General features: G+C 41.5%; 46 protein-coding genes (2 of these 46 cut by a window edge). 22 read left to right on the top strand and 24 right to left on the bottom strand.

Translation table 11 applies throughout. From position 1 onward, the window contains the following. A protein-coding gene (locus tag F7734_RS02815) for an ATP-binding sensor histidine kinase (RefSeq protein WP_155743342.1) crosses the window boundary here: on the top strand, positions 1-3,386 show its 3' portion. Its footprint begins 2,011 nt before the window's first position; only the last 3,386 of its 5,397 coding nucleotides appear in the window; its start codon lies beyond the left edge, outside the window; its stop codon occupies positions 3,384-3,386. Positions 3,387-3,510: 124 nt separating this feature from the next. On the opposite strand, the gene fahA is transcribed toward F7734_RS02815, so the two are convergent. The 4 genes from fahA to F7734_RS65040 form a co-directional block, all read right to left on the bottom strand. Further along, positions 3,511-4,848: a fumarylacetoacetase gene (gene fahA / locus F7734_RS02820; protein ID WP_155743289.1), complete on the bottom strand. Its 1,338-nt coding sequence runs from the start codon at positions 4,846-4,848 to the stop codon at positions 3,511-3,513. 201 nt (positions 4,849-5,049) lie between these two features. Continuing rightward, positions 5,050-6,333 carry an effector-associated domain EAD1-containing protein gene (locus F7734_RS02825; RefSeq protein WP_155743290.1) on the bottom strand — a complete coding sequence of 428 codons (1,284 nt, stop codon included), beginning with the start codon at positions 6,331-6,333 and terminating at the stop codon, positions 5,050-5,052. A gap of 402 nt (positions 6,334-6,735) precedes the next feature. Next, positions 6,736-7,467: a phytochelatin synthase family protein gene (locus tag F7734_RS02830; protein WP_155743291.1), complete on the bottom strand. Its 732-nt coding sequence runs from the start codon at positions 7,465-7,467 to the stop codon at positions 6,736-6,738. A gap of 50 nt (positions 7,468-7,517) precedes the next feature. Further along, a complete protein-coding gene (locus tag F7734_RS65040; RefSeq protein ID WP_279239652.1) occupies positions 7,518-7,640 on the bottom strand; it encodes a hypothetical protein in 123 nt (40 codons plus the stop codon). 529 nt (positions 7,641-8,169) lie between these two features. On the opposite strand from F7734_RS65040, the gene F7734_RS02835 reads away from it, so the two are divergent. Continuing rightward, entirely contained in the window at positions 8,170-8,871 is a 702-nt protein-coding gene (locus F7734_RS02835) for a DUF305 domain-containing protein (RefSeq protein ID WP_166481691.1), read from the top strand. Positions 8,872-9,009: 138 nt separating this feature from the next. Here F7734_RS02835 and F7734_RS02840 read toward each other — a convergent pair whose 3' ends face one another. Then, a complete protein-coding gene (locus F7734_RS02840) occupies positions 9,010-9,633 on the bottom strand; it encodes a Uma2 family endonuclease (protein WP_155743293.1) in 624 nt (207 codons plus the stop codon). A 387-nt stretch (positions 9,634-10,020) separates the two neighbouring features. Between F7734_RS02840 and F7734_RS02845 the strand changes: the two genes are divergently transcribed. The 5 genes from F7734_RS02845 (at position 10,021) to F7734_RS02865 (ending at position 28,085) form a co-directional block, all read left to right on the top strand. Beyond that, positions 10,021-11,634, top strand: coding sequence for an efflux RND transporter periplasmic adaptor subunit (locus F7734_RS02845; protein WP_155743294.1), 1,614 nt, complete (start codon positions 10,021-10,023; stop codon positions 11,632-11,634). A gap of 159 nt (positions 11,635-11,793) precedes the next feature. Beyond that, entirely contained in the window at positions 11,794-14,994 is a 3,201-nt protein-coding gene (locus F7734_RS02850; RefSeq protein WP_155743295.1) for an efflux RND transporter permease subunit, read from the top strand. Positions 14,995-15,493: 499 nt separating this feature from the next. Next, positions 15,494-18,958, top strand: coding sequence for a caspase family protein (locus F7734_RS02855; protein WP_155743296.1), 3,465 nt, complete (start codon positions 15,494-15,496; stop codon positions 18,956-18,958). An 87-nt stretch (positions 18,959-19,045) separates the two neighbouring features. After that, complete coding sequence (locus F7734_RS02860) at positions 19,046-23,566, top strand: caspase family protein (RefSeq protein WP_166481692.1); 4,521 nt, start codon at positions 19,046-19,048, stop codon at positions 23,564-23,566. Positions 23,567-23,750: 184 nt separating this feature from the next. Then, positions 23,751-28,085 carry a caspase family protein gene (locus F7734_RS02865; RefSeq protein WP_155743298.1) on the top strand — a complete coding sequence of 1,445 codons (4,335 nt, stop codon included), beginning with the start codon at positions 23,751-23,753 and terminating at the stop codon, positions 28,083-28,085. Between the two features lie 127 nt (positions 28,086-28,212). On the opposite strand, the gene F7734_RS02870 is transcribed toward F7734_RS02865, so the two are convergent. The 3 genes from F7734_RS02870 to F7734_RS02880 form a co-directional block, all read right to left on the bottom strand. Next, complete coding sequence (locus F7734_RS02870; RefSeq protein WP_155743299.1) at positions 28,213-29,355, bottom strand: AAA family ATPase; 1,143 nt, start codon at positions 29,353-29,355, stop codon at positions 28,213-28,215. Beyond that, positions 29,352-30,143, bottom strand: coding sequence for an RNA ligase family protein (locus F7734_RS02875; protein ID WP_155743300.1), 792 nt, complete (start codon positions 30,141-30,143; stop codon positions 29,352-29,354). The genes F7734_RS02870 and F7734_RS02875 overlap by 4 nt, the downstream gene beginning before the upstream one ends. Before the next feature lie 513 nt (positions 30,144-30,656). Next, positions 30,657-31,415 carry a metallophosphoesterase gene (locus tag F7734_RS02880; RefSeq protein ID WP_155743301.1) on the bottom strand — a complete coding sequence of 253 codons (759 nt, stop codon included), beginning with the start codon at positions 31,413-31,415 and terminating at the stop codon, positions 30,657-30,659. Positions 31,416-31,669: 254 nt separating this feature from the next. Here F7734_RS02880 and F7734_RS02885 point away from each other — a divergent pair, with 254 nt between their 5' ends. Beyond that, positions 31,670-32,494 carry a nucleotidyltransferase gene (locus F7734_RS02885; RefSeq protein ID WP_155743302.1) on the top strand — a complete coding sequence of 275 codons (825 nt, stop codon included), beginning with the start codon at positions 31,670-31,672 and terminating at the stop codon, positions 32,492-32,494. 232 nt (positions 32,495-32,726) lie between these two features. Here the strand turns inward: F7734_RS02885 and F7734_RS02890 are convergent, their stop codons facing one another. Next, on the bottom strand, positions 32,727-33,344 hold the full coding sequence (locus tag F7734_RS02890) for a hypothetical protein (RefSeq protein ID WP_155743303.1): 618 nt from the start codon (positions 33,342-33,344) through the stop codon (positions 32,727-32,729). A gap of 73 nt (positions 33,345-33,417) precedes the next feature. Further along, positions 33,418-33,711: a glutaredoxin family protein gene (locus F7734_RS02895; protein ID WP_155743304.1), complete on the bottom strand. Its 294-nt coding sequence runs from the start codon at positions 33,709-33,711 to the stop codon at positions 33,418-33,420. Between the two features lie 229 nt (positions 33,712-33,940). Here F7734_RS02895 and F7734_RS02900 point away from each other — a divergent pair, with 229 nt between their 5' ends. Further along, positions 33,941-34,087 carry a hypothetical protein gene (locus F7734_RS02900; RefSeq protein ID WP_155743305.1) on the top strand — a complete coding sequence of 49 codons (147 nt, stop codon included), beginning with the start codon at positions 33,941-33,943 and terminating at the stop codon, positions 34,085-34,087. A gap of 210 nt (positions 34,088-34,297) precedes the next feature. Here the strand turns inward: F7734_RS02900 and F7734_RS02905 are convergent, their stop codons facing one another. From F7734_RS02905 to F7734_RS02920, 4 genes are all read right to left on the bottom strand, one after another. Then, a complete protein-coding gene (locus tag F7734_RS02905) occupies positions 34,298-34,564 on the bottom strand; it encodes a type II toxin-antitoxin system RelE/ParE family toxin (RefSeq protein WP_155743306.1) in 267 nt (88 codons plus the stop codon). A 3-nt stretch (positions 34,565-34,567) separates the two neighbouring features. Continuing rightward, positions 34,568-34,807, bottom strand: coding sequence for a hypothetical protein (locus tag F7734_RS02910; RefSeq protein ID WP_017749546.1), 240 nt, complete (start codon positions 34,805-34,807; stop codon positions 34,568-34,570). Further along, complete coding sequence (locus F7734_RS02915; protein WP_155743307.1) at positions 34,807-35,037, bottom strand: hypothetical protein; 231 nt, start codon at positions 35,035-35,037, stop codon at positions 34,807-34,809. Before F7734_RS02915 ends, F7734_RS02910 begins: the two co-directional genes overlap by 1 nt. A gap of 252 nt (positions 35,038-35,289) precedes the next feature. Further along, a complete protein-coding gene (locus F7734_RS02920; RefSeq protein WP_155743308.1) occupies positions 35,290-37,017 on the bottom strand; it encodes a pentapeptide repeat-containing protein in 1,728 nt (575 codons plus the stop codon). Between the two features lie 440 nt (positions 37,018-37,457). On the opposite strand from F7734_RS02920, the gene F7734_RS02925 reads away from it, so the two are divergent. Beyond that, a complete protein-coding gene (locus F7734_RS02925; RefSeq protein ID WP_155743309.1) occupies positions 37,458-38,105 on the top strand; it encodes a PEP-CTERM sorting domain-containing protein in 648 nt (215 codons plus the stop codon). Between the two features lie 257 nt (positions 38,106-38,362). Here F7734_RS02925 and F7734_RS02930 read toward each other — a convergent pair whose 3' ends face one another. After that, positions 38,363-38,683, bottom strand: coding sequence for a hypothetical protein (locus F7734_RS02930; RefSeq protein ID WP_155743310.1), 321 nt, complete (start codon positions 38,681-38,683; stop codon positions 38,363-38,365). A gap of 158 nt (positions 38,684-38,841) precedes the next feature. Here F7734_RS02930 and F7734_RS02935 point away from each other — a divergent pair, with 158 nt between their 5' ends. Next, positions 38,842-39,060 carry a UPF0175 family protein gene (locus tag F7734_RS02935; protein WP_155743311.1) on the top strand — a complete coding sequence of 73 codons (219 nt, stop codon included), beginning with the start codon at positions 38,842-38,844 and terminating at the stop codon, positions 39,058-39,060. 62 nt (positions 39,061-39,122) lie between these two features. Here the strand turns inward: F7734_RS02935 and F7734_RS65045 are convergent, their stop codons facing one another. Beyond that, positions 39,123-39,251 (bottom strand): hypothetical protein, encoded by a 129-nt coding sequence (locus F7734_RS65045; RefSeq protein WP_279239653.1) that lies wholly within the window; start codon positions 39,249-39,251, stop codon positions 39,123-39,125. Between the two features lie 1,033 nt (positions 39,252-40,284). Further along, positions 40,285-40,596, bottom strand: coding sequence for a hypothetical protein (locus F7734_RS02945; protein ID WP_155743312.1), 312 nt, complete (start codon positions 40,594-40,596; stop codon positions 40,285-40,287). Between the two features lie 127 nt (positions 40,597-40,723). Between F7734_RS02945 and F7734_RS02950 the strand changes: the two genes are divergently transcribed. The 5 genes from F7734_RS02950 to F7734_RS63025 all read left to right on the top strand — a co-directional run bounded on the left by F7734_RS02950 (position 40,724) and on the right by F7734_RS63025 (position 43,443). After that, complete coding sequence (locus tag F7734_RS02950) at positions 40,724-41,110, top strand: hypothetical protein (RefSeq protein WP_155743313.1); 387 nt, start codon at positions 40,724-40,726, stop codon at positions 41,108-41,110. 484 nt (positions 41,111-41,594) lie between these two features. Continuing rightward, complete coding sequence (locus F7734_RS02955) at positions 41,595-42,713, top strand: alpha/beta hydrolase (protein WP_155743314.1); 1,119 nt, start codon at positions 41,595-41,597, stop codon at positions 42,711-42,713. Between the two features lie 153 nt (positions 42,714-42,866). Beyond that, on the top strand, positions 42,867-43,103 hold the full coding sequence (locus F7734_RS02960) for a UPF0175 family protein (protein WP_155743315.1): 237 nt from the start codon (positions 42,867-42,869) through the stop codon (positions 43,101-43,103). Between the two features lie 6 nt (positions 43,104-43,109). Next, entirely contained in the window at positions 43,110-43,385 is a 276-nt protein-coding gene (locus F7734_RS02965) for a hypothetical protein (RefSeq protein WP_243146643.1), read from the top strand. Continuing rightward, positions 43,345-43,443 carry a DUF3368 domain-containing protein gene (locus tag F7734_RS63025; protein WP_347566116.1) on the top strand — a complete coding sequence of 33 codons (99 nt, stop codon included), beginning with the start codon at positions 43,345-43,347 and terminating at the stop codon, positions 43,441-43,443. Before F7734_RS02965 ends, F7734_RS63025 begins: the two co-directional genes overlap by 41 nt. Positions 43,444-43,633: 190 nt before the next feature. On the opposite strand, the gene F7734_RS02970 is transcribed toward F7734_RS63025, so the two are convergent. Next, positions 43,634-44,014, bottom strand: a complete 381-nt coding sequence (locus F7734_RS02970; protein ID WP_155743316.1) for a transposase — start codon at positions 44,012-44,014, stop codon at positions 43,634-43,636. A 575-nt stretch (positions 44,015-44,589) separates the two neighbouring features. Between F7734_RS02970 and F7734_RS02975 the strand changes: the two genes are divergently transcribed. Further along, positions 44,590-45,039: a hypothetical protein gene (locus F7734_RS02975; protein WP_155743317.1), complete on the top strand. Its 450-nt coding sequence runs from the start codon at positions 44,590-44,592 to the stop codon at positions 45,037-45,039. A 208-nt stretch (positions 45,040-45,247) separates the two neighbouring features. Here the strand turns inward: F7734_RS02975 and F7734_RS02980 are convergent, their stop codons facing one another. From F7734_RS02980 to F7734_RS03000, 5 genes are all read right to left on the bottom strand, one after another. Then, the gene (locus F7734_RS02980) at positions 45,248-46,705 is read right to left on the bottom strand and encodes a pentapeptide repeat-containing protein (protein ID WP_155743318.1); all 1,458 of its coding nucleotides are present in this window, start codon (positions 46,703-46,705) and stop codon (positions 45,248-45,250) included. Between the two features lie 212 nt (positions 46,706-46,917). Continuing rightward, a complete protein-coding gene (locus F7734_RS02985; protein ID WP_243146645.1) occupies positions 46,918-47,130 on the bottom strand; it encodes a helix-turn-helix domain-containing protein in 213 nt (70 codons plus the stop codon). A 62-nt stretch (positions 47,131-47,192) separates the two neighbouring features. Further along, positions 47,193-48,116: a phosphotransferase gene (locus tag F7734_RS02990; protein ID WP_155743319.1), complete on the bottom strand. Its 924-nt coding sequence runs from the start codon at positions 48,114-48,116 to the stop codon at positions 47,193-47,195. Between the two features lie 169 nt (positions 48,117-48,285). Beyond that, positions 48,286-48,936, bottom strand: a complete 651-nt coding sequence (locus F7734_RS02995) for an MAE_28990/MAE_18760 family HEPN-like nuclease (RefSeq protein WP_155743320.1) — start codon at positions 48,934-48,936, stop codon at positions 48,286-48,288. Then, positions 48,933-50,066, bottom strand: a complete 1,134-nt coding sequence (locus F7734_RS03000) for a DUF262 domain-containing protein (protein ID WP_155743321.1) — start codon at positions 50,064-50,066, stop codon at positions 48,933-48,935. The genes F7734_RS02995 and F7734_RS03000 overlap by 4 nt, the downstream gene beginning before the upstream one ends. A gap of 442 nt (positions 50,067-50,508) precedes the next feature. Here F7734_RS03000 and cysH point away from each other — a divergent pair, with 442 nt between their 5' ends. The 4 genes from cysH (at position 50,509) to F7734_RS03020 (ending at position 55,986) form a co-directional block, all read left to right on the top strand. Next, positions 50,509-51,228, top strand: coding sequence for a phosphoadenosine phosphosulfate reductase (gene cysH, locus F7734_RS03005; RefSeq protein ID WP_155743322.1), 720 nt, complete (start codon positions 50,509-50,511; stop codon positions 51,226-51,228). Positions 51,229-51,732: 504 nt separating this feature from the next. Further along, positions 51,733-52,548, top strand: coding sequence for an EndoU domain-containing protein (locus tag F7734_RS03010; protein ID WP_207713994.1), 816 nt, complete (start codon positions 51,733-51,735; stop codon positions 52,546-52,548). A gap of 100 nt (positions 52,549-52,648) precedes the next feature. After that, positions 52,649-53,614 carry an SMP-30/gluconolactonase/LRE family protein gene (locus tag F7734_RS03015; protein ID WP_155743323.1) on the top strand — a complete coding sequence of 322 codons (966 nt, stop codon included), beginning with the start codon at positions 52,649-52,651 and terminating at the stop codon, positions 53,612-53,614. A 233-nt stretch (positions 53,615-53,847) separates the two neighbouring features. Then, the gene (locus tag F7734_RS03020) at positions 53,848-55,986 is read left to right on the top strand and encodes a magnesium chelatase subunit D family protein (protein WP_155743344.1); all 2,139 of its coding nucleotides are present in this window, start codon (positions 53,848-53,850) and stop codon (positions 55,984-55,986) included. A 70-nt stretch (positions 55,987-56,056) separates the two neighbouring features. On the opposite strand, the gene F7734_RS03025 is transcribed toward F7734_RS03020, so the two are convergent. Next, a complete protein-coding gene (locus F7734_RS03025) occupies positions 56,057-56,842 on the bottom strand; it encodes an RNA polymerase sigma factor SigF (protein ID WP_155743345.1) in 786 nt (261 codons plus the stop codon). Between the two features lie 373 nt (positions 56,843-57,215). Here F7734_RS03025 and F7734_RS03030 point away from each other — a divergent pair, with 373 nt between their 5' ends. Continuing rightward, a protein-coding gene (locus tag F7734_RS03030; RefSeq protein WP_155743324.1) for a Bax inhibitor-1 family protein crosses the window boundary here: on the top strand, positions 57,216-57,671 show its 5' portion. The gene runs 273 nt beyond the window's last position; the window shows 456 of its 729 coding nt (coding positions 1-456); it begins with the start codon at positions 57,216-57,218; its stop codon lies beyond the right edge, outside the window.

The raw sequence follows: 57,671 nt of genomic DNA on the forward strand, positions 1-57,671 counted from the left end.
AGTTTTATCAGCCGTCAGAGCTTAAGGTGGCAGAAGTCAACTCTTCAGCAACGTTTAACTGTTGCTATCGCTTTCTCCACGATCGCGTTCAGCAAGCAGCTTATTCCCTAATCCCTGACGAGCAAAAACAGACGACTCATTACCGGATCGGACAACTTTTGCTGCGACAAATTTCTCCAGATGCCAGAGAAGAGCGCATTTTTGAAATCGTCAATCAGTTGAACTATGGAACGACGTTAGTTGAGGAACAACAGGAAAGAGACGAACTCGCCCAACTCAACCTCACTGCTTGCCACAAAGCTAGACTGGCAACCGCCTATCAAGCAGCCCGTGAATATGCCACAGTGGGGCTGAAACTGCTGGGAACAGACGCTTGGCAACGGCAGTACGAAATGACCCTATCCCTGCACGACTTAGCTGCCGAGGTAGCTTTTTTGGCTGGTGCTTTTGAGCAGATGGATCGGTGGGTTGAAGCGGTGATTCATCATGCGAAAACGCCTTTAGAACAAGTGCAAGTCTATCAAGTCAGAATCCAGGCGTTGGTAGCCCGCAATCAATTTTTAGAGGCGATCTCGATCGGTCAATCGGTCTTCCGCATGTTGGGCGTGAACCTGCCAGACGAACCAGCGTTAGACGACATTCGGCAGGTTAAGCAGGAAATTGATGCCTTAATTGGCGATCGCGCCATTGAGTCATTCATTCACCTACCGCCAATGACCGATCCCCAGCAGTTAGCGATTATGCAAAATGCGGCTCGGCTGACACCCGTCTGTTATATGTCCGGCACAAAGCTTTATTTCCTGGTCGTGGCGCTCCAGGTTAAATTATCGATTCAATTTGGCAATAGTCCGGTTTCGCCTTACTGCTACGCTGGTTACGCTTTCCAACTCAGAACTCTGTGGGGAGACATGGCAAAGGTGCCTCAGTTTGGGCAATTGGGATACCAACTCGCCTCAGAGCCAGATGCCAAAAATATTCGAGCCGCAACAGCCCTGTTAATGGGGGGATATGTGGGTCACTGGACGACTCATCTGCAAGATTCACTGCCCATTCTTCTGGAAGGCTATCAAGCAGGGCTAGAAACCGGCAATCTAGAATTTCTGGGCTACGATGCCCAGTTGTACTGCTTGAATGCCTATTGGTGCGGTCAACCGCTAACTGAACTCGAACCCCAAATTCGCGCCTATTACCAACAGTTGTGCGACCTCAACCAATTCACGGCAGCAAACTGTGTTTTAGCTTACTGGCAGGCGGCTCTCATTCTGCTGGGTCAGTCAGAGGAAGAAATTCCCTTACGCCAAGATTCCTATGAAGAAAAAGTCCTGGCTGAGGCAAAAGTCGATTTTTACCGACTATGCTACTTTTACCTGTATCGATTCACATTGAATTACTGGCTGGAAGACTTTGCCAAAGCAGAACACGATGGCGTTCAAACCCGACAGTATTTGGCTGGGGGTATAGGAAATATCGTTGAACCGCTGTTATATTTCTATGATTCTCTGACCGTGCTTGCAACTCCTGGTGAATCGATGACAGAGTCGGAGCCTCGATGGCAGCGAATGCTAGAAAATCAAGCAAAGTTAAAAGAATGGGCGCATTATGCTCCCATGAATTTTTTGCATAAATATCATTTAGTTGAAGCTCAAAAGCATCAACTCCTCAATTGCAAAACAGAAGCTCTAGAACTTTATGACCTGGCGATCGCAGGTGCCAAAGCCAATGGCTACCCTCAGGAAGCAGCCCTTGCCAATGAACTGGCGGCAAAATTCTACCTCGCTTGGAACAAAGAGCGGATCGCCCAAGCTTACATGATTGAAGCCTACTATGGCTATGCTCGCTGGGGGGCGAAAGCCAAACTCGCCGACTTGGAAATTCGTTATCCTCAACTGCTGGCTCCCATCCTCCAACAAGCGCAGACACCACTCTCTATTGACGAAACCTTATTTGCCACTGGAACTGTCACCGCGACTAGTACTTCCTCCACGAGTCTTTCTGATTCCCTGGATCTGGTTGCCATCCTCAAAGCTTCCCAAACTCTTTCCAGTGAAATTGAGCTCGATCGCTTAATTGGCACTCTCTTGCTTACGGTAATACAAACCTCAGGTGCTACGCAGTGCGCTTTGATGTTGAGTGAGGGGCAAAATCTCACGGTTCGGGCTAGGGCAGAACTGACGGAATCGCGCCAAATCGAAACGGAGATTCTGCATCCGGCGGAGTCGCTTATCGATAGTGGTATAGTACCTATCAGTTTAGTAACAAAAGTCAAACGCAGCTTGCAGCCTGCTGTGATTACCAATGCCGCGCAAGAGCCGCTATTGATCGGCGATGTGTATATCCAAAACCAACAGCCCAAGAGTCTGTTGTGCAGCCCCATTCTGCAACAGGGCAAGGTGCTGGGCATAATCTATCTGGAAAATAACCTGGCAACAGGAGCCTTTACCCGCGATCGCGTTGAGGTGCTGAATCTGCTCTGTGCCCAAGCTGCGATTTCACTGGAGAATGCTCGCCTCTATCGGCAAGCCCAAGTCTATGCTCAACAGCTTGAAGAATCTCAGCTTCAGATTGTGCAAAACGAAAAAATGGCTACTTTAGGTAACTTGGTGGCAGGGGTTGCTCACGAAATTAATAACCCAGTCGGCTTCCTCAACGGCAGTATTAACAATGCCAAAGATTATGTACGAGACCTGTGTGAGTATTTAAACACCTATCAGCAGCACCAGCCGCCTACTGGTTCAGTGGCCGAATTGGCTGAAGAAATTGACCTGGAGTTTCTCTTGGAGGATTTACCCAAGTTAATTGACTCAATGAAAGGCGCGACCGATCGCATCAAAGGCATCAGCACCAGTCTGCGTACTTTCTCTCGTGCCGATACGGAACACAAAGTTAAAGCCAACCTGCACGAAGGGTTAGATAGTACGCTGTTAATTCTCAAGTATCGACTCAAAGCGAATGAAAACCGGCCTGCCATTCAAGTTATCCGAAACTACGGTGACATCCCTGAAATTGATTGCTTCCCCGGTCAGCTTAACCAGGTGTTTATGAACATTTTGGCCAATGCGATTGATATGTTCGATGAAATGGCACAGCAAACAACCTTTGAAAAGTTAGAAAATCATCCCCAACAAATCACGATTCAAACTGCATTATTATCCGAACAAAATGCGGTTGAAATTCGCATTGGTGACAACGGTAAAGGCATGAATGAGGAAGTTAAATCTAAGATTTTCGATCGCTTGTTTACCACTAAAGAGGTTGGCAAAGGAACGGGGTTAGGCTTAGCGATCGCCCGTCAGATTGTGGTCGAGAAACATGATGGTCGGCTAGAAGTCCAGTCGGAATTGGGACAAGGCACTGAGTTTTCCATCTCCCTCCCGGTTCGGGGTTAAGTCATCCATCCTGCTTGAAACGCTGTAGATCAACCACCGCTGTGGTGCAGTACAATAATTGTGTTGCAGCGGACAGTTTAGATATCTTGGTGTAGATGCAAAAGTCTATGTTAAATTATGTAACTTATTGTTGAGAATTTTCATGGCTACTAGTATGTAAGATGACACCCCGACACTCTCCAAAACCTATCCTCACAAAACCTGGTTTCTCACAGTACCCGCGCAGGATTGCTTCATCACCATCTAACAAAAAAGAGCGCATCTCACCTGTAGGTAGTTCAATCTGATTGACTCCACGCTGCGTTATCTCTAACAGACATCCTTGTGAACCAATTGCAGCACCTGAAACTGTTCCACTCGCTAACAAATCACCAGAACGGAGGTTACAACCATTACTTGTGTGATGAGTTAGCATTTGTGCCATTGTCCAGTACATTTCTTTAAAAGAGCCACGGCTGACGCAGAATGGTTCTAGCCCCGCCTCTCGCATTTGAACCGATCGCAGTAGAGCTTCTACCGTAATATCAACACCCCCCATTTTAGTATCTTCTGGGGAAAGCAGATAAGGTAGCAGCGAAGGGTCTTCCGGATCGCGCTTAAAAGCTGGACTTCGGAAAGGTGCTAGTGCTTCTTGAGTCACCACCCAAGGTGATACAGTCGTTGCAAAGCTTTTCCCCAAAAAAGGACCCAGGGGCTGATATTCCCAAGCTTGAATATCCCTTGCTGACCAATCATTGACCAAACACAGCCCGAAGATATGTTCTTCAGCAGTCTCTATGGGGATAGGTTGTCCCAACTCATTGCCAACACTCACAAAGAAACCAATTTCGAGTTCGTAATCTAGCATTTGAGTTGGTTCAAAACTAGGGGTGAGTGCTTCAGGGCTTTTTCTCTGACCCTTGGGGCGCACAATAGCTGTATCACTAGGTATAATTGATGAGGCACGTCCGTGATAAGCAATGGGGATATGTTTGTAGTTGGGCAAGAGAGGATTATCTGGACGAAAAAGCTTTCCTACATTAGTTGCATGAAAAATTGAAGCATAAAAATCAGTATAATCACCAATATTAACTGGTAGTAAAAGTTTAGCAGCACACATGGGAACGAGCATTTGTTGCGCTGTAGGCGAGCGATCGTTCAATTGCAGTAATTGACTCAGGTGACGGCGTAACATTAATGAAGCCCCACCTCCGAGTCCCATCAGTTGATTTAAGTTAGATTCCCCGCAAGCCACTTGTAGATGTTCGGGAAGTTCTTGCAAAAGCCCTGTCTGCAAGCATAGGAACAAATCCAGAATTTGGTCGCCTATAGCAACACCGATGCGTGAGGGTTCAGCGCTGTCTAAAAGTTGAAATACACCAAAAGGTAAGTTTTGAATTGGAAAATCAGTGTCCTTGCCATTGGCTGATTCTACCCAACTACGCAAGTTTGGATCGTGGGTGGTGTCGATGGGACGGCTCATAACATTTGCAACTACATTTGGATTTTGGACAAAAAAGATGATTCGGTAGAGAATCGGCAAAACTAAAAGTGCCCAATTTGAGGTAATTATAGTCAAAGGGAACAAAAAACAGGGAACACCTGACTTGTCAAAGTGGGGGATTAATAAGTATTTCTAACAATGACCGTTCAAGACGATAATTTGTCTGGGTGACAATTTTCCTTATATTTGCAGTCTCCAAACTTTAATTTCTCCATTCTGGCTACTGCTTGCAACTACCCGAACATCAGCACTTACCGCAACAGACTGAACCGAGCGAGCGTGTCCACCTAGATGAACAATCATAATTCCTTTGATGGAATCCCAAACCTCAATTTGACCATCTTGATTACCACTTACAAAGAAATGACCGCCATTCACTATAGCTAAAGAGTTAATAGCTGAGGTACTATGGCACGACTTTTTACTATTTGTTTTTAAATTCCAGATTTTCATTTGACCGCTTTCATCACCACTGACAACTATTTGACCATCAGGGGCGATCGCGACTGCGCTCACAGGTTTATTATGCATTTCTGGAAAATCATAGGGAGATTCTCTAATAGTATCTAAAGTCCAAACTTTGACTCTTTTAGTACCCGTACTCAATACAAGAACTCGACCGTTAGCACTCAGGCTCAGAGAGCGAACTGATTTTCTATATCTTTCAAATGCTCTAAAGTTATAGCGATTGTCAATAAGAATTTTAGCATCTGTAGCATTTATATTTATAGATTTGACTTCAACAGTTCCACCTTCACTAACACTGACAATAATTGGGGAAGTACTATCTTTACTAATAGCAATCGAACGGATTGCAGTGGAGTGCCATTTACTATTGTGAAGAAGTTTGGGAGGAGTTAAGAATGTAGAATCGGTTGACATCTGCCAAATTTTACCATTACCACTCTTGCCACCGCTAATAATCATGTTGCGCTCGGAGTGAATGGCAACTGACTTAACTGAGTCCTCATGTCCCCTAAAAGCATTAATTTCCTTTTTACTATTCAGGTTCCAAACTCGAATAACTCCCTTATCGTCACCACTAACAAGTATTTGACCGTCAGCACTGATGTCTATAGAGTTAATCATCGAGGTATCTAATGGGTCTTTAGGGAGCTTCTCTTCATTAATTATATTCCAGTTTTCAGTATCATCTGTTTTTTGTTTAGTATCATCTGTCTTTTGTTGAGTATCATGTGTTAACAGTTCTTCGGCAACGGATTTTAAGAGTAAATTTTCAGGAGTTAACTTGCATGCCGCAAGAATTAGTTTTTTAACCCATCCCTGAGCCTCTGCTATTCTTATGAGATTAAAAACTATGTCATTTAAGTTACTATCTTCAATTATTTCATCTAAGTTTTTATCTAGTTCAAATGATAATAATTGCTCGATCGATGATTTTTTAGGAAAGGCATTAATCAAAGCTTCTTGTAGTTTTTTACGTTGCTGACCAGATAAATTCATGTTTTTAAAAGAGAACGGGGAACGGAGAACTCTTAACGGGGAACACCGGATAAGTATGGTGTGGCGTTACACCGCACCAAGGCGTGCCACGCTCTTGAAATGTATCATTTCAGTATAGTGTGGCGTTGCGACCGGATTTTACCTAGAAGGGTACAGGAAACAGATCGTTCCTCCCTGTTCCCTGTTAGGCGTTGCCTTCTTGTAAAATGACAGTTAAATAATTATGTACCGCTATCTCAAAATGCGTCAACAAGGTTAACAGGGGTCTTCAGTATAACAAGTCCAACAACAAAATCAAACTTTTCAAGGAACGTACAGCAGTACAGCAACTTTGGAAAAAGGCAAAAATAATCTAGAGGAGTTATTAGAGCAATCTGACTCTATCTTACATATTGATTGGAATTATTGACTGATTTGCAACGGTAGCTTACTAGCTAGAAAATCAGTGCAAGTTGGAGAAAAATGCGATCGAAAATCTTCTTTAGATAACAAAATGTAACCTCGAGACTTTCCAGTTGCCTTATCAAGAGAAGCAAGAGCATCCCAGAGTAGTGATAAAGGAACCCAGTGCGACGGGTACTTAAAGCGAGCAACATCCATAATTAACACTAAGTCTCGTTTTGGGTGATATCCTCCTACTGGAGAGAAATGACCATCTCCAGTTTGTCCCAAAATTTCTCGCGAGTAGGAAACGACTAGGTGAAATCCTTCTGGAGATCGAGTGGCTTTTCTGACAGTTTCTCGAAATGCTTCGATAGTTGTATTGTCATAACGATAAGCCTCTACTTTTGCTCCATTACAACGCCCCAAACATACAAATTGGTCGAATGTCATTCCCTGTTCTTTAATAGCTGACAATTGCAAGCAGCAATCAAGTATTTCCTCACTGTACCATCGCCACAATCCTTTCCAGATTCGACCCGGATCGATTGACAGTGCGTTAAGGACAACAACGAGTGTAGCAAGACCGCAGTAAGCAGGTTCTGACTGGGTATGAAATTGCTCAGCTAGAGCAAAATAACTTTCCATACTTCCTAGAGTTAATGCTTCTGTGAAAATTTGTCTGCCTTCTGAAGATGAAAAAGCAATAAGTTGTGACGGTAAAGGTCGGCGATAAAATCCATTAGTGTCCATATAAGCTGGTAGATCTCGATCGATAAGTTGATTTATTTAATGATTTAGAGTTATTTAATCGCAACACAAATTGTTAGAGTAGGACGGGCATTGCTCAATAAATCGCGAATGTGGTTGGCAATGTCTACCCTACCGTGAAGTATGTTTCCCACTTTCCAAGCTGCTTTTAACATCTCTTTCCATAAATTTCGGATTTCTTGAGCTAATATAATTGAGTAAGTTAGTGTTAATAATCATAATGGCTTTGTAGTAGGGATGCATGCGTTCGCCGTCAGGCGTGCCGTAGGCATAGACAGCGCTACTACGAACGAAATTAGCGAGTTTTATTTTTTGTTACAGAGTTGGTTTTTTCTCCAATTTACTGAGAAAAAATTGCTGACTTGATCTTAGACTCTCCTGTTAACTGGAGAGTCAAGTCGCTTCAGTGCAATTTGTTATTCTTAATTACCAATTATTTTGTCAGAGATGATTTATAAAGTAAACATTAAGACACCGTAGGTTGGGTTGAGGAACGAAACCCAACGTTTAATGAAATTGTTGGGTTTTACTTCGTTCTACCCAACCTACACAATACATTTGACCATTTAAGATTTACTTGATAAATGACCTCTCACTGGTTGCTGTTAAAATTTCATCCTCATTTCATTTTAATTTGAAATACTAGACATTGAGTATAGTTTGATGAAATATATGAAGAAATCTATGCAACGCATTTCTTGGCAGAACGGGTTTTTTACTTTTGTAGCACTTACATCCCTAACAGGGAGTTTACTCGCATCCTGTTCGACAACTACCTCCCAAACTCAAACCCCATCCTCGGAACCGACTGCTGTAGAAGCAGGCAATAAGCAGCATATGAACCATGGTGGTATGGAACATGGGAACCACACGAGTCACAGCATGGATTTAGGTTCTGCTGATACTAACTACGATTTGCGGTTTATTGACGGCATGAGATTGCATCACAGAGGGGCAATTGAAATGGCAAAAGAAGCGGAGCAAAAATCAAAAAGACCTGAAATTAAGACTTTGGCACGTAATATTATTCTTGCTCAAAATAGGGAAGAAAATGAACTGTTGCGATGGCGAAAAGATTGGTATCCCCAAGCCAGTGCAGAACCTGTTGTCTATGGTGGAGAAGGTAAGTCTGTTATGCCAATGTCGCAAGAACAACAGCAAAGTATGAAAATGGTTGAAAATTTGGGTTCGGCGGATACTGAGTTTGACCTGCGGTTTATGAATGCGATGATTGTTCATCACGAAGGTGCTGTCGATATGGCAAAAGATGCGTTGAATAAGTCTAAGCGCCCTGAAGTTAGAAAATTGGCTCAAGAAATTATTGACTCTCAGCAGAAGGAAATTGACCAAATGAACCAATGGAGAAAAGATTGGTATAAGAAATAACTTGATTTCTCTAACTCCATATACCTTTAGGAGGCAGCTAGTCAATGGGAATTTATTTTTTGGGGTGGACTGCTGCCACCGATCCTGTCGCGCAAGTATTCCCACATCCGTCTAATTTCGGTTCGGAATTCTTGGCGCTCAATTGGGGCTTGCTGCATCAAAAATCTGGTCAGCAGTCAAATTCAGGTCTGGGAATAGAGGTGATTGGATGCGTTCGCTCCCTCTAAACTGGCTAACTTGATACTCGTCTTCGACCAGATGGTACACAGAGATAGTCGGTTGCTTGGGATTGCCGATAAATTTGCGCCCGCCTAACGCCGCATAATCCACAATCCAGTATTCAGGAATACCCATTTCCTCATAGTCAGCAAGCTTTTTGAGATAATCATCACGCCAGTTCGTGCTTACTACCTCGATAACTAAAGGAATTGATGCGGCATCCGATACAGTTGACTCTTTTTTCCACAGAGGTTCTTTGGTTAAATTAGGGCTGTTTAGTAGCAGCACATCTGGTGAGTAAGCTGATTCACTGTTAGTTGGTTTAACAAATGCTGTTTTAGGGATGAAATAAGGCAGTTTTAAACGTTTGTATTCTGCAACTATTTCTCCTACCAAAAATCCGATTACCTCTTCATGGTCTCCTGTAGGTGGTGGCATCTCAATAATTACTCCATTATACAGTTCATACCGTTGTTTCTTATCTGTTGGATACCAAGCAATAAATTCATCGAAAGTTACTTGTTTGGTTAAGGTTTGGGTCATCTTGTTTTCTCCTTAGTCGTTTCTGACTCCTCTGGTGGTTGCCAGTAAATTAACTAGCTTGGCTGTACTCGATAATACCTGTGTCTTGATAGAACTGGTATCTAGTAATGCCCATCTCATCTACAAACTGTTTAATCCTGTTTTTAATGGGCATTCAGTAATTATAAACGGCAAATTGAGCACAGGAGGCGGAGCCTCTAGTCAGGCATTCCCAGGCGGAGCCTGGGAACGAGGGAACAGAGGATTCCCTTCTCCCTGTGGGGGAAGGGTTGGGGATGAGGGCGGTTTACCAATTTCATCTTATTTTCATTTCTCAGTGGCAAACTGAAAGGTGCATACACATTCTTTATTCTTTCTTCCCAGTACTAAAAAATCTACTAAAGCACCATGCCCAACTCTTTGCCTCAGTTGTCAAAAGTAGTTCCTTGCATTTCCAGTGGTGTACTGAGCTTTATGTTACTGCCCAGCCCCACAGTTGTGTTAGCTCATGCGGGACACGGAAATGAATTTCAAGGTGGTGAAACCACTGGTGGTACCACTTCGATTCAAGTTGAAGCGGAAACGGCTAAACGCATGGGAATTCAAGTTGAGCCAGTGAAGCGTCAGCGACTCGCTGTTGGCATTAAAACTATCGGACAAATTGAAACTTTACCCGATCGACAAGTGGAAGTGACGACTCCCATTTCTGGGGCAAAAGTGGTTGAACTGTTGGTGGAACCTGGTGCATTGGTTCGGAAAGGTCAAGCTGTAGCGGTTCTGACCAGCCCCGATTTGGTGACACTGCGTGTTGAGTCCCAGGAAAAACTTGCTCAAGGACAAGCTGATTTGCAACAAGCGATCGCAGACTTAAAGCTTGCCCAGCAAAACTATGAGAAATATCAGCAGATAGCAGCAGCAGAGATAGCTCAAGCACAAAGTCTGGTTGCTTTTGCTCGAGAAAAATATGAAAAAGACCAACAATTGACAAATGCTGGTGCTTTACCACGCCGCACAGCCTTGGAATCCCAAACCCAGCTAGCACAGGCAAAAGCAGAACTCACCAAAGCCAACAGCCGCCGAGATGTAATTGAGGCAGAAAATCAACTCAAACGCGCTCAAGCTGCCGTTCAAGTTGCCAAATCGCGTATCAAACTTAGCAATGCTGCTTATGAAACTCGGTTGCAACAACTGGGAAATCGAGCCAATGCGAAAGGATTGGTGACGGTAACTGCGCCAATATCCGGGAAAATTGCTGAAAGGGAAGCAACTCTCGGTCAATCTTTTGAAGATGCAGGTGGCAAGCTCATGACTATCGTCAACGATCGCCGAGTTTTTGCAACAGCAAGTATTTATGAAAAAGATTTAAGTAAAGTGAGGACAGGTCAACAGGTCAACGTTAAAGTGACTTCTGTTCCCAATCTCACTTTCAACGGACGCATTGCTGTAGTTGGCTCTGTTGTAGAAGGCGATACACGAGTTGTTTCTGTAAAAGCAGAAATAGATAATCCAAGTGGAGTTCTCAAACCAGGAATGTTTGCAGAACTTGAAATTCTCACTAATGAAGCATTATCAGCGAGCTTGGTGATTCCCAGTTCTGCCATAGTTGAAGCAAATGGCAAGAAACAGGTTTACGTGCAAAGCGGTAATACTTATCAACCTGTTGAAGTTACCCTAGGTCAAACTTCCGCAGACCTCGTTGAGGTGAAGACTGGCTTATTTGAGGGAGATATTATTGTAACACAACGCGTACCTCAGCTATATGCCCAATCCTTAAGAAGCAGTTCTCACAAAGGAAAAGAAATCCAACAAACTTCTCCCCTTCCCCCTACCTCCCCATTCCCAACTCCTCTTCTTTGGCTGCTAGCAACAGGAGGAGGAACTGCGATCGCAATTGTAGCTTTCATCGCTGGTGCTTTTTGGTCTGGTCGTCAGACCAACTCTCAACCATTAGTAAACTCACTTGTCTTACCAGAAGAAACTTCCACAGAAACACCAGAGTGGAGCGAACGCATTGCTCGTTAAACAGTGAAGTGTGTCATTGGTCAATTGTCATTGGTCATTTGTCATTAGCCATTAGCAATTAGCCATTAGCCATTAGCAATTAGCCATTAGCAATTAGCAAAGGTTTTAGACATATTTAATTTTCACATACCTACCGCTCGAGAAAAAGATTTTATAAGTATGCTAAGTAGTATTATTAAGTGGGCGATCGCACGTCGTTGGCTCGTCATTTTGGGAACAATTCTTCTAACTCTGTGGATATTTCGTACAATTATCCAAATGCCCTTAGACGTGTTCCCCAGCTTTGCACCACCACAAGTTGAAATTCAAACAGAAGCACCGGGACTAGCCCCTGAAGAAGTAGAATCTTTAGTCACTTTACCTATTGAAAGCTCTATCAACGGGACTCCCGGAATTACAGCAGTCCGTTCTGCAAGTGCGTCAGGTCTCTCCGTTGTTAAAATCATTTTTAATTGGGGAACAGATATCTATCAAGCCCGCCAATTAGTCACAGAACGGTTGCAACAAGCTCAAAGCAAACTTCCAGAAGGAGTAGAAACACCACAGATATCTCCCACCACTTCCCCCATCGGAACTGTGTTGCAGTATGCCTTTTATATTGGGGACAAGGGAGACAAGGAGGACAAGGGAGACAAGGAAGAAAATTCTCCCTTGTCTACCGTGTCTCCCCCCTCTCCCTCTTCCCTGATGGAACTGCGGCGCATAGTAGATTGGCAAGTTACAAATCGTCTATTAGCTGTCCCTGGTGTAAGCCAGGTTGTTGCTTATGGAGGAGATGTTCGCCAATATCAAGTTTTAGTCGCTCCAGAAAAGTTAAAAGCTTATAATGTCACTTTAGAAGACGTAGTAGAAGCTACATCTGCTGCTAATATCAATGCTCCTGGCGGTTATTTAATCACTTCTGACCGAGAAAAGTTAATTCGGGGTATCGGACGCATTGAATCTCTTGAAGAATTACAGCAATCTGTAATTACTGCGCGTAATGGTACGCCTGTAAAAATATCTGATGTTGCTGACGTGCAAATTGGAGCAGCTATTAAGCGGGGAGATGGGAGTTTTAACGGTCAAAAGGCAATTATTGTGATGATTAATAAACAGCCTCAAGCCGATACTCCTACGGTGACTCGCGCCATAGAAGAAGCCATGAAAGAAGTTATAGCAAGCTTGCCAAAGAATGTGAAAGTACAAGCAACATTTCGACAAGAAAGTTATATTGATTCTTCCATTGAAAATGTCAGAGAGGCTTTAGTTGAAGGTAGTATTATTGTCGCTATTATCTTAATACCATTTCTCATGAATTGGCGCAATTTAGCCATTTGTTTAACAGCCCTTCCTTTATCTTTACTGATAGGAGTGCTGTTACTCAATTGGATGGGACAGGGTTTAAATACAATGACGTTAGGTGGGTTAGCAGTTGCTATTGGTTCGGCGGTTGATGATGCAATTGTAGATGCAGAAAATGTTTATCGCTGTTTGAGAGAAAACAAGCATTCTCCCAAACCACGCCCTGTTTTGGATGTTGTTTTTGAGGGCTGTCAGGAAGTTCGAGATTCGGTATTTGGTGCTACTATCATTACTATAGTTGTTTTCTCACCAGTTTTTGCTTTAACTGGTGTAGAAGGTAGTATTTTTATTCCTATGGGATTGGGTTACATGGCAGCCGTGATTGCTTCAAGTGTCACAGCGCTTACTGTAACTCCTGCTTTGTGTGCAATTCTTTTACCTTACGGTCATTTGCCAGAAAGAGAGCCTTGGGTTGCCAGATTTTTTAAGCAGCTTTATTATCCTTTATTGACATTTTCTCTCCGACGTTCTGGAATTGTTTTAGCTGTAGCGACTGCGAGTTTGGTAGCAGCAACTGTTATTTTTCCTTCTTTTGGTAGAGTCTTTTTGCCTGAATTTCAGGAGCAAACTTTAGTAAATACCCTAACTCTTTATCCTGGGGTTTCTTTAGAAGCAACTAATGCTGCTGGTGAAGCAATTCAAGCAGCACTGAAAGGCGAGCTGAGATTTCCTTACGTGCAATTGCGTTCGGGACGCGCTCCTGGTGATGCTGATGCGGCGGGTGTGAATTCAGCACATTTAGACATTGAATTGAGTCCCAAAGGTATGGAAGACAGGGAGGGAGCTATTGCTAAGCTGCGGGCAGAATTTGATAAGTTACCGGGAGTTGCACCAAATATTGGCGGTTTTATCTCTCACCGTATGGATGAGGTTTTGTCAGGGGTAAGAAGTGCGATCGCAGTGAAAATTTTTGGTTCGGATTTAGAACAACTCCGCACTCTCGGAAGTCAAGTTAATGAGGTCATGAAAACTGTTGAGGGCATTGTTGATTTACAACTTGAACCTCAAGTTCCTATAGAACAAGTACAAATTAAGTTTAATCGCCCTGCTGCTTCAAGATATGGGTTGACAATTGGAAAGCTTTCTGAAACAATTGAAACGGCTTTAAACGGAAAAGTTGTATCGCAAATTTTAGAGCAACAACAAACTTTTGATTTGGTTGTCTGGTTGCAAGCCGATGCTCGTCAAAACACAGAAACAATTCGCAATTTATTAGTTGATACTCCTAGTGGAAATAAAATTCCTCTTGCCCAAGTCGCGACAATTGATAGTGGTACTGGTCCCAACACGATTAACCGTGAAAATGTCTCCCGCCTCATTGTTGTTTCTGCTAATGCTAGTGGTAGAGATTTACGCTCAATTGTGAATGAAATTCGCGATAAAGTCGATGAACAGGTACATCCACCTTCTGGTTACTACATTCAATATGCAGGTCAATTTGAGGCACAAGAAAGAGCCACTCAAAACATTTTAATTTTCAGTGCGATCGCTTTTATCATCATTACCATCATCATGTATCTTTCCGTCAAATCAATCTCTTCCACCGCCATGATTACGATCAACTTACCTTTGGCATTAGTAGGAGGAGTTTTTTCAGTCGCTTTGACGGGTGGTGTAATTTCCATTGCTTCTTTAGTTGGCTTTGTCACCCTATTTGGAGTCGCAACACGCAATGGATTGTTATTAGTCGATAATTACAATACAAAATTTGCCGAAGGAATGCCTTTGAGAGAAGTTCTGATTGAAGGATCGATGGAACGTCTCAACGCTATTTTGATGACAGCTTTTACCTCAGCTTTGGGATTAGCACCACTAGTTGTAGAAAGTGGCGCAGGTAAGGAAATTTTGCAACCACTTTCGATAGTCGTTTTAGGTGGCTTAGTCACTTCTACAGCTTTAACTTTGGTGGTACTACCTGCTTTATATGCTAAGTTTGGCAGATTCTTGGTTTCCAAGCGATCGGTTGTAGAAAATGGGAAAGCTATTCAAGCATTAACAGTGACCCGTGACCAGTAAGTAAGTAGGGTGAGCAATGCTAGCCCTGTCAAGGTGACTGATAAAATTTTGATTCAGACAGCAATTTTTCATCTTTCCTCTCTGCGCTCTCTGCGTCCTCTGCGGTTCAAAAGTCATATATTTAACCGCCGAGACGCAGAGTACGCAGAGGTAAGAGGAGAGAGAGCTATTCATTTCCTGAAGTTTTGATCCACCTTGACAGGGCGCTTATGGGCAATGCCCACAAGCGCCCTGTCAATGCGAACAATTGAACTATTAGAGTGAAGGTTTGAACTTTGGACAATCTGCTAGCTTTTTTCCCATTTGTTTTCTTGAAGTGCATAACTTAATTTTGCTGACACCTATATAAAAATAAGGATTTTCATTTGTGCTGGTGTACGCGGTGCATCTAGGCTGGCGTCAAATCTTGCCACCAGGGAGTATCCCCTTAGCAAAGTTTGATGTCAATGTCAAAAAACGCTGCCATATAAGTCGGTCAATTTAGGAAAGAAAAACAATCATGGCTCGTAACTTGTACGCTTTGTTAGTTGGTATCGATAAATATCCTGACCCAAACCATCATCTGCAAGGCTGTGTTAACGACATTACAGCAATAGAAGAGTATCTTAACGAACGATTTGATAAAAAAGAATATCAACTACATTTGCGATCGCTTAAAGATGAGCAAGCAACCCGTAAGGGAGTTATTGATGGCTGGAGGAACCATCTCGGTCAGGCAAAGGCGGATGATATAGTTCTGTTTTACTATAGCGGTCATGGTGCCCAGGAGTTGGCACCAAAGGAATTTTGGCACTTAGAACCAGACCATCTTGATGAAACTTTAGTCTGTTATGACAGTCGTAGCGAGAACGGCTGGGATTTGGCAGACAAAGAATTGGCACTACTGATTGCCCAAGTGGCGGAAAATAATCCGCACATAACAATTATTATGGACTGTTGCCATTCTGGTTCTAGCACAAAAGATCCAATGCAACAGGCTTTGATTCGTCGCTTCCCTACAGATAAGCGAGAACGTCCATTGGATAGCTTTATTTTTTCTCTGGAAGATTTAAAACAACTTTCAGATTCTCGTGACCCGGAAAAACACCCAACTGGCTGGAAATTACCCAAAGGTCGTCATGTTCTTTTAGCTGCTTGTCGAGACTACGAAACAGCAAAGGAATATTACGGAGGTGACAAACACCGAGGTAGTTTCTCTTATTTTTTGATGGATACGCTCTCCAAAGCCAATGGAAAGTTGACTTATCGGGACTTGTTTGGGCGAACAAATGCCACGATTCGCAGTAAAATTACAGACCAGTCTCCTCAGTTGGAAGTGAAGAATTCTCTTGATGACAACAAATTTTTTCTCGATGGAGCGATCGCGGAAATCGATCCGTACTTCATTGTTAAAAATGACTTGACTCATGGCTGGGTAATAGAAGGGGGTGCAGTTCACGGAGTTCAACCACCCAAAGACGGCGAAACCACTTTACTTGCACTGTTTGACTTTGATGCCAAGATTGACGATCTGCGCGACCCTTCAAAGTCTTTGGGTACTGCAAAAGTCACTCAAGTGTTGCCAACCAAGAGTAAGATAGATATCGAAGGTATACAAAACCTGACTGCCGAGTACACTTTTAAAGCAGTTGTTACCAGTCTACCGCTACCACCATTGGGAGTCTATTTTGAGGGTGATGAAGCGGGTGTGACTTTAGCACGGGAAAAGCTAAAAACATCTGGGCTGAATGGTCAGCATCCCTCACCCTATGTCCGCGAAGAGCAAGAAGTAGGCAAAGCGGAGTTTCGCCTATTGTGTCGCCATGAGCAATATTTAATAGCAAGACCGACAGACGCTCGACCTCTTGTAGAACAAATTGATGGTTATACTCCCCAGAATGCATCCAAGGCTATTAAACGTTTAGAACATATTGCCCGTTGGACAACGATTGCTCAACTTGCAAATACTGCGACAACTCGAATTAAAGCGGGTGATGTCAAGATGGAACTCCTATTTGCCGATCGAGAGTTCTCTCAATCACAGCAAATGCGTTTGCACTACAAATATCGGGATGGTGAGTGGCAACAGCCAGAATTTCAACTTAAACTTACCAATACAACTCAGAAACCACTTTACTGTGCTTTGGTCAATCTTTCTGATAGTTTCGCTATTAGCGCCCCGTTTTTTGAAGCAGGTAGCGTCAGGCTTCAACCAGGAGAAGAAGTTTGGGCGTTAGATGGAGAAGAGTTGGTACTAGAAGTTCCAGATGAGTACTGGGAACAAGGAATTACCGAATATAAAGATATTATTAAATTAATTGTGAGCAACAATGAATTTGACGCTAGATTGCTCGCGCAAGGTAAACTTGATGCTCCTCGTCCACCTATATCAAGAGATATAGATTCTCCAAATCAAAGCAGCCTGGAACGTTTGATGAATCGAACTCAACATCGTGATATCAAACCCAAAAACTCAGCAAAATATGACGATTGGTACGCTGAGGCGATCGCAATTACTACAGTCCGCCCATTGGATTCTACCCCAGTTTCTCAGCAACAAGAACAACAATTAGGAGCAGGAGTCAAATTACAACCACATAAGAGCTTGGTGGCAAATGTTCGCATCACTTCTACACCACAAGTGAGCCGAGATTTGGGTAATAAAATCTTGCCTCCTATCCTACGGGAAGATCCAAAAGTTGTTCGACCCTTTCAATTTACGACTAGTCGCGGTAGTGCTCCTGGATTAAGTGTATTGGAATTGACCGAAGTTCAAGACTACACAGCTGTGACGCCAAATGCACCTTTGAAATTATTAGTTGATACACCGCTAGCCCACAATGAATATCTTCTTCCTATTGGCTATGATGGTGAATTTTTCTTACCCTTAGGTCGCGGTCAAACAACTCAAGATGGCAAAACAGAAATTGAGATAGAAAGACTACCAGCCCCAGTTCGCCAGGGAGAGCGCAGCATCCAAGGGTCTATTCGTATCTTCTTTGAAAAAATAATTAGCGAGAATTTTGGGCGGGAATTTTCCTACCCAATTTTAGCGATCGCTGAAGTAGGAGATAACAAGAAAGTCACCTACAAACGGGTGATGGTTGATGTTAAGCAACAGGTGAGCCAAGCAAAACGAATTGCTCTCTTCATTCACGGAATTGTTGGCGACACTCAAAGTTTAGTTGAGAATATAAAACAACCTATATTGCAACCGGATGGTCAAAAACGTTCCATCAGCGAACTTTATGATGTCATTCTCACCTTTGATTACGAAAACTTAAATACTTCAATTAAAGAGAATGCTCTACATCTGAAACAAAGGCTAAGAGAAGTCGGTTTGGGAGAAAACCACGGCAAAGAACTACACATTATTGCTCATTCGATGGGGGGTTTGGTATCTCGTTGGTTTATTGAGCGAGAAGGAGGGAATAAAGTAGTCCAACACCTGATTATGCTGGGTACACCAAATGCAGGTTCTCCTTGGCCAGTTGTGGGAGATTGGGTCAAACTCACTTTGAGTATTGGACTCAACGGTCTTTCTATGGTTGCTTGGCCTGCATCAGTTTTAGCAGGGCTGATGGGCTTTTTAGAAAAAAATATTCGCGTATCCTTAGCCGAAATGAAATCAGGTTCTGATGTACTAAATTCTCTAGCAGCCAGTGACGACCCTGGCATTCCCTACTCAATTATCGCTGGCAATACATCTATTATTCCTGCTGCCTTGCCACAGCAATCTACAGAAAATCAGAGCGTGTTTGAGCGGTTACAACAAAGTTTATTTAAGAAAGTTGTGGCTATGCCTTTCTTTGGTGTAGCGAACGATATTGCCGTAACCGTAAATAGCATTAAGAGTCTTCCGTCATGGCGATCGCTTTCACCCTTTATTCAAGAAATTGCTTGCGACCATTTAAGTTACTTTGGGAGCGAATTAACAGAAGTTGGGTTAGAAGCTTTGGCTGTGGCTATTACAAAACAGAAGTAAATTACAAAAAGACACTCATTACCCATTCTTTAATGTCTTCGGAGTGACTTTCTTGCTTTTGTATTAATGAGATCGAGAGGTGTATCAATGTCCAAAAATAAATTCAACCGAAATTTGGCTATTATTATTGGTATTAATAATTACGAAAATGGCATTCCAAAACTAGAAACAGCAGATCCAGATGCTTTGAAACTAGCTCAAATTCTAAGAGAGCAACATACACATCTCAAAGAAAAATATCAAGAACAAAATCAATATGAAGTTCAGCTGTTGTTGAATCAACGTGCTAACCTGAACCAGCTTAACCAATTGATTGAAGACTTGAAAAAAGGACAAATACCTTTTGATAACGAAAAAGTTACAGTAACGTCATCAGATCGCGTCTTTTTTTACTTTGCCGGTCATGGAAAAGCCTTGGATGCTTTAGATAATCAAGAAGGACCTGTGGGTTATCTCATTCCTCAAGATGCCATCTTAGGCAACAGCAATACTTACTTGCCGATGCAGGATTTACATGATGCCTTAAACGCGCTTCCTTGTCGGCATATGCTAGCAATTCTAGATTGCTGCTTTGCTGGAGCTTTTCGTTGGGCTAGTATTAAACGAGAGATTCAGCCCAAAGTCACAGTCTATAAAGAACGTTACGATCGCTTTATTACTGATGCAGCTTGGCAAGTGATTACTTCGGCAGCTGATGACCAAAAAGCTTTGGATTTTTTAGGGGTACGAGGAGAAGTCAAATTTGGGAACGAAGTTCACTCTCCTTTTGCAAAAGCTCTTTTTGATGCTTTACTAGGGGGTGAAGGTGCAGACTCCAATCAAGATGGTATCATCACTGCAACCGAGCTTTACTCATATCTGCGCGATAAAGTTGAAATCTTCACTGAAAATAACTACAAGCGGCAAACTCCAGGTCTATGTCCGTTGAAAAAACATGATAAAGGGGAATTCATCTTTCTGTTACCTAATTTTGACCGGGATAAACTAGACGATGCACCAGAGCTTAACTTAGCAAATAATCCCTACCGAGGATTGCAATCTTATGATGAAAAAGACAGTCACTTATTCTTTGGTAGAGAGAATCTGATTGAAAAGCTTTATCAGAAAGCAATTGCTAATAAGCAGCCATTAACATTAGTTTTGGGTGCGTCTGGAACAGGAAAATCCAGCTTAATGAAAGCCGGTTTGTTACACCGTCTGCGTCATTCCCAAGAGCAGAAATTTAAAATTTTAGACCCCATGCGACCGGGGGAAAGCCCTTTGAAGGCTTTGGCACAAGTGTGTTTACCAATCGCAACCGTGACAGCAGAGGAACTCGCAAAAGACAAACAAGCTTTAGCAAATAGCATTGAAGGTTGGAACAAGACTAATTCTCAGACTAAACTTTTACTACCAATTGACCAATTTGAAGAATTGATAACTTTGTGTAAGAGTGATGAAGAACGAGAGCAGTTTCAGAAGTTGCTTTTGAATGCGATCGCTAAATATCCCGATAAAATTCATGTAGTTATCACCTTGCGACTCGACTTTGAAGCGCAGTTTCAAAACTCTGTACTCAAAGACTTTTGGAATGATGAAACTCGGTTTGTCGTTCCACCCATGACTCAAGATGAATTCCGCGAAGCCATTGAAAAACCTGCTTCGGAAAAAGTCGTGTATTTTGAACCTCCTAGCTTGGTAGACGAACTCATTAACGAAGTCGTACAGATGCCTGGAGCTTTACCCTTGCTGTCTTTTACCTTAAGCGAATTGTACCTGAAGTATTTGGGCGATCGCACGCGGAATAATCGCGCCTTAACAAAGAAAGATTATGAAGAGTTAGGAAAAGTCATTGGTTCTCTAACCAAGCGTGCTAACGATGAGTACGATCGATTAGTTGCAGAAGACTCTGCTTATCAAGATACGGTGCGGCGGGTCATGTTGCGGATGATTTCATTGCAAGGTGGAGAGTTAGCACGGCGACAAGTGCCTAAATTGGAATTAGTGTATCCCGATAAAGAAGAAAACGAGCGCGTGCAAACAGTTATTAAACGCTTTTCTGAAGCCCGTTTAATTGTTGAAGGTTCCAATCCTCAAGGCGAACCTTATGTAGAGCCAGCCCATGATGCTTTGGTGCAAGGGTGGGATAAGTTGCTGGCTTGGAAAAATTCTAAAGAAGAAGAGGACAATATAATTTTACAACGGCGACTGACACCAGCTGCCGAAGAATGGAAAAGCGTTACAAACAAGTTACAACCATCAGGTTTGCAAACAAAGGCTGAAAATGTTGTTGATTGGTTAGATCGCAGGCTTTACGTTCTCGAAAACTTATTTGATAAAGTCAGTATTAGGCTAGTTCGTCGATGGCAACAAAGACAAAATCAGCAACAAACTTTGCGGGAAAAACCCATACAGTTTCTTTGGAATAGTAATCCTTATCTTGATGTATTAAATGAAAAACTCCAGATTAATAACAATTGGTTCAACCAATTAGAGACAGAATTTGTCCAACAAAGCGTTTTACAAAAACGCCGAAACATTAGTTGGCGGTGGCGGATTGCGATTGCCGTTATGCTGGGTTTAAGCGGGTTGACTATTGCTACTTTAATTGGTCAGAGACAAGCATTGATAGGTCAAGTCGGTGCTTTTAGACAGTCTGCAGAGGCAAATTGGCGTTCTAATCAAGAGTTAGATGCGTTAATCGACAGTGTACGTGCAGCAAAGACTTTAAAAGACTGGCCTTGGTTCTTATTCAAACCCGATAAGGAGCTAAAACATCAAGTTTCTCACACGCTGCGAAAACTTTACCATACAACAAAAGAACGCAACCGTAGGTCAAAGCCGATAGGGACATTAGTCGGGATGGCTCCCGAAAACAAAGTCCTAGTTTCCGATCGCACAGACACACTTGTTAGTCACCTTTTGGACTCAGAGGGTAACCAGATTATTCCATTCTCAGGGTTTCAAACTTCGTCTAATCCTGTTAACCATAGTCCGGGCGTAACTTATAGTCTCGATGGAAAACTACTGGCAGTGGCGGATATTTATGGGGCTAGCTGGAACGCTCATAAGAATGGTACTGTTAGTTTTTGGGATATTGACAACAAAAGGTTGATCCAATTTCCAGGACATCAAGGTGGAGTTAAAAGTATTAGTTTCAGCCCAGATAGCAAAAAAATAGCTACTGCTGACGCCAGTGATACTATTCGCCTGTGGAGTTTGCAAGACACACAACAATTTAAAGAATTCAAGAATAATATATACAAAAACATAGTAGGTATCGGTTTTAGCCCTGATAACCAGCTACTGGTAGCAACAGCAGATAATGATGAAAATAAATTAAGCTTGTGGGAAATCGAAGGCAACCAAAAATGGTCAGAATTAAATGGGGATGGGGATAAGCAAAAACGTTTCTCTAGAGCAATTTTTAGCAATGATGGTCAACGAATTGCAATTGAGTATGGCTGGGAGCCTCAGTATGGTACAGATGAGTCACGAAATATGAGTCTTTTCTTATGGAGCTACTTAGAGGACAAGCAGAATAATAATATAATAGGACTATCTAATTTGTACTCATTTCCATTAGAAACAAACGCTATCTCCATGTCTATGAGTCCAGATGGAAAGCAGCTTGCTACTGCCTTATATGACAGTAACATTCGGTTTTGGAGCTTAGAAGATAAGAAGTTAGAGTGGGAAGAATTTCCCTATGAAGCAATAAGCGTCAGTTTGAGTGCAGATGGCAAAAAATTAGCCACTACAGACAAAAATGGCAAAGTCGGTGTATGGAATTTAGATAGTAGACAATTTGTCTCAATTCCAGAAATTCCAGGTTTTGTCAAAAACCTTAGTTTAAGTGCGGATGGCAAAAAATTAGCCATCATTAACCAAGATGGCACGGTTGGCTTGTGGAATTTGGAAAACAAAACGTTTGTCTCATTAAACAAAAAGTTTTCAGGCGGAGCTTTGGAGAGTAAGGATGTCAACTCTATGGGAGTCAAATTTAGCCTTGATAGCCAGCAAATAGCCATAATTTCACATACGGACAAGACTAATACAGTAGTCAACCTATGGGACTTGAAAACTGATAAAATGCAGATTATCGCAGACTCTACGAGTATATTTGATGTTATATTTAGTGTGAAAAATCAGCTACAGAAGCTAACACCAGATTTAGTGATAGACGAAATAACATTATCGGACTTGAAAAATATTTTGTTGTTTAAATTCCAACAATCTAGATGCTCGTTTTCTTTACTAAATTACGCTGTCTCGGATGATACTGGCTTCCTTCCAGTTAGTGTTAGTAAAGATGGCAGCGTAATAGCTTCCGCATCAAGTAGCTACGATTCTGTTTGCATATGGGATTTAAAAAACGGCAATGAGTTAGCTAGATTCAAAGTGCCTCAAGGTAAAATTAAGAGTATAAGTTTGAGTGGTGATAGTAGCTTAGTAGCGATTGCAGTAGACAACGGTTCTATTTTACTATGGCGAATTGGGACATTTAATAAACTGATCGAACTAGGTTGCGATCGCCTGCGCGAGTATTTGAAGAACTCCACTGTTAGTGAGAGAGATCGCCATCTCTGTGACGATATACCAACAACCACCGCCAATTCCAACCAGTAGATGAATTCATGTAAAAGCGATCGCATAACCTTTTTTAAGTAACAACTCCATCAGCAATTGCTGGCAAGAACAAAAGTGGCAAACAAGCCATTGTTCAAATTTTTTCGGAAAACAGCGCTCTAATATCTGTAGTTAATAGTAATTCCAAACTGCTTGCCGTCAACCTACTAGCGTCTCTTGATGCATGCCTAAATCTAAATATGAATTTCAACGCAATCTAGCAGTAATTGTTGGTATTAATAATTACTCAAATGGTATACCAATGCTAGAGACTGCTGTGCCTGATGCAACAGAAATCGCCCGGATTCTCAAACAAGATTACAAGTATGAAGTCCGGTTACTGTTAGACAAAGATGCTTCTCTGGAAGAACTTATCCAACTGCTTGTAGCTTTTCAGATGCAGAAAATACCTCTTGAGCGTGAAACAGTGATGGTCAGCGGGAATGACAGAGTGCTGTTTTACTTTGCTGGACACGGTATTGCTTTAGATGCATTGGAAAGTCAGGAAGGACCAGCTGGATACTTAATACCCCATAACGCTCATGCAGGTAATATTAGTACCTACCTACTGATGCAGGAGTTACACAACGCCCTCGTTTCACTACCCTGCCGACATCTACTGACTATCCTAGACTGCTGTTTTGCTGGGGCATTCCGTTGGTCGAGCCTTAAAAGAGACATTGTCCCTTCTCAAACTGTCTACAAAGAACGCTATGAGCGCTTTATCAGTGACCGGGCGTGGCAAGTGATTACTTCTGCGGCTCATGACCAAAAAGCTTTAGATTTCTTAGCTTGTCGTGGAACAGTAGACCAGCACTCGCCTTTTGCTGCAGCACTTTTGAGGGCGTTGCATGGTGGTGCAGACACCAATCCACCAGCTAAGAATGGTAAACCAGCTGGGGATGGAGTGATTACAGCAACTGAATTGTATAGTTATTTGCGTGATGAGTTGGAAACGACCACAGAAAAATTCTACAAACGCCAAACTCCTGGGTTGTTTCAACTCAGTAAACACGACAAAGGGGAATATATTTTTTTAGTTCCCGGTCATGAGTTAAACCTACCACCTGCACCGCCACTCAACCGCGAGAATAATCCATATCGAGGACTAAAACCATTTGATAAAGCCCACAGCCATCTGTTTTTTGGTAGGCAAGAGGTAGTAAAAGATTTGAGTGCATTTGTCAATAAGCACCAACTTACAGTCGTTCTGGGGGCTTCCGGCACTGGCAAGTCAAGCCTGGTGAAAGCGGGGTTAATTCCGAATTTAGAAAATGCTGTGGAGAATCAGTGGCAAGTCCTTGAACCGATACGTCCTGGTGAGTTTCCGATGACAGCTTTGGCAAGGGCAAATCTGCAAATGATTCTTGGTGCAACGCCAGAGGACACAGCCTCAATTGATGCTTATAGTCAGGATTTACGGCAGGAAACTGGGAGATTCGCTCTTGATATGGCAGCTTGGAGCAATGCCCACCCACAGATAAAACTGCTACTGGTTGTTGACCAGTTTGAGGAGTTAGTTACCATGTGTCACTCCGAGCAGGAGCGCCAGCAATTCCTGAAAGCACTGGAGGCAGCACTTAAATCAAATCAATTATATATTGTCTTAACTTTACGTTCAGACTTTGAACCGCAGTTTTTTAATTCTGCTTTCTCATCTCAATGGATGGATGCTAGATTTTTGCTTAGACCAATGACACAAGATGAGCTACGTGAGGTCATTGAAAAGCCAGCAGTAGAGAGGGTGTTATATTTTAACCCGCCCGATCTAGTAGAGCGATTGATTAACGAGGTCGTGCAAATGCCAGGAGCGCTACCTTTACTTTCATTTACCCTTAGTGAACTGTACTTAAAGTATTTAGAGCGGCGTGGAGATGACCGTGCTTTAACTGAGTTTGATTACTTTGAACTCGGTAGTGTTGCTGGTTCGCTTACGCAAAGAGCAACTCAGGAATACAGGAATTTAGTGAAGGTTGACCCAGCTTACGAACATACCGTTCGTCAGGTGATGCTGCGAATGGTTACCGTCGAGGGTGGTGAATTGGCGCGGCGACGAGTACCGAAGTCGGAACTGGTGTACGAAAGTGTAGAAGAAAATAACCGCGTGAAGACTGTTATTGAATGTTTTTCGGCTGCACGACTTTTGGTTGAGGGAAAAGAAATTGGAGATGAAGCTTATGTAGAGCCAGCCCACGATGCTCTAGTACGGGGTTGGAATAAGTTACAGCAATGGAAAAATTCTCAGCAAGAAAGTTTAGTGCTGCGTCAGCGTCTGACGCCTGCGGCTAATGACTGGCAAAATCAACAGCACAGCTCAGATTATCTGTGGAGTAACGACCCTCGCCTTCCCGTATTGGAAAAAGTTTTAAAATCTGCATTTGAGGGCAACTGGTTGAATAAGCTAGAGATAGAATTTGTCAAGCAGAGCATTCAGAAAAGACATGATGAACTTGAGGAAACTAAGGAGCGACTTCGTATTTCTGAGGAACGTCGGGTAGAAGCAGAAAAGCAAAACGCGATCGCACTCTCTAGAAGCTCGGAAGCTTTTTTTGGTTCCAATCAACAATTAGAAGCGCTAGTTGCAGGAGTCAAGGCTGGAAGAAAGTTACAAAAATTACTGGCAGAAAACGCAATTTCCCAAGAATCTCTAACTATAAAGCAGACTGCGATCAACCTACAGCGAATAATTTACAGTATCAGAGAGCGCAATCGATTGGAAGGTCATAGCGGTCCCGTTCAGAGTGTCAGTTTTAGCCCCGATGGTAGTGTCATTGCTACTGCAAGTTGGGATAATACGGTCAAACTTTGGAGTCAAGAAGGTCGTTTACTCAGAACTTTCAAGGGACATAAAGATGGAGTCTTGAGCAACAGTTTCAGCCCTGATGGTAAAACTATTGCCTCCACAGGCTGGGACAATACAATTAAACTTTGGAACCTTGAGGGTCAGGAACTGACAACCCTGAGGGGGCATACAAACCAGATATGGAGCGTTAGTTTTAGCCCTGATGGTGAGATAATTGCTTCTACAAGTATGGATGCGACAGTCAAACTCTGGAGCAAAGACGGTGGGGAACTGAAAACTCTTAAGGGGCATAGCAGTACTGTCCGTAGTGTCAGTTTCAGCCCCGACGGCACAATACTTGCCTCTAGCAGTTTTGATGGTACAGTCAAACTTTGGAATCTTGACGGTACTTTAATTAAAACTCTAACGCATGGTGGGACAGTTTACAGCATTAGTTTTAGCCCTGATGGCAAGTTAATTGCTTCTGCAAGTTCAGATAAGACAGTAAAAATCTGGAGTTTAAACGGAGAGACACGTGCAACTCTAAAAGGACATGGCAGTGGGGTCACAAGTGTTAGTTTTAGCCCACGAAGCAGTATACTGGCGTCTGGCAGTTCAGACAATACAGTTAAACTGTGGAGTTTGAACGGGCAGGAAATTGCGACGCTTAAAGGGCACACAGCAGAACTGACAAGCGTTAGTTTTCATCCTGATGGTAACACCATTGCTTCTGCTAGTGAAGATTCCACAGTCAAAATCTGGAACCTTCATCAACAGAAAATCCCAATCCTTTGCGATAACGGTCAAGAGGCTACCCGCGTTTGTTTTAGTCCTGATGGAAAAACGATCGCTAGTGATGTCAAGAACACGGTCAAACTTTGGAAGCTTAATAGTCTTGAGAGGAAAACCCTTTCTGGGCATAGCTATGGTATTGCCAGCCTCAGTTTCAGTCCAGATGGCAAGTTTATTGCCTCTGGCAGTTTTGATAAAACAGTTAAACTTTGGAGTCAAGATGGACAGGTGCTTAAGACTCTCTTTGGACACGCGGGAGCAGTGAGAAGCGTTTGTTTTAGTCCTAACAACCAGTTAATTGTGACAGGAAGTGATGATAAAACAGCTAAACTCTGGAATCAAGATGGTCAGGAAATTGCTACTTTCACCGGACATACTGGTGGGATATGGAGTGTGAGTTTTAGCCCTGACGGCAAGATGATTGCTTCAGGAAGTGATGGTTCTGACAAAACCATAAAACTTTGGAGCATTGACGGTCAAGAACTCAAAACTCTTGAAGGGCATAGTAGTACGATCAATAAAGTTAGTTTCAGTCCTAACGGCGAGATAATGGCTTCTGCTAGTTCAGACAACACGGTTAAACTGTGGAGCATTAACGGTCAAGAAATCCGAACTCTTAGGGGGCATAGCTATCAAGTTTTCGACGTTAGTTTTACCTCTGATGGTCAAATGATTGCTTCTGCTGATTGGGATGGTACAATCAAACTTTGGAACCTTGAAGGTCAACTACTTGTAACTCTAGAACGGCAAAGCAATAAAATTTCTAGCCTTAGCTTTAGCCCTGACAATCAAATATTGGCTGCTGCTACTAATAAAGGAATAATTTTATGGAATTTTAATTTAGACAATTTAGTGGAGTTTGGTTGCAAATGGCTGCATAATTATTTGCTGAATAATCCTAATGTTAAAGAAGACCGCAATCTTTGCAATATACATGTACATTAATTTAATACATTAGGACTTATAATTGTACAAACAGGTACGCAAAGACCGGATTATGTATAACGTGGGCAATTTGTTCTGGTTTCTCGTTCCCAGGCTCAGCCTGGGAACGAGAGAGGGAGCGGTCAATTTATTGCGTTATCCAATCCACATGTTGCGCTTCGATAATATTGGGAACTTCCAAACGGTTCCTCATTCGGTAAAGCACTTTTTCAGGTACCATGGCGTCTCGCTCGCGATTTCTGTGCAACAACTCATCCCAAGGCGCTTCCAAGTAAACAATGCGAACCCTGGCTTGATAACTGGAAAACAGGCGAATTAACATCCCGCGTAACTGGCGGCTCAGGTTCGTTGCATTCCACACAAAAGATTGTTGCGATCGCAAATATTCTTTAGCAATGGCTTTTGCTTGATTGGTGACAATGCCTTGGTCATCATCTGGGTCAACACCCATTGTCTTTCGCAATTCATCCAAAGAAATAACCTCCCAGTCTGCCAAATTTTCCTGAATCCAAGTATCCTTACCAGAACCAGGCAATCCCGACATGAGAACAACCTGAAAGCGAGTGTCATCATAAGCATCATAATCTGGGTAGCTATTTTCTTTTTGAAAATAAACAAACCGACTGTGAGCCGATGGAAACAATCGCGGATGCTCCAAGCACATATTTTCCTGACAAAATTCGCGGAAAAACTCAATACGCTCAAATAACTGCACCTGGTCACTGCAGTAACGCCCCCGAACATCTGCTTCAGCAAGCATTGCCAACATATCGCAACGTATGATTTGACTGGCTTTGATAACAGACCGTTCTGGATTGGGCTTATCCCAAAACCACAAAGGCAAACTACCAAATTTTACCAAAGCAACAATTGCTTCCCGTTCTCTCAAAGGAACATTCAAATCCCAAAGAATTTCTTGTGCCATTTTTGCTCCTTGTAGGACATGACCTTTAGAGGAGATAGCACCATCTTCTTCTATTTGAGTGGCAACAGGTTTTGCAACATCATGTAGCAAAGCAGCAGCAAATAAGACCGAACGTTCGTTTGGAGGTAGCGAACGCCATTGAGGTAAGTCAACTAATGCTTCACAGACCAAACGTGTATGTATCAGAACATTACCTTCAGCATGGTAGCGGGGGTCTTGAGGACAGTCAGCCAAAGCACTGAGCCAGTCAAACTCAGATTCCAGCGCTGACCAATCGATTGACCAGTTCGTTTCATCAGGACAGTGAGGAAACGACCAAGATATTAAAGAAACAGAGGTATTCATGGTTGGAACAAATCGACATCAGGACGCAGAATATTAGGTATGATGGGGCGGTTGAGCCAATGACCATCCGATTGCTTGATAGTTGTTAAAAAGCTGGAACGAACGTACTTATAGCGAGCAGTCACCGTATCTCCCAGTTCAACCTTGATATACAAACCTTCCATAAGATTTGTTTGGTCAGTTTGTTTGAGAGAACGTTCCACATCCAGTCCCCTTTCCAGGCAAAGTTCCTGAAAGCGTTCTAAATGTTGGGGAGTTTGGTAATGAGAATTACCCAGCAATCCTATCAGTTGTTTGTAAGATAAGAGTTCCCCAGCAAACAGCACGGGTACCGAAACCAAAGGTAACCCAGCCAATAACTGCTTGCGGCTAGACGTACTGAGAAATTGTTGCTTTTCCAAATCCAGCACATCGTACTCAAGAAAGTAATGAGGCAAAGCGTCGTAAAACACAGTATGTTTGGCGTAAAGCCATTCGCCAAACAAAATATAGCGAGTTCCCAACACCTGCCAAAAAGCAACAGCATGGGTATTTGCCCACTGTTTGAACAAGTTAAAATGCTTTTCCCTCTGTCCCCCCGTGAGATAGTGTCCCCGACTTTGCAATTGGATTAGACCATCAGCACTGAAACTAATAGCAGCATTAGCCCCATCTACTTTTTCTTCGACGACTACATACTGGTGTTGTATGGCACAAAAGGGGATGCTATCGAGGTCTTCATCTCCTGGTTGCGATCGCGAACCCTCAATATGATGAGTACGCGGATATTTGTATATTTGTTTTTCCATTGCTTTACCTTGGCAACTGCGATTTCACAGCGAATAGAAGCGAACTTGCACGGAGAAAGCAACTCGATTTCATTCGAGAAGTGCTGCCATTCGCCCTTGAGGTGACTTGAAGTGAGATGTGAGATTACATACGCCGTAACCGCTAGTTTCCAAGAGTAGATATTTTTATATTGTTTACTTCACTAGCGCTGGGAGGTTTTTCGGATTTTACAGCAGTTTTCAGGTAAATAGACCACAGTCGTAGGGAAGCTCTTGCCTTGCGCCCCTACAAACGGTGTGGTTCATTTAGGTGAAAACTGAGGAAATTAATAGCTTTCTCACCTCTTACCTCTGTGTCCTCTGCGCCTCTGCGGTTAAATAAATTACTTTAAAACCGCAGAGGCACAGAGATCGCAGAGAAAAAAGATGAGAAATTGCCGACTGAATCAAAATTTTATGAGTCACCTTGACAGAGCAAGGATGCTTACCCCACAAGAGGCATCAGTATTGTGTTTATTTCAACATTAGTAACACTTAGGCATTAACAACCCCTGCATCAACTGCAAGTTCTAACAGGTGAAAAGGTGGTTGGTCGGGGAGCTTTTTCTTCAGAAGCGGCATGGATACGTTATACACCGGAATGTTACTTATAGTTCGCCCCTCTAAATGACCGTTATGAGCGTGACCGTGAAAAGCAGCAGTCACCGAATATCGGGTGAGTGGTTCCTCAAGACGACTCGAACCGAGAAATGGAAAAATTTCTGGCGGTTCACCCTCAACGGTAGCCTGGATTGGGGAATAGTGAAGTACAGCAATGCGGTGAGAAGTTTCTAATCTCGCTAATGCGGATTCTAGTTTTAAGGCTTCATCCACTGCCTCATGGACAAAGTGCTTGATGGCTTCTTCACCCCAAGCTCCTAACGCCTTAGAACCAAAGCCTCCAGCAAATCCCTTCACCCCAGCAAAACCAACACCCTTAACCTCACAAGCATCCCCATCAAGCACCCGCACACCTGCTTCAGTCAGAATTTGTTTGACCTCATCTTGCTTTCCAGATTCATAATCGTGATTGCCAAACACAGCAATAGTTGGAATTTTAGCAGATACTAGCTCCTTGACGAGGACGTAGGCTTCCTCGGGCTGCCCGTAGTCTGTTAAATCGCCGCATAGCAACAGCACGTCGGCAAGCTCGCTCGCTTGCTCAAACAGGGGTTGCAAGGCTCCCTGAGATGTCTTGGTACAATGGATATCTCCTACTGCTGCTATACGCACTACATCCTTCGTTGTCGCCATCAGTTTTTCCCCTTAAACTTAATTAGATCATGGCGCAGTTACTGGGTAGATTTTCATGCATCAATAGGAGCATTTATTTTGAAAATATATCAGTATTTTTACAGATTATTGCTTCGCTCTCCGGATTGAAGATTTATTTTGAGTTTTCAAAGACAATCGAGTTCTTAAGTACTTACTCACTTGTCCCCCTCATTTTTAGGTAGAAACCTAAAAACGAGGGGTTAAAAGAATCTGGGAAGTCAAATATAAAGAATATGCAAACTGAAACAATCACTCAAATTGAACTCGATCCACAAACTCGCGCTTTTTACTGTCAAGCACTTCAACTCCTAAATGAGTCTAAAGTGCCATTTCTGGTTGCAGGAGCATTTGCTTTTGAGCGCCACACCGGTATTGCACGTCCGACAAAGGATTTGGATATTTTCGTTCGCCCACAGGATAAAGAGCGAATTATGGAGGTTCTATCTGCGGCAAGTTGTGAGACTGAAGTGCATTCACAACACTGGTTAGCAAAAGCTTTCTGTGGTGAAAACTTTGTTGATATTATCTTTAACTCTGCTAATGGTATTACTGAAATTGATAATGGCTGGTTTCAGCGTGCTGTCAGCGTGGAAGTGCTGGGCATCCCCGTCCAAATTTGTTCGCCTGAAGACCTATTATGGTCAAAGTCCTTCATCATGGCTCGCGATCGCTATGACGGAGCAGATGTTGCCCACGTACTTCTCACTTGTGCTGAAGATTTAGATTGGTCATACCTGCTTCATTGCTTTGGCTCAGACTGGCGAGTTCTCTTCAGCCATTTGATTCTTTTTGGCTTTATCTACCCAGCAGAGCGATCGCGCATACCAAACTGGGTGATGCAAGAATTATCCAAGCGGTTGCAAGATGAAATTAACAATCCCCCCCCAAACGAAAAACTTTGTCAGGGGACACTACTCTCACCATTACAGTATCTCATTGATGTAGAACAGTGGGGATATAAAGATGCAAGACTTCAGCCTGCAGGGAATCTGACAGCAGAAGAAGTTTCTCAATGGACAACAACACTTACTGAAGAAATCAAAAGTAAATCTGATTGAGAAGGAATACATTTTTCAATTAATATCATGTCCGCTTATATACCCTGAGTAAAACTCACGCAAAGGCGCTAAGGCGCTAAGAAATTAAGAAAGTTTTCCGCATGGTTGTGCTACCGGAAATGATATATAAGGGGTTGGAAATGGCAAGCAAATTACCAACTCCTCAAAAACTGTCACCAAATTTTCTTAAGATAATTCTGGAGCAATTTCTCCAATTGCTGTACAGTACTGGTCACTGGTCACTGGTCACTGTTAATAACTCCAACACCTTAGAGCGTAACGGCTCGTCCTCTGGGAGTGCCATAAGTTCGTCAATCGCCTGCTGCCGAACTTTCCCCTTGCCCAAAATTCTTAACCAAAGTGTTTTTTCGGTTTCAGGTAACTCGTCAATTGCCACTATTGCTGACCGGAAAGATTTTGCTAAAAAGTATACCCCAGGTGACCATTGCCTCTTTTTAGGTCTCGCCCTAAATCCTTCGATCAATTCAGAAGAAGCCGTTGGTGTCAGAACCCACAGTCTGGGTAAATTGGTTTCTTCAACCTGTTGCTGGTTTTCGCTTGGCTGACGCTCAAATTTGTCAATCATTTTTAATAACTTCAGCAGAGAGTTAGAAACGTCCATCTCATCCGGTTCATCACGGAAAGTTTCAAAAATTGCAGCCTTAGCAGCAAATCGACCCAATAAGCCCAACTTTGTAACATCTGCTACAGGTGGTGATTCATGAGGTACAAACCAAACATCTATCTCCACATACTCTGATAATCGGCGAGCTATCTGTATCGAACCCAGAGGGTGCAATAACTCTTTGAAATAGCTTTTGACAAATCGATCGTAGGAAGAGCGTGTCATATCATGTCAGGATAAATACTTGTATTATATTTGTAGTTAAGATGCATGCGCTAAAGCGCAACTACGAACACTTCTAAAGATACTTCTGAAGCGTTTTTTCCAACTGCTGCACCGTCGCTCTAGGAGAAGGGCGAGGTAACGGCTCCTCCCTCCCCTCTTCCTCTGCGCCCTCTGCGCCTCTGCGGTTTACAAAAAAAAGTACTGGAACCTCGTATTGATACGCTTGAAACCAATCGTCACGAGTCGTAATATCCCGAATTTCCAATTCTAGAGAAGCAATACTTTGCTTCTCCACAATTTGTTCCAACTTTTCTTGCAAACCCTCACACAAATGACATCCCGGCTTGCTGTACAAAATTAATCGCATTGCCTCAATTGAATAACTTTACATAAATTTAATTTTATAATTTTAACCCTTACAAATTCTTTTTAACTTAAAACAATAGCTTTTTTATAATTTCAACCTTAAAAACACAGATTATATGAGTATTTGTACTTGATAATACTAACTAAAAAACAATCTTAGCAAAGATCAGTACTATATATGAATTTCAAATTCAGGAAGAATTTTGCGCGTAATCTTTAATTAAATATTTTTGCCTAGAATAGGAGTAATAGTCAAAGAAGTCATCGAACTTTTATCAGTTTATGATTGGGAGACTTTTCGTCAGGTACTAAAATTAGTTGCTCTTGATATTACCTCTAGAAGTTCAGAGGAATTGGCAGGTTGTACAGCTGTGTGATATTGTAACCACAGGGAGTACAACTGGTTACAGAAGCACAGTAGTTAGAGAAAAAGTGAACTAGGGAAGGATATCACGAGGCGATCGCGAAATACCAGCCAGCCTTGAAAATTACTTAAAGAGGGCTGAGAAAAAAAGAAGTAGAAATATTGGTGTATGTTGGAGCCTAAATGGACATACTTTTAGTTTTTATTTGCTTGATTTTATTTATCAACTTTTATTTTTATAGACTTCTCCCCGACCAGCCACTTTGATAACAGTAACTAACAATACATCGTCTTCTATTTCATAAACTACTCGATAACTTCCAATTTTAATTCGGTAGGTATTTTCTTCGCCTTTCAACTTTTTCATCCCACTAGGGCGAGGTTCTGTGGCTAAAGCATCTATTTTTGGCTGTATACGGTCTTGCAAGTCTTGAGGTAATTTCTGAAACATCTTTCTTGCACTAGGAGAGAATTCAACTGTGTAAGTCATCAATTAAGCCACGTCTTGTTTTCTCTCTTCAGCAATTTCTTTTTTAATTTCTTCCCAAGAGAATGTACCGTGTAAGCGGATCTCTTCTCTGGCTTCTTTAACAGATTTTAAATCCTCTTCATCCTCTTCATCTTCAATGTTTTGTAAGAGTGCGAGTATTTCATCTAAGGTACAGTCATAAGCTTGATTTAGCAGTACGTTGATAGCTTTGATTATTTCTTGTCTTTCGTGTTCTGTTTTCATTATTTAATCTCCTTACTTTTTCTATCTCCTCCTCTAGTTTCACCTAAAGGTTGTTCATTTGCATCAATGATACCCATAGCTTTCAGAGAATTAAATAAATAATCTTCTAACCAGCTATTAGCTGACATATTATTTTTTGTCGCGTGTTCGGTTATTTTCTCAATAATTAAAGAATCTAGTCTGTATGTAGCGTTTTTCCGCTTTCTCATTTCTTCTAGCAGTAAGTACATATGTCCTTACCTTTATTATCAAACTACTTGTACATAGTTTAAAGCCTCCAGAATCAATGTACAAGTACTTTAACATAAGTTTTTCTTGATGTCTAAGTTTCTTATCATCGGGTTTTCCCATACCAAAGTACTTGTACTTTGGTAAATGTGAAGGGTGATGCTAAGATACTCATTCTTGAGTGTCAGCGATCGCTTTGCTTCCTAGGGGGCTATCTGTAGTTCAATCAATCACCCCCCTGAACGGTTACATAATTACAACCCTGCAATCAGTTGTTGCACCCTCTCTATACCACTAGCGTCATTGCGCTGATTGTAGATTTTTGCAGCCTGCTGAAAAGCTTCCTTGGCTTCAGATGCTTTTTTCAAAGCTAACAGGGAATTCCCCTTGTTTTCATACGCTTCTGCGTACTTGGGATTGCGTTCGATCGCCCGATCGCAATCCTTAATTGCATCATCATACTTCTTGCGAGCAAAGCGGGCAACACTTCGTTGATAATACGCTTCAGTATAATCACTATCTAGCTCGATCGCCCTATCAAAATCTTTGGTTGCGTCCTTGTAATCTTCCAAAGCTTGGCGGCTCAGCCCGCGATTGAAATACGCCCAAGCCCAATTGTTAGAATTATCAATAGCTTTGTCAAAATCTTTAATTGCTGCGGTGTAGTTTTTCAGGGCATACTGAGCCACACCTCTGTTATTGTATGCCTCAGATAATTTAGGATTGAGGCGAATAGCCTCAGAAGCATCCGCAATCACCGCCGCATAGTCTTTCTGAATGCGGTAAATAGTTGCTCGCCCGCTATATGCCTCGGCATATTTAGGGTTTAAAGCGATCGCTTTGTTAAAATCAGCTAAAGCAGCTGGGTAGTCTTTTTGGTCGAGGCGCGTCAATCCCCGGCTGTTGTATGCTCTAGCATACTTGGGGTCAACTTCTATGGCTTTATTGTAATCGGCGATCGCACCTTCATTGTCTGCCAAACGACTCTTAGCAAGACCGCGACTGGTGTAAGCTTCCGCAAACTTGGGATTGACTTCAATTGCACGATTGTAGTAAGCGATCGCATTCTTATAATCGCTCTTTTTATAACGATTATCCCCCCATCGGGTATAATCAGGAGCCTCAGCAATAAAACCATCACTTGGTAACTGAGCGCTGTCTAAATTAGCACCTCTAAAATCCGCGTCAAGCAGAGTTGCACCCCTAAAATTCACCCCCGCCAGTTGTGCGCCACTCAAGTCAGAGTTATCAAGATTGGCATACTGCAAGTTACTTCCTTGCAAGTTGGCATTACTCAAATCCGCACGGCGGAAGTTGGCATAAGTAAGATTAGCATTTTTCAACTGTACGCCTCTCAAGTTAACACTCTCCAAGTTAGCTCGATTGAGGTTAACACCATTGAGAGACACGCCAATAAGATTCACATTCCTTAAATCTACGCCACTCAAGTTCACCCCATCAAAACTAACCCCATTGAGGTTGACATTATCCAACCGCACGCCCCGAAGATCCGCATTAGTGAGAGTCACTCCACTAAGATTGACACCACGGAGATCAGCATTACTTAAATTTGTATTGCTTAAATCGGCATTTCTAAGATCTGCACCACTTAAGTTAGCACCACTAAGATCGGCATTACTTAAATTAGCTCCACTCAAGTCAGTGCGAGAGAGATTTGCACGGGATAACTGTGTACTTTTTAACTCAGTATATCTCAAATCGGCACCACTTAAGTCTGTACCGCTTAAGTCTGCACTTGTTAAATTAGCATCATAGAGGTCAGCACGAACGAGATTTTTACGGCTGAAGTTAGTGTAGCTAAGATCGCATTTAGAACATCTGTTAGTTTCCGTTAGCTGTTTAACGTGTTCTGGTTTTTCAGCATAACTCGGAAGCGCTACTAATATTGGGGCAAAGAACGCGATAGTAGCAAAGAATTTTTTAATACTTCTTCTATAGGAGGGAGTCGTTGATGTAAACATTACCATGACTTGCGCTTAACCAGGATGGTACCTGACTGACTTAGCCAGATACCGATGTATATCAAAAGCTATTTCCCATAACAGATGCTTCTCGAGATAAGTTTGTTCCTATAGTAGCGATCGCCCTTCAGAAAAACTTTGCGATAGTGGATTTTGTAACTGGCTGATGCTTCACGATATCGCAGACGGCTTGAAGCGCTGACTCACAGGTAAGCTGCGAACACTGCTCTAAAGATACATCAAACGGATCGACAATTTTTTCATTGTTGCTGCAATTTCATGTACTGTATACTGTTCTCGACAGGCAACAAGTAATATATTTTACATAAAAATTCACTTGAAGATGAAGTGACTCATGCTGCTTTCAAAAAGTGTATGAGACCAAAAATCTGCAAGATGACCAGAGAAAGCTTGATTTTTAATATAGGTAATATTCAGCAATGCTAACGGTACTTCGCTCTTACGCTGCATGGCTTGTTCCTGCAGCTTTGACTTTACTCAGTTTTGGCTCGGGGAACGAGAAGGCGATCGCACAGACTCTCTTCCCATTTAGTGGTAATTACGACGTAACAATCGCTGTTGAGCCGATTAACGAGAAATTTTCACGAGCAATTGAACGGGCGGTAAGTACAGATGCACCATATGGACTCACCGAATATAACGGTTTAGTTTACGCCCTAACTGACTTCTCTACTGGCTTGTTCACCTTTAACACCGATCCAACAGCGATCGGCTTAGAGGGCTTCCCAGAAGGCTTTATTGAATTTAGTGGTAGCGGTGCTAACAAGGTATCTGGAACCGCTAGTGCTACCGCTTTAATTGACTTTGTAAACCTCAGAGGGTCAGGCTCTGGTTCTTTAATTATCACTGGCGGGGAGGGTATATTCAGCGGTGCTACTGGCATACTAGACTTTTTTGAGAACGACACAATCAGTCCAAATCCAAACGATCCCATAAGAGGACAGGCGTTAGTGACTGGTACTATTAAAGTTGTTCCAGAACCGGAAACCGGAGTAGGGACACTAGTTGGTATTGGCTTAATTGGAGCTGGTTTTACGTTGCGCCGACGTTACCTTCGCTCTACTTAATCTCATCAATTAATCTCTCTTTGCCAGAGAAGGTCTGCTACTCGTGTTATTCCTGCTTTAAGATGACGGCTCACTTGTGACACGCACTGATATTTTTGTTTAGTGAAGACAAGCATGGGGAGTCATATTATTTTTATTTTGAACCGCAGATGAACGCAGATGAACGCGGATTTTTTTGGAACAATTATCTGCGTCCGTCTGCGTGCATCTGCGGTTTTAAATATTATAAATTAATAGCATTTTACGAAGAATAAATTTTAGAACTGTTTCTTGTCGCGAGATGATATCTGCTTTTCCTTCCATTGTTTTTGGATGCGATCGCGTTGTTTTTGTTGTTCTAATCTTTGTTGTAGTAATGTCTGTCTTTCTTTATTTAAAGCAGCGAGGGTTGCTTTTCCCTTGGCGGATGCTTGGCGGATGCTTTCCATTGCTACGGTGACACTTGCGTCGCTGGGGTTGATTGCCGTTTCAGCGCGTTGTAAATTAAGTTGAGCAACTTTCAATGCCTGTTGTTTTTCTTCTAAGAGATTTTTAGCAGAAATTTTTGCTTTGTCCTCCTTGTCCCCCTTGTCTCCCATGTCTACCCAATCCTCAATCCCTTAAAATCTTGCTACCATTTTCTGCTCTTAGACAAGCGGATGAATGCGGATAGCTCTGTACCTGATTCAATTGTAATCTGCTATGGTTAGTAGTCGTGCTCTACCCTGGTATAAAAGTAAAGTTAAGAGATAAAGACATGAATCAACTAAAAGTAGAACTCCCCTCAAATATTTCTATTGAGGAAGCACGGTTGCTTCTATCTGTGAAACTGTTTGAAACAGAAAAACTGTCGCTAGGACAAGCAGCAAAGTTAGCAGGTTATAGTAAGCGCACATTTATTGAGTTGCTTGGCAAAATGGGTGTTCCAGTCATCAATTACCCTGCTGAAGAGTTAGAACAGGAGATTAACCTTTGAACGATCGAGCAGTTACTAATAGCACTTGTTTAATAGGCTTGGAGCGCATCGGACGATTAGACTTACTCCCTAGAAACAGTTGCTAGTTTTTGTTCGGAGAATCCAGTCTTGAATAAATAGTTTAATTTGATACCACTAATCATAGTAATACTGAGAACCTCAGCGATCGTTTCTTCTTGTTCAATGGACAAATCTACTAAGAATTGGATTGCATCATAGGATTAGACATGGTTGTAACCTCAATTGAATGTATTTTGTGTTTGGTTTTCAGTGTTAGTCAGTCAACGTTGCTATTGGTGTTTGTTGCTTGTTGCTTCCCAACTGTTTGTAGTTTGTCCCACTGTTTTGCTCAGTTACCATGTCAATTACTGTTCAATCTCCGCCCAATTTTTGCTCAAGTTGAATCTAGGAGTAGACAAAGGAAAAATTTTTACCTTGTCCTCCTTGTCTACCTTGTCTCCCTTGTCCCAATCCCCAATATCTTAAATTTTGTTACCAAATTTAAAAACCCCTCTCATATTTTGGAGGGGTTTTTATAAAGTTTTTTTATTAAATTTAAAATTTTTGCCCTAGAAGAGGCTCATGATGGTAATGATTCCAGCACTTGTCAGCACAACCAAAGCTCCCATTGCAACTGATACACCGATTGGATTTGGAGTATTTGAACCGTTCATTTTTTTAAACCTCTGCTTCTAAGGTATGTTTTTTAAAGATATCAGTACCGCCATATAGTTCAATCAAATCATGGTAAAACTTAAAAAAGCTTTACTTAGCTTAACAAAGTCAATAGTGTTTGCTAATTTGAAAAAAAGCAGAGTACAGAGAGAAGTTGCCAAGAGAGTTTCCCTCCAAGCACACTTTGGTGAAGCAAAAGGTATACTGATTTTTTCATCCCCAAGCTAAACACTGAGATTTTCAGTAGAATCAGTAGAATTTACAGTAGAAAAATTTAAATAATGGGTTAAATTTTCAATCAAGGTTAATTTCTGCCGATCGCTTATGCCAATTGTCTAAGTAAGTCAGCGAGAAAAAAACAACCTAAGTAACGAAAAGTAAAATCTCTATATTTGGCTTGTAGTTGCGCTGTTTATGCCTGCGGCACGCAAAGGCGGCGAACGCATGCACCGCGACTACGAACCAGTAACGATGATTTGCGCCGACTTACTTAAATTAACGCTAGACTGACCGCTTTGATAATTAGCCACTCTGATATGACCTCATCTACTAGTCATTTAAATCCATGGCACTCATAAACGTAAAAAATAATACTTTTTCTTGTGTATGCTTTTGTTTATTTTGGTGCTTTTTAATAAGTTTAACTATTGGATTTTTCACACGGAACTCCCTCAATAATTTAGTTGGTTTTGAATTTCTATCACTTGCAATCAATTTAGTAATAACCAGTTTAATACCTAAAAAACTTGCATGGAATGGGATTCTGGCTGGTGCAGGAGTTCTTTCTGGAGTTGGCGGTACTTTATGTTTAACTTCTATTTTAAATCCCTCTTTCTTAATCTTAGGTCTATCTGTTAGCATAATTTTTTATATTTTTGCTCGTAAACTGACAAATTTTTATATTCAGAATAAAGTGAATTTTCTAGGAGTGAAACCTTACAGAATTGGTTGCTACTTGATATGTGTACTTCTTAGTATAGAAATTATAATGTCTCTTATTCTTTTAAGTAGTATGTTTAATACATTGATAATAGGAGCTTTTATTGTCCTTGCCATCAGTTTACCGATATCTATTATATTTCTTATAAAAACTGGTATTTTTCAAGAAGCACAAGATAAGATTATAGTTATTTCTGGAATGCTAAATGGAATTTGGTTAGTCAGTACCGCCCAAGTGGAAATGGGAACATTAGAAGCAACTCATTCTCTCTTTTTCAGCTTCATAATTATGATTTGGTCAGTGGCTGGTAGCACTGCTCTCCTATTGCAGAATTTTCAGTATAAAAATGGTAAATTACAAGCACGTTTAGCGACTGCTGTGACTGCATCTTTAGGTATTGTAGTGGGAATATTACCTTATTTATTCTTCAAATAATATTAAGTTTTATATGCGAAATTGAGCGCCTATTATAAGGGTTGAATTTATGGGAATACTACTACTACAGTCCTCAAGAATTAAATAGAGGATGGCGTACACAGTTACCTTCCTGTGGGAGAGTGGTGATGAGTAGAACTGTATGGATTATACTGGGAATATCATCAAAGTCATCCTATTACGTTACGAATCATCGGTGCAATCGGTGTTGTGTCGTGTGTTTTCTCGATATATAGTAGTTTTCAAGAGCGCAACCTCAACTGGATAGGAGTCACTTCGCGTTTGGCAATAGTTTTGGGTTTTTGGTTACCTGGTTCTATTTATCTTTTGCTAAAAGGCAGAATGACGAACCAGTAAACAACGCGATTCATTAAATTGCGATCGCCCTAAGAACAGCTTATAAATCATTCTGGCGATGGAAAATTAAATGATTGCCACTATGGTATGAACCTAAAAGATAACGCAGCTCGTAAGGTTTAGGCTCATGGTGTTCATGCCTCTCAATTTCCTGCTCCTATGGTTAGTTGAACTGCTATCGATTGGGGTTCTCGCTGGGGGAATCTACATTCTTTATGAGTGGTATGAACGAGAATTGGTGGGAACTTCATACTTAGTGGCAGGGCTGGCAATGGTTTTGTGGTCTTTTGGCGGTCGTTTTATCGGTTTGCCTCTACTACGTCGTCGTGGAGTAGAAGAACCAAAATTTATCCGCAGCCAAACCGTTAAGCGTGTGTCACGACCGGATGGTAGCGTATTGCAAGTGGAGTTTTATGGAGATGAAGATGCGCCACCGATTATTCTCTCACACGGTTGGGGACCGAACAGTACTGTGTGGTACTATGCTAAACGACAACTGAGCGATCGCTTCCGAGTGATTGTTTGGGACTTGCCTGGGTTGGGAAAATCCGCTAGACCAAAAAATAACGATTACTCCCTTGAGAAATATGCCCGCGATTTAGAAGCTGTTGTTGCCATAGCAGGGGATAAGCCAGTTATCTTGCTGGGACACAGTATGGGTGGCATGATTAACCTAACATTCTGTAGGTTGTTTCCAGAGCATTTGGGGCGAAAGGTAGCTGGCTTAGTCCTTGTAGATACTACCTACACCAATCCAGTCAAGACTTGTATTTTTAGCGGTTTGATACGTAAATTGCAAAAGCCACTACTTGAACCTCTGTTGTACCTCACGATCGTGCTGTCACCGATTCTATGGTTGATGACTTGGCTTTCATATCTCAATGGTTTGCTGTATATTAGCGTGGAATTATCTGGATTTACAGGTACAGAAACACGCGGTCAACTCAATTTTGCAGCGATACTATCAGCATTAGGTTCGCCTGGAGTTCTAGCTCGTGGTACATTGGCAATGTTTAAATATGAGGAAACAGAGACACTGGCGAAAATTAACGTTCCTGTTTTGGTTGTTTGTGGCGCAACAGATATAGCAACTAAACCCGTAGCAAGCGATCGCATGGAAGCCGAATTACCTCGTGCTGAAAAAGTCACTATCAAACCAGGCGGACACATGGCATTAATGGAGCAAAACCAGTACTTTGCCGAAGCTGTCAGCAAGTTTTGTACTGCCTGTTCCCTCAAACTGTAGTAAGCGCATTCACTTATTCACAACACTTTGCGATCGTTTGAGCTTTAACTTTATCCAAAGGAAAATTCTGTGGATATGTTAAAAACATCAACATAATATCCTATTTTAATCAGCTATCCTAGTATTTAGAATTTTTCATTAATCCCAAAAGGTATGAGTATTATCATTCCAGATGAAGTATTGCAAACAACCCAAATGTCTGAGTCTGAGTTATTAACTGAAATTGCAGTTATGCTGTTTCAAAAGGAAAAATTTACTTTAGGTCAAGCAAGCCGTTTTGCGAAAATGAATCAACTCCAGTTTCAACGCTTACTTGCAAGTCGCCAAATTCCTCTTCATTACGATATTAGCGAGCTCAGAGAGGATGTAAAAAGTCACCGAAGCAAATAATTGGCGATGATTGTAGTTAGTGACACCTCACCTATTAGTAATTTGGCTGCTATCGGTCAATTAGAATTATTGCAACAACTTTACAGCACTGTAATTATACCAACAGCAGTTTATCGGGAACTTCTTAATTCTGGTGAGACAGACCCTGCTGTTTTGGCGATTCAGTCTGTCAACTGGATTGAAACTCGTTCTGTTGCCAATATTACTTTGCTTCAAACTTTACAAAAAAATTTAGATATTGGTGAAGTTGATACAGCCATTATTAGACGATTTAATTGCTAACGGCTTCTGGATTCGTGAACAATTGTACGCAGAAGCTCTTAAATTAGCCGGAGAGTAAAGCCGATCGCTCCTATGTTGGTGAAAAGAATGCGATCGGCTCCATGTCCAGGACGCTTGTTTGTTCCTCTTCTACTTTCAGATAAGCGTGCTTTTGCCTTCTAGCTAAATCAGCTAAATATCCAAGATGGTATATGTGAAATCTACCCCCCTGAAATTAGCTATTTTCTGAATTTAGGCTTTTATCAAAGTTAATCAATATCGCAATCTAAGAGTTTCTGAAGTAACTCTGGTTCCTCAGACATTGCTTTACAGATACGGGTAATCATGTAAGAAGCTGTATTTTTATTGACTTGAATTTTAGCAGCTAGTTCAAGAACAGTAATATTTTTTTGAGACTTGAGAACTAAGCTAATAGCAGTAAACCACTTAGATAAATCCACATGAGTCTTGTGAAACAATGTATTCACAGTAACGCTGTAAGAATTAAAACAGCTATTACAATGGTACCTGTTTTCTTTCTTAATTTTGGTGGAATTAGTAGAACCACAATAGGGACATATTGGCACTCCATCCCAACGAATTTTTTCTAAAAGTTCAATGCATTGCTTTTGTGTCTTCTTTTGTAGCATGAGATACAACCTGACATCTTGTTTCCGCAAATGCGTGTAACACAGATGACAAGTTTTTGCTTGATAAAAACTCAGCACAAGACAGAAAAGACCAAATTTACATAAGACTTATTTCCTTCCTAGTTTATGGAAGTGACTTTAGATGCGTCAAAATATAGAATTTTATCAGAAATAGTTTTACTCAGCTAATTGTTTCTTCTCAAGCCTTTTAAAATTATGCAAAAGCAAAAAGAACAGTTTAATTGCACGAATTCTATTTTAGCTACTTAATAGCTATAGGAATGTATTGAATTTGTTATCATAAACGTTTTCAATCTCAAGTTAAGTTAGTTTTAATACACATAATATGTAAATAAAAAAGTGCATTAGAACAAATAAATAACCGAAAGAGTATGGTAAATTTAATACTAGCTTCACCAATCAGCTATTTCTGGACATTGATTTATTACGTGTAAATCATTTAATAATAGATATTTTAAATACAATCGATTGACGGAAATGATGTCAGTCAATCGGCTGATTTTAGTTCAGGTAATTTTTGATTTTTTCATTTCAACTTTATTGATGTTAAAGAGATGACAACTAAGTATTTAGAGATTCTAAAACAATTAAAAAATTCTGTTAGTGAGCTTATAAATGAAGCAGAAAACCATAAAAGAAATGCAGCTAAGGCAAAAGAGTTAGCTGACAAATCTTACAAAGAGGCTTTAACTTTGGAGAAGATGGGCGAAAAAAGTAAAGCTCAAAAATGCCTCAATTTACAACAGCAATGTATTGACCAACAGAAAAGCGCAATAGAAAATTTTAAGAAGAAAGAAGAATTAGCAAAAAAAAGGGATGATCTAGCCAAAAATATTGAAAGGAAACGTTCAGAGATCGTAAATGATATAGATAAGTTAGAAGATTTTCTACGAAAAGGGTGTGATAAAAATGACTGTCCTGAAATTCGACAATTACTAATCCAGAATAGTTTAATTGAAGAATTTCAGAGGTATCAAGAATTGTTAAAATTTTGTCAGGAATGAAAGGGAACGGGGAACGGGGAACAGGGAACAGTGAAACGCACGTCCCCCACAAGGGGCAGGGTTTCCTCCTTCCAAAGGATACAAGGAATTTTTCGCCTACGAAGGCCGAGGTTTAAAACCTTGCTTCGGGTCTAGTTTTTTCCCTATTCCGCGTTCCCCGTTCCCTGTTCCCGCCTCCAAGGGACTTAATAAAACTGCCTCATATAGTTTATTGATTCTCGGTCTCTAGATTTTCGCTATTATTCTTCTTTTTTTTCGCTATATATCTAGTTATCTCTTCAAGCTCCCTTTCTAGAAAATTCAAGTTTTCTTCCTCTTCTTTTGCTTTATTATCGATAGTTTCTTCTGATGATATTTCTTGTGAAGCAGAATCGAATAAAGCTTCTAATTCATTTAATTTGCTTTTCAAACTTATTATTGCATTAATGACATGGTTCTTCTCATCAGAATCTTGGCTTGTATTTTCTGTAGATTCCGCAAGAATCAAATCTAATAGATGCGAGAATTTTGATAATGTTAAATCTGTGGGGTTACTGTTATGACTTGATAGTGTTTCTTTATACTCTTTATCTAATTGAAAATTTTCTTTTGGATACTTATTCAAAAAACTTTGTGAATATAATGCTTTTTTGTAATTAGCAGCTTGACAAATAATTTTTATGTCTAATTCATCATAACCTGTTTTCGCACCGCCAAAATGAGCGCCCTCGATATTAGCATTTCTAAAATCGGCATTAAGAATATTCGCTTTCCTAAAGAAAGCATGGCTTAAATCAGTGTTTTTCCCGTTAAATTCCCCGAATTTTGTATAGTATAATGTAGTTTTATTTAATTTAGCCCTACGCAATTTTGCACCTTGCAATTTTGTTGTAATTTCTATTTCTTGCTCGTTTGTATTACGTTTATATAATCGCTGTAAATTTGCACCTGTAAGATTAGCTTCAATTAAATTAGCACCTCTCAAATCTGCTCCTTGTAAATTTGCTCCAGCAAAATTAGCACCTCTGAGATTTGCTCCTTGAAAATTAGCTTCTTCTAAGATGGCATTTTTAAAACTTGCTCTTGTTAAATCAGCACCACTTAAGTCTATTCCTCGTAAGTCTGCGCCATCTGCATCCAGTCCTGTAATATCTGCACCTTCTTCATACAAATCCTCAATTGCTTGTTTTCTTGCGCCACTTGTTTCTGAACCTTGGGCACCATCAATTAACTGCCAAGCTTGACGTTCTAATTGTTTCTTTCTGTCAAAAGTATCCCAGAAATATAAAATCGCTGCGGAAAGCACTCCAATATTTTGAACTTGTCCTAATAACTTAGAATCGGACAGAGGACAAATAAGCCAAGTTAAGATATTAAATTTATATTTGCATTTTTTATTTTCTTCGTTTCTGGCTTCATTTTGATTGTATGCTTCAATAAATTCAATTATTTGAGGATTTTTAGCCTTGCTGTTAGCCGGATTTGCCGACTGCGGTTTCTCATCTTTCAGAATATTTTCCAAATAAGCTATACCGCCAACAATGAAAAACGTTATTCCCAGTGTTACAGCTACTTGACGGCGGCTTTTCCTATTACTAGGGGATGGCTTTTTCTTTGTATTTTGATTTTTTTTAGTGAAAAATTTAAAAAATGAAGTATACCAAGAAGTATGAAGTGGTGCAGCCATCTACCCTTGCTCCCTGTCTGAAACTATACTTATTGTAAATTAAACAAGAATTTATCTCTTGATGCAAGTAAAATTTATTGTTGGCTGTTAGTCCTACCTAATAGGTATTGACTGTCGGTTCGCTGATTTTTAGAAGACAAGAGGAATTAATGTTTTGAGGGGAGAGGAATAGGAAGATTGTACCAACCCTCAAGCAGTCTAGTAACACATCATTAGATACAGATATCAACGATCGCTGACAGCAAATCCTCTTTGCCCTTAAAATAGTGATACAGCAATCCTTTAGAGATTTGCGCTTGCTTGGCAACATCCTCAATCGATGTTGAGCGATCGCCCTTCTCGCAGAACAAACTCATTGCCGCCTTAAGAATTTGTTCGGTGGTGGCGCGGCGGATGCGAGCCTTTTCGGCTGGGGTGCGCGGCATTCTTATGACTCGGTAATTAACATCAAAATCCCTCTAGAGTATCCATAAAGGTGGTGACTTGCTCAAGCACGTTTGCCATCAGCAATTTCTGTAGCACGCAAGTTATCGAGTATGACTTTAGCAGGTTCAACCCAATTCGGTAACTCTGGCAGCAGTGCATATACCCAAACAACAGCGTGTAACTGCCGCATCTTATGGTACGGCTCTAGCTTTCCAAAGTCGGGAGCGTTAGGATAGGCTGAGATGCCTTCATTGTTAAGGTTGATTAAGTCCCAAGCGATAGAACCCATACAAGTGTCCTCAAAATCGTTCCACAACAGCCCTTCTGAAGTGTGGATTAAATTGAATGCGTGAGAATCTCCATGCAGTGGTTGCAATGAACCAACAGAGTTATCTAACTCAGGCAGCAGGCGATCGTAAGTTTCTTGTAGCAGTGTCAGATCGCTTTCAGGAAGAATGTTACCAACCTGTTTCAGACGCTCAAGCCCGCGTCGAATATCGTTAAGAGGTGTCAAAAGTGGTAGTTCGCCAGGATAATCCCGCAGAACGGTATGCAAATCGGCAAGCATTCGCCCGACGATTGCAGGCTCTGGTAAAGTGTCAGAGACAGGTGGAAAGTAGCGCCAAAAGCTCATCATAAAACCATCGTGTTCGTGGGGGCTTGGCGGTAAGAGGTCGCTAGGTGCAACCACTGGAGCACCTTGGGCTGCCAGAAACTCAGTTACACAGAGTTCGCGTGCCCACCAAGACTCAATAGGCGAGCGCAATATGGGAGCGATCGTACCGATCCGGGCGACCACTGGCGCGGGGCGCAGATGGACTCGCACCGAATAAGTATTATGCAGTACATGGGGGTCTTCAACTCGAATGCCATGGGCAGAAGCGACAGCGATGGAAGCAGCAACTGCACGGGCAGTAAGAACCGAACGCTCCGGTTTTTCAGAAAGCGACACCGGAACTGTTCGCTCTGTAGAATTTTGATCCATAAAAAACTCAGTTTTTTGTATTATAGCAACCTACAAAAAACATACACAAAAAACTGGTTATCTTGCACAAGCGTAAATCCATCTGCGTCCATCTGCGGTTAATTATTCATTTTAGGCTGCAAAAAGTCTAATGAAATACACACAAATCAGAGTATTTTATCAAGTTGAATTAAGTTGAAATCTGCATAAATTTTTTCTGGATAGCTGCATTTTCTATCTGGTTACGAAATGTATCAAGCATTCCTATAACTTCTAAATGTAACTCTATATATTCACCCTTATCAAACAGCGAATAATCACCATGTGCAATTTCGTTTCTTGTCTTTAAAAGTTTAGTATCAATTAGCACCGATTTAGTAGAGTAGAGTGAAAAGTCTATTCCAAGAATATAAGTTATTTCTTTTAAAATTTCAGAAGATAGATTTGATGCAGTCGATATAACATCTTTAGGTAAAATACATCTTTGATTTAATTCAGAAACAAAAAAATCACAAACAGGTATATACAATGATGGTTTATTTGTATCTTTTGCTTCCTTAAGTTTTTCTTTCATTGCTAAAGCTAAAAAATTAGTAGAAAGTTCCTTATAGGTAAGCTTTTTTGACCTGACATATTCTAGATAAGAATTTGCTGCTAATTTTACAAAACCTTCCCAGTGGGAATAGAGTATACATATTCCACTCCGAAGTAATACTTTGTGTCTTTGGTCAGAAACATTTTTCGCTTCTACCAAAGATTTGATTTCTGAAAGTTCTTTCTTTCGCCAAGCAAGGTCACCAGACAACTTATCACTTAATTGTTCAGCAGTTCGGATGCTCATAAAGGTGAAAATACCTTTCTACCAAGTGGAATAAGATAGGGTAAACGTCTCGCCGCATTCACTCCTGCTCCTGACCATTTTTGATATGTTGGATCTGACCAAATGTTTTTTATCCGCTCAGATATTTGGTTTGTTGGAGGTAGATTTCGATAGTTGTATCCAATTCCTAGTGCTATTACCTCATATGCAGATAATAAAAATCCTCCAAGAAATCTGTCATTCTCAGATTTATATCTTTTGAAGCTATTATCCCCCATAACTTCATTAAGAGTATTGAAGGTCACCTCAAATGCTCTCTCTATATGACTTCCATCCCAATCTTTTTTAACAGCCATGTCACGCATTCTATCTGTTAAAAAAAAGCTGACATCTCCGCACAAACTTTGAATGCTTTTATCATCTTCATCAAATAAAAGAAGAAAACGTAATACTAATTCCATATCATATTGTTCTTCATAAAGTCGATCGCTCAAAGCAATGCAGCTTTTAAATGCCTCACGATCTGCAAGCGATCGCATCAATCTATATAAATTCTTATCTAACATTAACAAAATGCAATTTCTTACTTCTTGTTCTGTGGCAATTGAGCCTCCTGTATTTAGTCGTTGAAATAGCTCATATTTAATCATTGGATCGCTTTCTTTTTCAACAATATTGACTGCGATTTTTGCTCGCTTTATCAATAAACGTTGTGCCTGCGTCAAAGAGTTTTCTTTATCATCTGGATCGTCCCACTTTTTCCCTGCTAAAGAAGGTAAATACGTTGTTTTTTGTAAAGCGAACAAAGGTTTATCTCGTGTTTGAACAGATGATGTATCTTGTTCTTGAGTATCGGGTTTAAAGATACCCACAAATTCATATATAGTTGACAGTCTCTGCAAACCATCGATAACATCCCAAATACCATCTTCTCTTTGACTGACAAAAATTGGCGGAATTGGTATACCTAAAAGAATTGATTCTATAAAAGTAGATTTTTGATGCTCTGACCAACGAAAAAATCTTTGAAAATCTGGATGAATATCGATTTCATCTTTCTCATAAAGACTAATCCACTCACCAATAGACATTGAGTAGCCATCTGTCCGAATTTCTTGCCTTGTTTTGTCAATCTCTTCTTGTAGAGACATGGGTTAAAATGTTCTAGGTATTGTTAAGTTAACTAGTCTTGCATAACTGCAATGTTTTGGATATTTTATCTCGAATTGAGTGCTGGTAATTATATAGCAATCCTAAATCATTTGTAAAATTCTCTCTTCTCTCTTTCCTTCGTGCTCTTTGCGACACTCTATGCTGCAACGGAAGGAACGCTCCGCACTCATATCTAGTCCCATAGCATAACCATGTGGAAAAATTTCTTAATTTCTTAGCGCCTTCGCGTCTTTGCGTGAGTTTTATTCAGGGTATATAAGCAGACATGATATTATTTGTCAAGTCCTTGCTGGTGTTACAAGATACTGCTTTATATCCAATGTACCGAATTTAGCTTTTCCAGAATTCCGACCAAGTTATGTGCCATTGTGGTGTAAAATTAGGATACATTTAAGCAAGGAACAATTGGACTGGAAAATTATGACCACTGCGTTTAGACCCCAAAGTACCACTCTTGACTTAGACAAGTTAAATGAAAGATTCGAGACCGCTCATCCAAGAGAAATACTGGCGTGGTCTGTGCAAAATCACCCAACCGGACTGGTACAAACCAGCGCCTTCAACGTCGATGACCTGATCGTTACCGATATTTTGTATCGAGACCTCAAGCATCCAGTCCCCGTAATCTTCCTCGATACCCTCTACCACTTCCCACAAACACTAGAACTTGTTGCCAAAGCCAAAGACATCTACAACCTGGATTTGAAAGTTTACAAAACACCCGATGTAGACAGTCGCGAAGCCTTTGTCGCCAAATATGGGGAAGCACTTTGGGATACAGACATTGCTAAATTCCATGAAGTTACCAAGATAGAACCTTTGCAAAGAGGTCTATCCGAACTGAACACCCTTGCTTGGATTACTGGACGCCGTCGCGATCAAGCTGTCACCCGTGCCAATATGCCCATCTTTGAATTAGATGGTAACAAGCGCCTCAAGATAAATCCTCTAGCAAATTGGACGCGCCAACTCTCTTGGGAATACGTTGCCGAACATGGTGTTATTTATAACCCTTTACATGACCAAGGGTATCCAAGCATTGGTGATGAGCCTATTACAACCCCAGTCGCTGATGGTGAAGATGAGCGTGCTGGACGCTGGCGGGGAAGTAATAAAACAGAGTGTGGAATTCATATTTAACGTATCAGTCAACACGTCTGTTTAAAAGGATGTGGGAATTTCATAAGTCCTCAATCAGGTGGAACTTCCATCGCTTGAGGACTCATTTTTTGTTAGGTACAAGCAAAGATAAAATGTTGGTATCAACCAAGGCTGGTTTCATTGCTTCTTCTCCCTAAAAAAGCCAGGTGGCGACGTGTAATTATTTCTTCACTTAATTCCTCATCTTCTCTGCTGCGCTCTGGAGCTTACTCTGCGGTTCAAAAGCCATTTAATTAACCGCCGAGACGCAGAGTACACAGAGGTAAGAAGTGAGAGAGCGATTCATATCATCTCCGCTAGCATAACCATAATAAAAGGTGCATAATTTCTTAGCGCCTTCGCGCCTTTGCGTGAGATTTATTCAAGGTATATAAACGAACATGATATGATTTTCCAAAGCTTTGATTCACCTTGACAGGGCTAGCAATGCTCACCCTACGTGTTTACTTTGTCCATAAATTTTTTGCAATTTCCTCGGTCAATATGAACCTCAAGCAATTGACTCCTATTTTTGGTATGTATTTGCTGACTTACCCAATTTGGCTGCATAGTCCCGTGCATGCTCAGCAACAAGATATCAAACTCATACCCTTTTTTGACAATGAAAACAATCCCGTACCTGTAGACTTTCCTGAAGGACAAAAACTCGATATTTCCCCTCCACCTCCTCAATTGAATTCCTTCGACAAAGCTGTATTAAACGTCTGCGGTTCTATAGGTACTAGAGTTAGCCCTGATAAATTTAAGAAGTTGCTGTCATCTTATCCAGATGTATTGCAAAAACTTCAGCAAGTGACCAAGGGAGAATTGCGTCCCGGACGCAGGGGAAAAGCACAATTTTTAGAAGATTTAACAGAAATTTGGTTTAAGCGTCGCGGATTTGAACATATTTTTTGTGGAGAAATATATAACGCTAATGATATCGGTGGCTTACATTTTTATGGCAGATATTTAGAATTACAAAATCTGGGAATTGGAGGACACTTTGTCAGCGATAAAACTCGCGAGGAAGTTGTTCCTGGTGTTATATATACATTAGGAGTTGTCATCAAGCAAGGTAACCAAATAGTGACAGATGTTATTAAAGGATACGGTTATCTTAGTAATGCTCAAGAAATGCTTTTAGATGTCACAAAAGTCTTTAAACTGCAAGGAGAAACTGACGGAGCTTGCATATATAATGCACGAGACCAAGAAACTGGAAAAATTTTCCCTACAGTCTTTGTTAGGAAGGAAAGGGCAATAATTACCTACTACACTGATGCGACACCTAACGGTGAAAAATGTAAAGATTCTTAATTGTTTAACCTTTTAACTAAAAGTTAAATCACAGGCAATCAGTAGTTAACAATAAGCGCTCAATGTGGGATTGTCCACTGAGGAAGAAAGAAGAAAATAGATGTCTAGATTGAGGTTCATCTTGCTGTTCCTCGCCATGGTAATCTCATTGATTACCTTCAATTCTTTACCGATCGCCAGTACTCAAGCCAAGGTTACCAATCTCAACCAGTATATCCTTCCTGGTGAGAGAGTTTTTCCAGAGGGTATTGCCTACCAACGAACAACTAAAGACTTTTTTGTCAGTAGCACTACAGATGGGACGATTTTCCAAGGCAATCTCAGGCAAGAATCAGCAGACGTGTTCCTATCAGGTGGTACTGATGGACGCACAGCAGCCGCCGGTTTGAAAGTGGACAATCGCAAAAACCGACTGTTTGTAGCAGGAGGCAATACCGGTCAAATCTTTGTCTACGACACTCATACCCGCGAACTGCTTGGTAAGTTCAACAACCAAAAAACTTCTACATTCATCAATGATGTAGCTATCTCCCCAAACGGAGATGCCTACTTTACTGACTCATTAGACCCGACTTTATACAAAGTTTCGACTAACGAAGCAAACGAAATCGAGTTTTCGCCTTGGCTCGATTTGACTGGTACAGAATTGGTGTATCAGTCAGGCTTTAACTTGAACGGTATTGCTGCCACTTATGATGGCAAGTACTTAATTGTTGTGCAATCTAATACCGGAAAGTTATTCCGAATTGGTATTGCAAGCCAACAGGTAACGGAAATTGACTTGGGCGGTGAAAGGCTAACCAACGGTGATGGTATCTTGCTCAGTTTCGGGCGAATTTTGTACGTCGTGCGTAACCAGCAACAGTTGATAGTCAAAGTGCAACTAGACGAAGATTTCTCTCGCGGTAGTGTGGTCTCCAGCACAACCGATCCATCAATTGCATACCCGACCACCATTGCCCAAGCTAAAGATAGGCTGCTTGTTGTCAACTCTCAGTTTAATAGACGTGGAGCAGGGTTATCACCTGACTTGCCGTTTACTGTTTCTAGCATTCCCGCTCCCTAATCAAACTCAGTCAAGGACAATATACAATGAAGAAACTCTTTCGTATACTGGCTGTTGGTGCGATCGCGACAAGTTGGAGATTTACTTAAATCGCCAAACGTATTGTGTAGGTTGGGTTGAGGAACGAAACCCAACAATTTGATTCAATGTTGGGTTTCGTTCCTCAACCCAACCTACTAGGAACAATCATGTTTGGTATGCTGAATCTAGACTAACTTTTATTCAAAATGTCTATGCCCGCGCCTACCATTAACCCTCTCAGTACAGCCTTTCCCTTGACAGCCGTTGTCGGTCAAGAAGCAATCAAGATAGCCCTGCTGTTAGCTGCAGTCGATCCGGGTTTGGGAGGTGTAGCGATCGCAGGTCGTCGCGGTACGGCAAAATCAGTTATGGCGCGTGCTATCCACGCCTTACTCCCACCGATTGAAGTTGTTAAGGGTTCTATCAGCAATTGCGACCCCAATCATCTAGAAGAATGGGATGATAAAATTTTAGAAACCCTTGTAGAACAGGATGCCCAGTCCACAACAGTAGAAACAGAAATCATAAGCGCTCCTTTTGTCCAAATTCCTCTAGGCGTAACAGAGGACAGACTTTTGGGTTCTGTGGATGTGGAAGAATCGGTTAAACAAGGGGATACTGTTTTTCAACCCGGTTTGCTTGCTCAAGCGAATCGCGGCGTTCTTTATGTGGATGAAATTAACTTATTAGATGACCAAATTTCAAATCAACTTCTCACAGTTTTATCTGAGGGGCGCAACCAGATAGAACGAGAGGGCATTAGTTTTCAGCATCCCTGCAAGCCCTTGTTCATCGCTACCTATAACCCAGAAGAAGGGACTCTGCGGGAACACTTACTCGATCGAATTGCGATCGCGCTTTCTGCTGATGGTGTCCTAGGTTTAGATGACAGAGTGCAAGCAGTAGAAAAAGCAATTTCCTACTCCCAATCACCTCAAGAATTTATCAAACAGTACAGCGAAGATATAGACGCCCTCAAAACCCAAATTATCTTGGCACGGGAATGGTTAAAAGAAGTTACCATCTCTCACGAACAAATTGGTTACTTGGTAGAAGAAGCAGTACGTGGAGGAGTTCAGGGACATCGTGCTGAAATATTTGCCGTGCGAGTTGCCAAAGCATCTGCAGCTTTAGATGGACGCACGCAAGTCACTGCTGAAGATTTGCGGCGTGCTGTGGAACTCGTTATAGTGCCACGGACAACTATTATACAAACACCTCCACTCGAAGAACCACCGCCACCACCTCCCCCACCTCAGAATCAAGAAGAACCTCAAGATGATTCCGAACAAGAACAAGAGGAACAGGAAGAGCAACAAGAGGAACAAGAACAGCCAGAACAAGAACCACCAAGCGTTCCTGAAGAATTTATCTTCGATCCTGAAGGAGTCATTCTCGATTCCAGCGTGCTTTATTTTGCTCAGATGGCACAACGGCAAGGAAAATCTGGCAGTCGCAGCTTAATTTTTTCAGAAGATCGGGGACGATACATCAAACCGATGTTGCCCAAAGGAAAAGTACGGCGCATCGCTGTAGATGCCACTCTCCGCACTGCAGCCCCCTATCAGAAAGCAAGACGGCAGAGGTATGAGAATCAGGGACAAGGTAGACAAGGTAGACAAGGTAGACAAGGTAGACAAGGTAGACAAGGTGGCAACATTTCTCCCTTGTCTACCCCCTCTTCCCCCAAAAAGCGGGTATTTGTAGAGCAAGGTGATATCCGCTCAAAGCGTTTGGTGAGAAAAGCGGGTGCTCTTGTTATTTTTATTGTGGATGCATCGGGTTCTATGGCACTGAACAGAATGCAGTCAGCCAAAGGAGCAGTAATGCAATTGCTGACAGAAGCATATCAAAACCGCGACCAAGTTGCTTTGATTCCTTTTAGAGGAGAACAGGCAGAAGTTTTATTACCGCCAACTCGTTCTATTGCACTGGCGCGTAATCGTTTGGAAAGATTACCGTGTGGTGGTGGTTCGCCACTCGCTCATGGTTTAACTCAAGCTGTACGTGTCGGTTTAAATGCTCAAATGAGTGGTGATATCGGTCAAGTTGTGATTGTAGCGATCACTGATGGACGTGGCAATATTCCTTTGTCGCGTTCTTTAGGTGAACCCCAAGAACCAGGGCAAAAACCAGATATAAAAGCAGAGTTGTTAGACATTGCTGCCAGAATACGAGCTTTGGGAATGCAGTTATTAGTAATAGATACTGAAAGTAAATTTGTTTCTACTGGGTTTGCTAAAGAGTTAGCCAAGAATGCTGGAGGTAAATATTATCATTTGCCAAAAGCTAACGATAAAGCTATTGCTGCTATGACAAAAGGGGCAATTGCTGATTTAAAATCTAAATAAATTAGTTACTGGTTATTGGTTATTGGTTAGTGGTTCAACTAACAACTAACAACTAACAACTAACAACTAACTATGCACTTGTTGCAACTGCTTGTGGTTGTAACATGGTGACTAAGTCTTGGATTCCTTTTTGGAGATATCTTGTGACTGTCATTGGGCTGGTGCCAATTTTCTTGGCTGCATCTTTACGAGATAGTTCTTTTAAATACACCATTTCAACTGCCATGCGGGGCTTTTCTTCTAGCTTATTAATGGCTCCTTGAAGTTGTTGCTGTTCTTCTTCTAATTGTTGGAGGACGGCAAAACGAGGACAGGGCAGTGCTTCTCCTAAGGTGATTTGGCAATCAACGTTTTGAACTACGGTAGCATCTAAACTTAAAGGCAATCGGTTTTGAGCCGCTAACTTGGTTTCTTGCCATTCTTGTACGGATACCTTAAGTTCTTTGGCAATTTCTGAATCTTTGGCAGGACGACCTAACGCTATCGATAATTCTTTACGAACTTTTTGTCCTTCATTATACAGCTCTTGCCAGCGACGGGGAATTTTTAGTAGGGTGCTGCGATCGCGTAAAAAGTGCAGCATCTCACCACGAATATAAGGAACTGCAAAGGAACTAAAAGCGTATCCTTGGGTAGGATCGAAGCGCTCAATAGCTCTTATTAGACCAAAATAACCAATTTGTTCTAAATCTTCATATGGTTCGTTGCATTGATGGCTGAATTTATGAGCCATCTTGCGTACCAGTCCAGTATGTAACTGTACGAGCTGATTGCGAAGTTTAATGGAAGGGTTCTGGTGGTACAACTGTAATAATTCTATGCCATCAAACCGGGTAGAAGATTGATTAGTTGCCATCATAATAAATTCCTCTTTAGTAACTACTGGTTTTTGGGAAAAATAAGAGTTGCGTATACGTTTTTCAAAGCTGTCATTATTTTCCTTAGGAAGCCCTTTGGAAACCATTCGTTGTTCCACTGAACTTATAAGAGGCTCCACCGCAAGAATCAGCATTTACACGGATTCTTTTTCCTGTGCTTCTGGATTCATGCACAGCTTACCTTTATGCGGAGAAATGTTAAATCGTGTAAAGTAAGGAGGGGTTAGGGGTTAGGAGGTGGGGGTTAGGGAAGAGCTGCTGTAGTATTGTGGCTGTTCGGAGAAGCGATCGGTAAAAATAGAAGTAAACGCAAACAACAATTCTTGGCTTAAAAACCTCTTCCCTTGAAATATGAGCAATACCAGCAACTTCCGAGAAGCGATTTCTAAGGCTAAAACGCAAGCCCTACTAGGTCCCAACGTGATCGCCAACGCCCTGCCTTACTTAGGAGGCGGGTTGGTTCTCACTGCGTTGGGGACTTATGGTGGACTCGGTGTTATCCGTAATCACCCAGCGCTGTTTTTCCCCACTTTCATTGGGGCGGTGATTGTGGAATTGATTTTGTTCTTTGTTGCCCAAAATGTTGCCGAAAAAGGTAACAAGAAAGTTGCACTACCCCTGTTGGCAACTTACAGCCTTTTATCTGGATATACTCTCAGTGGTTTGATTTTCGTTGCATTGCGAACTCAAGGTGTAGGCATACAAGGTATTGGGCTCGCAGCCCTTGGTTGTGGTGTCACTTTTATCGCTGCCCGTCAAATTGGCTCAAATCTCTCTGAGTCAGATGGTATGGCTTTGACAAGAACC

It is taken from the genome of Scytonema sp. UIC 10036, from assembly GCF_009725235.1.

Coding starts and splice junctions, on each gene's coding strand:
- fahA (WP_155743289.1), bottom strand. CDS start 4,848: ATGAGCCGTCCCATCGACACCACCCACGATCCAAACTTGCGTAGTTGG.
- F7734_RS02825 (WP_155743290.1), bottom strand. CDS start 6,333: ATGAATTTATCTGGTCAGCAACGTAAAAAACTACAAGAAGCTTTGATT.
- F7734_RS02830 (WP_155743291.1), bottom strand. CDS start 7,467: ATGGACACTAATGGATTTTATCGCCGACCTTTACCGTCACAACTTATT.
- F7734_RS65040 (WP_279239652.1), bottom strand. CDS start 7,640: ATGTTAAAAGCAGCTTGGAAAGTGGGAAACATACTTCACGGTAGGGTA.
- F7734_RS02835 (WP_166481691.1), top strand. CDS start 8,170: ATGCAACGCATTTCTTGGCAGAACGGGTTTTTTACTTTTGTAGCACTT.
- F7734_RS02840 (WP_155743293.1), bottom strand. CDS start 9,633: ATGACCCAAACCTTAACCAAACAAGTAACTTTCGATGAATTTATTGCT.
- F7734_RS02845 (WP_155743294.1), top strand. CDS start 10,021: ATGCCCAACTCTTTGCCTCAGTTGTCAAAAGTAGTTCCTTGCATTTCC.
- F7734_RS02850 (WP_155743295.1), top strand. CDS start 11,794: ATGCTAAGTAGTATTATTAAGTGGGCGATCGCACGTCGTTGGCTCGTC.
- F7734_RS02855 (WP_155743296.1), top strand. CDS start 15,494: ATGGCTCGTAACTTGTACGCTTTGTTAGTTGGTATCGATAAATATCCT.
- F7734_RS02860 (WP_166481692.1), top strand. CDS start 19,046: ATGTCCAAAAATAAATTCAACCGAAATTTGGCTATTATTATTGGTATT.
- F7734_RS02865 (WP_155743298.1), top strand. CDS start 23,751: ATGCCTAAATCTAAATATGAATTTCAACGCAATCTAGCAGTAATTGTT.
- F7734_RS02870 (WP_155743299.1), bottom strand. CDS start 29,355: ATGAATACCTCTGTTTCTTTAATATCTTGGTCGTTTCCTCACTGTCCT.
- F7734_RS02875 (WP_155743300.1), bottom strand. CDS start 30,143: ATGGAAAAACAAATATACAAATATCCGCGTACTCATCATATTGAGGGT.
- F7734_RS02880 (WP_155743301.1), bottom strand. CDS start 31,415: ATGGCGACAACGAAGGATGTAGTGCGTATAGCAGCAGTAGGAGATATC.
- F7734_RS02885 (WP_155743302.1), top strand. CDS start 31,670: ATGCAAACTGAAACAATCACTCAAATTGAACTCGATCCACAAACTCGC.
- F7734_RS02890 (WP_155743303.1), bottom strand. CDS start 33,344: ATGACACGCTCTTCCTACGATCGATTTGTCAAAAGCTATTTCAAAGAG.
- F7734_RS02895 (WP_155743304.1), bottom strand. CDS start 33,711: ATGCGATTAATTTTGTACAGCAAGCCGGGATGTCATTTGTGTGAGGGT.
- F7734_RS02905 (WP_155743306.1), bottom strand. CDS start 34,564: ATGACTTACACAGTTGAATTCTCTCCTAGTGCAAGAAAGATGTTTCAG.
- F7734_RS02910 (WP_017749546.1), bottom strand. CDS start 34,807: ATGAAAACAGAACACGAAAGACAAGAAATAATCAAAGCTATCAACGTA.
- F7734_RS02915 (WP_155743307.1), bottom strand. CDS start 35,037: ATGTACTTACTGCTAGAAGAAATGAGAAAGCGGAAAAACGCTACATAC.
- F7734_RS02920 (WP_155743308.1), bottom strand. CDS start 37,017: ATGTTTACATCAACGACTCCCTCCTATAGAAGAAGTATTAAAAAATTC.
- F7734_RS02925 (WP_155743309.1), top strand. CDS start 37,458: ATGCTAACGGTACTTCGCTCTTACGCTGCATGGCTTGTTCCTGCAGCT.
- F7734_RS02930 (WP_155743310.1), bottom strand. CDS start 38,683: ATGGGAGACAAGGGGGACAAGGAGGACAAAGCAAAAATTTCTGCTAAA.
- F7734_RS02935 (WP_155743311.1), top strand. CDS start 38,842: ATGAATCAACTAAAAGTAGAACTCCCCTCAAATATTTCTATTGAGGAA.
- F7734_RS02945 (WP_155743312.1), bottom strand. CDS start 40,596: ATGCTAACAGATAGACCTAAGATTAAGAAAGAGGGATTTAAAATAGAA.
- F7734_RS02950 (WP_155743313.1), top strand. CDS start 40,724: ATGTCTCTTATTCTTTTAAGTAGTATGTTTAATACATTGATAATAGGA.
- F7734_RS02955 (WP_155743314.1), top strand. CDS start 41,595: ATGGTGTTCATGCCTCTCAATTTCCTGCTCCTATGGTTAGTTGAACTG.
- F7734_RS02960 (WP_155743315.1), top strand. CDS start 42,867: ATGAGTATTATCATTCCAGATGAAGTATTGCAAACAACCCAAATGTCT.
- F7734_RS02965 (WP_243146643.1), top strand. CDS start 43,110: ATGATTGTAGTTAGTGACACCTCACCTATTAGTAATTTGGCTGCTATC.
- F7734_RS02970 (WP_155743316.1), bottom strand. CDS start 44,014: ATGCTACAAAAGAAGACACAAAAGCAATGCATTGAACTTTTAGAAAAA.
- F7734_RS02975 (WP_155743317.1), top strand. CDS start 44,590: ATGACAACTAAGTATTTAGAGATTCTAAAACAATTAAAAAATTCTGTT.
- F7734_RS02980 (WP_155743318.1), bottom strand. CDS start 46,705: ATGGCTGCACCACTTCATACTTCTTGGTATACTTCATTTTTTAAATTT.
- F7734_RS02985 (WP_243146645.1), bottom strand. CDS start 47,130: ATGCCGCGCACCCCAGCCGAAAAGGCTCGCATCCGCCGCGCCACCACC.
- F7734_RS02990 (WP_155743319.1), bottom strand. CDS start 48,116: ATGGATCAAAATTCTACAGAGCGAACAGTTCCGGTGTCGCTTTCTGAA.
- F7734_RS02995 (WP_155743320.1), bottom strand. CDS start 48,936: ATGAGCATCCGAACTGCTGAACAATTAAGTGATAAGTTGTCTGGTGAC.
- F7734_RS03000 (WP_155743321.1), bottom strand. CDS start 50,066: ATGTCTCTACAAGAAGAGATTGACAAAACAAGGCAAGAAATTCGGACA.
- cysH (WP_155743322.1), top strand. CDS start 50,509: ATGACCACTGCGTTTAGACCCCAAAGTACCACTCTTGACTTAGACAAG.
- F7734_RS03010 (WP_207713994.1), top strand. CDS start 51,733: ATGAACCTCAAGCAATTGACTCCTATTTTTGGTATGTATTTGCTGACT.
- F7734_RS03015 (WP_155743323.1), top strand. CDS start 52,649: ATGTCTAGATTGAGGTTCATCTTGCTGTTCCTCGCCATGGTAATCTCA.
- F7734_RS03020 (WP_155743344.1), top strand. CDS start 53,848: ATGCCCGCGCCTACCATTAACCCTCTCAGTACAGCCTTTCCCTTGACA.
- F7734_RS03025 (WP_155743345.1), bottom strand. CDS start 56,842: ATGGCAACTAATCAATCTTCTACCCGGTTTGATGGCATAGAATTATTA.